Genomic DNA, 56,929 nt, shown 5'->3' with positions numbered 1-56,929 from the left:
CCGGGCGCCGAGCGGTCCCACCTGCGCTGGGTGCGGCCCGAGCCCGAGGAGAAGCTGCTCGACGCACTGGCCCGGCTGCGGGCCGCGGGCGAGCCGATGCTGCTGGGCGAGGGCACCCGCTACGCCGGGGCGTTCCGGGCGCACGGCCTCGTCGTCCCCGTGTGGGACCTCCCCGCCGACACCCCCGCCGAGGACTGGACCGAGCCGGCCACCCAGTGGCAGGCCCGCCTCGAGCAGGCCTTGACGGTGACCGACCCGCTCGACGCCGACGAGCGCCGCGCCCGCGCCGGCCTGCTCTCCCGCCAGATCACCATCCGCTGACCGGCCCCGCTGCAGGGGCCCACCGCGGGCGTGCGAGCGGTGGGAGGCAGCGGGGTCCTTTCAGAGGTCGGCGCGGGCGACGGGGCAGGACATGCAGCGCGGGCCGCCGCGTCCGCTGCCCAGCTCCGAGCCCGCGATCCGGACCACCTCGATGCCGGCGGCCTCGAGCGCGGCGTTGGTGACGGTGTTCCGCTCGTAGGCGACGGTCAGCCGGGGCGCGAGGGCGAGGGTGTTGTTGCCGTCGTCCCACTGCTCGCGCTCGGCGGTGACCGGGTCCAGGCCGGTGTCGATCACCCGCAGCCGGTCGATGCCCATGGCCGCCGCGGCCGCCTCGACGAACGGGCGCGGCCCGGCCACGGACAGCTCGACCGGGTCAGCGTCGTCGGCCACGCCGTCGGGGGCGGTCACCGTCCAGGCCTGCAGCGAGTCGGCCACCGCGGGGTACATGACCAGTGCGTCGACGTCGACCATCGTGGCGATGGTGTCCAGGTGCATCGTGGCCCGCTGCTGGGCGATGGGGACGACGAGGACCGTGTGCGCCAGTCCGCGGGCGAACAGCCGCCGCGCGAGCCGCTCGGCGCCGCCGGGCGTCGTCCGCTCCCCGACGCCGACGGCGAGCACGCCCGGTGCCAGCAGCAGGACGTCGCCGCCCTCGAGGTGCTCCAGGCCGGCGCCGTAGAGCTGCTCCACCCCGGCGAAGCGCGGGTGGTGGGTGTAGACGGCCGCGGTGATCGTGCTCTCGCGGTGCCGGGCGGGCATGGCCAGCGAGGTCACCGCGACCTCGTCGCCGATCCAGACCGAGGAGTCGCGGGTGAACAGCAGGTTCGGCAGCGGCGGGACGACGAAGTCCGAGCGGTCCATCACCTCGTAGGCCAGCCCGCGGCCGCCGCGCAGCTCGTCGTGGGCCAGCCCGGCGATGAGGGTGGCGGCCAGGTCCTCGGGCGCGAGCCAGGCCAGGTGGCGGGTGGCGGCGCGCTGCAGGCTCGCGCCCAGCCGCGGGTCGTCGACGGCGGCCCCGATCAGCTCGGCGCGCGCCGACGGGAAGGACAGGATCTCGGCCAGCATCCGGTCGAGGTAGAGCACCTCGACGCCGCGGGCGGAGAGCGCCTCGGCGAAGGCGTCGTGCTCCTCCTGTGCGCGGTCCACCCAGGGGACGCCGTCGAAGAGCAGCTGGTCGTTGTTGCGCGGGGTCAGCCGCCGCAGCTCGTTGCCGGGCCGGTGCAGCAGCACCGTCTGCAGCGCGCCCACCTCGCTGGTCGCGCCCATGGCCGGGGACGGGGTCATGCGCCGAGGCTGGCACAGCGTCCTGGCGCGGGCGCTCGCGGGAGGGCTCCGGGCGGCGTGGCTAGGGTGCGGTACGGGCCGGCAGCGCAGCCGGGTGCCCGACGACGGAGGTGCGGCGTGGACCTGTTCGACCTGACCGGCAAGGTGGCCGTGGTGACCGGGGGCACCCGCGGCATCGGCATGATGATCGCCCGTGGCCTGCTCCAGGCCGGCGCCCGCGTCTACATCAGTTCCCGCAAGGCCGACGCCGGGGACGCCGCCGTCGCCGAGCTGTCGGAGTTCGGCACGGTCGTGTCCATCCCGGCCGACGTCTCCAAGGAGGCCGAGTGCATCCGGCTGGCCGAGGAGGTCGGCAAGCGCGAGGAGCAGGTGCACATCCTGGTCAACAACGCCGGCGCCACGTGGGGCGAGGACCTGGAGAAGTTCCCCGAGTCGGCCTGGGACAAGGTGCTCGACCTGAACCTGAAGGCGCCGTTCTTCGTCACCCGCGCGTTCCTGCCGCTGCTGGAGAAGGCCGCGTCGCACGAGGATCCGGCGCGGGTCATCAACATCGGCAGCATCGCGGGCCTGCAGCCCTCCGCGGCACGCACGTACTCGTACTCGACGTCCAAGGCCGCGGTGCACCAGCTCACCCGCAACCTGTCCAAGGAGCTCGCGCCGCGCCGGATCACGGTGAACGCCGTCGCCCCGGGGCCGTTCGAGTCGAAGATGATGGCCGCCACGCTGGCCGCTGCCGGAGACGAGATGACCAAGCGGGTGCCGCTCGGACGCATCGGTCGCCCCGACGACATGGCCGGTATCGCCGTGTTCCTGAGCTCGCGAGCCGGCTCGTACCTGACCGGCACGATCATCCCGGTGGACGGCGGCATCGCCACCTGACGAAGGACCCCCCTGCCCCCCACCGCTCGCACGCTCGCGGCGGGGCCCTGCAGGGGGGCCGCCGGTCGGGCAGGCTGCGAAGGGCTAGTTGATGCAGCTGGCGTCGTCGGCCGTGCGCGCCGGCGGGCCCTCGTCCCCGCTGGGGGCCGGTGCCGCGACGGCCTGCCCGATGGCGGTGAAGTCGCTGCCGATCACCAGCGCGACGGTGCCCTCCGGCAGCTCGTCGTCGACGGTCACCGCAGCACCCGGCACCTGGGCGGCGACCAGCGCGGCCGCGGCCTCGTCCCCGGTGCGGTGGCTGACCGTCGTCGTGTCGGTGGGCCCGGCGTTGCCCGCCTCCGCACCGAAGCCGGCGTCGGTGAGCGCGGCAGCCGCGGTCGAGGCGGCGCCGGAGACGCCGGAGCCGTTGAGCACCTGCACGGTGACCGAGCCCGGGTCGACCGAGCCGTCCGGCTCCTCCGGCGCGGCGGGCTCCTCGGCGGGCTCCGCTTCCAGCGTGGAGAAGAAGCTCCGCACCTCCTCCGCGGCCGGCGGCTCCAGGACGTCGGCGCCGTCGATGCGCGTCGGCGTCAGGCCGGGGATGGTCTGGAAGGTGATGTCCCCGGGTTGGACGCCCTGCAGCTGCGCGGCCAGGTCGAAGACGTCGAGCCCCCGGTCCAGCGTCATGCTGCTGCCGATCTGCTCGACGATGTCGCGCTGCTTGCCGAGGTCGAGCAACGTGTCGGTGGAGAGCATGTTGCGCAGCATCCCGGCGATGTAGACCTGCTGGCGCACCACCCGGTTCAGATCGCCCCCCGGCAGCCCGTGCCGCTGGCGGACGAACTTCAGCGCGTCCTCGCCGCCGATCGTCTGCACGCCGGCGGGGAAGTCGGCGCCGGAGAGGGGGTCGCTGGTGGCCCGGCAGAGGTTGACCTCGACCCCGCCGACGATCGTGCTGAGGTTGATGAAGCCGAGCAGGTCGATCTCGGCGAAGTGGTCGATCTGCAGACCGGTGAACCCGCTGACGGTCTGGACGAGCCGTTGCGCGCCTGCGGCCCGCCGCTCCGCGTCGCTGCCCTCGGCCTCGGCGAAGCCGCGGGCGTAGGCGGAGTTGAGCCGGCCCTCCCCGAACCCCGGGATCTCGACGTAGGTGTCGCGTGGCAGGGAGACGAACGACGCCGCTGACCCGTCGGCCGGGACGTGGGCCAGCATCATCGAGTCGGTGTTCAGCACCCCATCGGCATCGCCGGTGCTGAATTCCGCCTTCTGCTCGGGGGTGAGCCCCGTGCGGACGTCCATCCCGACCAGCAGCAGGGTCATCGCCTCGCCGGCGTCGCCGGCGGCGTCCTCGTTGCCCGAGGAGGGGATGGCGTCGGTGCGCTGCATGCTGGCGTCGGCGACCCGGACCAGGTGCCACCCCCACCCGCTGCCCAGCAGCAGGAGCCCGCTGAGCACCGCCGCGGCCGAGCGCGCCACCGTCGTCGCCCGCGCCGTCCCCTCCGCGGGCCGCCGCGGCGGCCCGCCGGTGGGCCTCCGCGGCTCCCGGGGGGCCGGCGCACGGCGGGGGTCCAGGTGGGGTGGTAGGCGGCGCGGCTCGTCCGGGGTCACGGCCGGAGCCGCTCAGCCGGGCCGCCGGCAGCCGCCGCACCGTGCACGGGCGGCTGCTGGGCGGCGGATGGAGGGCGCATCACGATCATGGTCCCACCCCGGCGTGCGGATCCGGCGTCGCCCGCGCCGCCTAGACCGGCGCGGGCACGCGGGCGAGGTGCGACTCGGCCAGGGCCACCTGGTGCGGAGAGCCGATCAGCACGCCCTGCCCGCGCGCGTCGGCCCACCAGCGCCGGGCGCCGTCGGGATCCCCGCGGCGCTCGGCGATCCGGCCCAGCAGCTCGTCGTAGGCGCCGAGGCTGAGCGACGGCGTCCCGAGCACGGCCTGCCGGCCGCGGTAGGGCAGCAGCGACTCCGCCGCCCAGGCCCAGTCCGCCTCGTCGCCCAGCCACAGCGAGCTCTCGGCCTGCAGGTAGAGGGCGACGTCGCTGGCCCAGTCGCGCACCAGCGTCCGTCCCCAGCGGGCGCGCAGCCGCCGGGCCTCGGCGACGTCGCCGGACTCGGCCGCGGCCAGCACGGCCATCTCCTGCAGCAGCGGGTTGCCCTCGTCGCCGGTCTCGACCAGCAGCGGGAGCGCGGCGGCCTCGCGGTGGTCGGCCCGCCGCAGGGTGAACTGGTGTGCCGCGTACGCGTGCCGCGCGTGCGGGGTCACCTGCCGGAACAGCTCGTAGGCCTCGGTGGTCAGCTCCTCCGCGCGGGCGGCGTTGCCCCGCAGCCAGGCCAGGCCGCCCGCCTGCCAGAGCACGTGCGGGCGCACCTCCGGGCCGCTCAGCGAGACCGCCAACCGTCGCGCATGGTCGTGGTCGGCCTCGAAGCCGGCCAGGTCGCCCAGGTGCAGCCGGATCGCCGCCCGGTGCAGGTGCGCCATGAACTCGGTGCGCCGCGGTAGTCCCCGCCCGGCCAGGGCCAGCGCCTCGTCGGTGGCGGCCAGCCGCTGCTCCGCCGCACCCGGCCGCCCCCACACCGCCAGGCAGAAGTTGTTCAGCGTGCGGCCCAGGAGTTCCGGGTCACCGATCCGGCGGGCCATCTCCACCGCGCGCTGGGCGGCCTGCACCCCCCGGTCGTCGGGCCCGAAGGCCAGCTCCACGCCCAGGGTGCCGAGCAGGCGGGCGGTGGTCGGGTCGTCGTCGTCCCCGCGCCCGGAGAGCAGGTCTTCCAGGACGCCCACCATGTCGGCGTCGACCACGCCGTGCGGGCGCCAGTTCCACAGCGTCACGCTGCCCCAGACCGCCGCGGACTCGGCCAGGCACTCCCGGTCGTCCAGCTGGCGGGCCAGCCCGATCGCCTCGGCCACGACGCCGCGCGCCTCGGTCAGCTGCCCGCTGCGCAGCAGGTCGTTGCCCAGGGCGGTGAGCAGGTCGTGCCGGGTGCGGGCGGCGTCGGGCGCCAGCGGATCGAGCAGCGCCAGCGCCTGCCGGCCGTGCGCCGCGGCCTCCCCGTGCGCCAGGCGCGCCCGGGCGGCCCGCGCGGCCGCCGCCAGGTACAGCAGCGCTGGTCCGGGCCCGACCACCGGCAGCGCGGCGACGAAGTGGTGGGTGAGCCGCTCGACCAGCCGGTCGTCGGTGGAGCCGGCGATCCGGCGTTCCAGCGCCTCGCCGATCCGGGCGTGCAACCGTGCCCGGCGCACCGCGGACAGGTCGCCGGCCAGCACCTCCTGCACGAGCGCGTGGGAGAACCGCCAGCTCCACGGCCTGGCCGCCTCGACGACCAGGCCGACGGCGACGGCGGAGTCCATCGCGGTCAGCACCTCCTCCGCCGAGGTGCCGGCCGCCTCGAGCAGGTCCAGCGACACCTCCCGGCCGGCGACGGCGGCCAGCTCGAGCACCTCGCGGGTGCCCTCGGGCAGTCTGTCCAGCCGGGTGCGCAGCACCTCCCCGACCGACGGGGGCACCGGGACGTCGTCCAGGTGCCGGTCGTGGGCGCCGATCATCCAGCGGGACAGCTCGACGACGAAGAACGGGTTCCCGCCGGTGCGGTCGTGCACCGCGGCGGCCAGCGCGCGGTCCCCCGGCGAGCCCAGCTGGGCGGCGAGCAGCGCGCCGACGTCCTCGGCGTCCAGTCCGCGCAGCCGCAGGCAGGTGGCGGTGGGTTCGCGGGCCAGCCGGCCCAGGCAGTCGGCGACCGCCGGGGGCAGCTCCTCCCCCACGGTGCGCGCGGTGACGACCAGCAGCACCGGCGCTCGCGGCAGGTGCCGGGCGAGCAGGCCGAGAAGCGCGACCGACGTGGTGTCGGCGCCCTGGAGGTCGTCGAGGACGACGAGCACCGGGCGGGTCGCCGCGGCGGTGAGCCGGGCGCGCAGGTCCTGGAACAGCCGGAAGCGGGCGGCGTCGGCGTCGTCCCCCAGGGTGGCGCGGGCGGGGTCGAGCTCGGGCTGCCCCAGCTGCTCGAGCACCTGGGTCCACGGCCACAGCGCCGGTGCGCCCGCGTCGTCGGCGCAGCGGCTCCACGCCACCGGCCAGCCCAGCAGGCGGGCGCCGTCCGCGACCGCCTCGGTCAGCCGGGTCTTGCCGATCCCTGCCTCGCCCTCGACGACGACGACCGCCGACCGGCCCCCGGCGACCTGCTCGGCGACGGCGCGCACCTGGTCGAGCTCGGTGCGGCGGCCCACCAGGGCGTCCACGGACGTGCTCGGTGCCGGCGCGGGCGCGGCGGGCAGCACCGGCCGGGGGAGCCGCTCCAGCAGCCGGGGGTCCTGGAGCAGCACGGCCTGCTCGAGGTCGCGCAGCTCGGGCCCGGGGTCGATGCCGAGCTCGTCACGGAGCAGCTCGGTGCACCGGCGGCAGGCTTCCAGGGCGTCGGCCTGCCGCTCGGCGGCGTAGAGAGCGGTGACGAGCCGGGCCCACAGCCGCTCGCGCAGCGGGTGCGCGGCGACGAGGTGCTGCAGGTCGGGGACGGCCGCCTCGGGCCGGCCCAGGGCAAGCAGGGCGTCGCAGCGGCGCTCGCGGGCGCGCACCTGCAACTCGGTCAGCCGCAGCCGGTCGCTCGCGGCGGCCGGGAGGTCGCCCAGCTCGACCAGCGGCTCGCCGCGCCACAGCGCCAGCGCCTCGTCCAGCAGGGCGACGCCTCGCTCGGGGGCGCCGTCGGCCACCGCGCGGTCGCCGCCCTCGACCAGCTCGCCGAAGCGCAGCAGGTCCAGGTCGGCGGCGCCGGCCCGGACGAGGTAGCCCGGCGGGCGGGTGACCAGCACGGTCGGCGCCTCGCGCGGCGCGCGGTCCGGCTCCAGGACCCGACGCAGGTGCGAGACGTAGGCCTGCAGGGTGCCGGTGGCCGTCGGCGGCGGCTCCTCGCCCCACAGCGTGCTCACGATCCGGTCGATGCCCACGACGCGGCCGGCCTCGGCCAGGAGCAGCGTCAGGAGGGCCCGTGGCTTCGCCCCGCCCACGTCCAGGAGCTCGCCGTCCGGACCGCTGACCTCGAGCGGGCCGAGGACTCGGAAGCGCACGCCGGGAGATGTTCCTCGCGTCCCGGCCACGCGGGTACCCCTGGCCGCGCGCGGGCTGCAAGTCGCCGTCCTAGTGGCTTGCAAGGAGCGGTCAAGCGGGGCGCCGCACCCTTCGTGCGTCCCTCCAGCCGCGGCCGACGCGGCACCCCGTCCCGCGGCTCCGCCGCGGCCGCGAGAAGGAAACCGAATGTCCCTCCCCCAGCCCCGTCAGCCCGAGTCGCCCGTCGTCCTGCGGGAGATGCCGACCGACGGATCCGTCGCCGTCGACACCCGCGTGCCGCCCTTCCCTGCCGCGGACGTCGACGAGCTCCGCGGCGTCGTGCACGGCCCGGTCTACGCCGCCGGCGACGACGGCCTCGCCGCCGAGGTGGCCACCTGGAACGTCGCGGTGCAGCACACCCCGGCGATCGCGGTCGGGGCCACCTGCGCCGCCGACGTCGCCACCGCCGTCTCCTGGGCGGTCGCACACGACCTCGACGTCGCCGTCCAGGCCACCGGGCACGGGCCCGTCCGCAACGCGGCCGGCTCGATGATGGTCACCACCCGCCGGATGCAGGGCCTGTTCATCGACCCCGAGCGGCGTACGGCCCGCGTCGAGGCCGGCGTGAAGTGGCAGCGGGTCATGGAGGCCGCCGCCGAGTTCGGTCTGGCAGGGCTGTGCGGCTCGTCGTCCGACGTCGGCGTCGTCGGGTACACCCTCGGCGGCGGGCTCGGCTCGCTCGGCCGGAAGTACGGCTTCGCCGCCGACGCCGTCCGTGCGGTGGAGATCGTCACCGCCGACGGCCGGCAGCGCACCCTCTCCGCCGACTCGGAGCCGGAGCTGTTCTGGGCCGTCCGCGGCGGCAAGGGCAACTTCGGCATCGTGACCGCCCTGGAGATCGAGCTGGTCCCGATCGGCGGCCTCTACGCCGGGGGGATCTTCTTCGCCGCCGCCGACATGGCCGCGGTCCTGCACGCCTGGCGGCGCTGGGCGCCGGGGATGCCGGAGGAGGTCAGCACCTCCATCGCGATCATGCGGGTGCCCGACTTCGAGTTCGTGCCGCAGCCGCTCCGCGGGCAGACCGTCGTCCACTTCCGGTACGCGTACTGCGGCGCCGACGTCGACGAGGGCGAGCGGCTGGTCGCCCCGATGGCACAGGCCGGGCGGGTCGTGCTCGGCTTCATCGGGCCGATCCGGACAGACGAGATGGACTCCATCCACATGGACCCGGTCGACCCGATGCCGGCGTGGGAGAAGGGTCAACTGCTGACGGACCTGCCCGAAGAGGCTGTCGACGCGCTGCTCACCGCCGCCGGGCCGCAGGCGGACATCCCGCTGACGATGGTCGAGATCCGGCTGCTCGGCGGAGCGCTGGGCCGGTCGGCGAAGGTGCCGAACGCGGTGCCGGGCCGGGACGCCGCGTTCTCGATGTTCGCGCTCGGCCCCGGTGTGCCGGAGCTGGCCGGGATCGTGCCGGCGGTCGGGCGGGCCGTGCTCGGCGCCCTGGCGCCGTGGAAGGCGCCCAGCTCCCTGGTCAACTTCCTCGGTGACGTGTCCGGACCCGAAGAGGTGGCCGCGGCCTACCCGCCCGGCGTGTACGAGCGGCTGGCCGAGGTGAAGGCGGCCGTCGACCCCGACCGCGTCTTCTCCTTCGGGCACGCCTTCTGAGCCCGGACCGGGCCATCCCCACGGGAGCGCCGCGGACCCCTGACCCCGGTCCGCGGCGTTCGGCCCTGCTGCAGGGGCCCGCGGCGAGCGTGCGAGCCGTGGGGGGCAGCGGGGTCCTTCTTCAGTCGGGGAGCAGGACGCCCGGGTTGCAGATGCCCTTGGGGTCCAGCCTGGTCTTGACCGCCCGCAGCACCTCGACGCCCAGCGCGCCGACCTCCCGCTCCAGCCAGGGGCGGTGGTCGGCGCCCACGGCGTGGTGGTGGGTGAGCGTGCCGCCGGCGGCCAGCAGCGCGTCGGTCGCGGCGCGCTTGGCACCCAGCCACTGCTGGATCGGCAGTTCCTCGTCCCGGTCGGCGAGCACGGTGAAGTACAGCGAGGCGCCGGTCGGGTAGCCGTGCGAGAGGTGCGTCATGACCAGGGGACGACGTCCGCCAGTGGTGAGCGCGTCGCGCAGCGCCCGGCGGACGGAGTCGTAGACGGTGGGCAGCGCGGCCCAGGTGGCCGCCGTCTCCAGCGTCTCCACCAGCAGCCCGGCGTCGAGCAGGGTGTCGCGGGTGTAGGGCGCCCCGAACCGGTGCTTGCGCCACGACTCCCCGACGGTGCGGCCCAGCCGGACGCCCCTGCCCTCCCGGAGCAGCGCGGACCCGGCCCGGACACGCGCCCGCACCATGTCGGGCAGGCCCTCCCAGCCGACGACGAGCAGGCAGCCCTCCCCGCGGCCGCGCGCCCTGAGCGAGCCGCGCAGGACCCGCGCACCGGCGCTGCCGGACATGAGCAGGTTGGCCCGCGTCTCGTCGACGTCGGAGAGGCGGACGACGTCGGGCAGCAGGTCGTGGCGGGCGAGGCGCTGCAGCGCGGCCAGGCCCTCGGCCCAGGTGCGGAACGACCAGCCCTCGTAGGACGTCGTCGTCGGCTTGGGCCGGACCCGGAGGCTGACCTCGGTGATCACGCCGAGCGTCCCCTCCGAGCCGAGCGCCAGCCCCAGCAGGTCCGGCCCGGCGGCCGTCGCCGGGGGATGGCCCAGCTCGAGGACGCCCGAGGGCGTGGCCAGGGTCAGGCCGGTGACGAGCTCGTCGAACCGCCCGACCCCGGTGGAGGCCTGACCCGAGCTGCGCGTGGCGGCGTACCCGCCCACGGTCGCGAACTCCCAGCTCTGCGGCAGGTGGCCGAAAGTGAGGCCCTGCCTGCCCAGCTCCTCCTCCAGGGCCGGGCCGCGCATCCCGGGCCCCACCGTGACGATCGACGAGGGCACGTCGAGCTCCCGCACCGAGGCCATGCGGCGCAGGTCGAGGGCGACCGCGGGCCGGTCGTCGGGGTCCACGCCGGCCAGCCCGCCCACCACGCTCGTCCCGCCCCCGAAGGGGACGACGACGACGTCGTGCTCGCTGCACAGGGCCAGCAGCGCCGCGGTCTCCTCCGTCGTGCCGGGCAGGACGACGGCGCAGGGTGCGTCGGTGGCGTCCCCCGCCCGCCGGCGCAGCAGGTCCAGGTAGCTCTTGCCGCCGGCGCGCAGCAGCCGCGACTCGCGGTCGGTGCGCACGTTCTCCTCGCCGAGCAGCTCGACCAGCGCGAGGCGCGCGGGCGCGGGCAGCCGCGAGGGCGCCAGCCGGATCTCGGCCACGGGCACCGGTGGCGTGTGCCGCGGCGTCCACCCCAGCTCCTTGGCGAGATGGCGGCGGGCCGCCTTGGGGACCACTGCCTCCAGCCCGGGTGCGCGGTCGCCCGCGGCGTCGGTGGAGCCCCCGGTGGGGTGGGGGCCCCATCCCTGGATCGTCAGTTCCGGCTGCTCGGCCACGGCTACAGTCTGTCGGTGCCCCTGCGGGATGGATCACCGTGATCGGCTCCCTGTCGCCTGCGCTGCGCGGGCGGGACCTGGAACAGGTCGCCGGCTCGCTGGTCGACGTCGTGGTGGTGGGCGGTGGCGTGACCGGCGCGGGGGTCGCGCTGGACGCCGCCGCCCGGGGGCTGTCGGTGGTGCTCCTGGAGCGCACCGACCTGGCCGCGGGTACCAGCCGCTGGTCCTCGAAGCTCGTGCACGGCGGGCTGCGCTACCTCGCGCACGGCGAGATCGCGCTGGCGCGGGAGAGCGCCCGGGAGCGCGCCGTCCTGATGGGCGCCACGGCTCCGCACCTGGTCCGGCAGCTGCCGTTCCTCATCCCCGACGCCGCGGGGCGCGACGTCAGTGCTCTCGGCGGACTCGGCGGGCACCTGGGCGACCTGGTGCGGTTCTCCGTCGCCGGTGGGCGCGGCTCGCTGCCCGCGACCCGACGGGTGGGCGCCGACGACGTCGGCCGGATGGTGCCCGCGGTGCGTCCCGGGCGGGGCGGCGTCGTCTTCTGGGACGGGCAGCTCAGCGACGACGCCCGGCTGGTCGTGGCGCTGGCCCGGACCGCGTCGGCGTACGGGGCGCGGGTGCTGACCGGCGCGACGGTGACCGCCGTCGACGGCGCCACGACGCCGTCGTCCGGCTCCGCCGAGGTGCACGCCGCCGTCGACGGCGCGGTCCTGACGCTGCGGGCGCGGACCGTGGTGAACGCGGCCGGGGTGTGGGCGCAGCGGCTGGCTCCGGGCATCCGGCTGGTGCCCTCTCGCGGATCCCACCTCGTGCTGCGGGGCGACCGGCTCGGCTCGCCGTCGGCGGCGCTCACCGTGCCGCTGCCGGGCTCGCGGTCGCGGTACGTCTTCGCCCTGCCTCAGGCCGACGGCCTGGTCTACCTGGGCATCACGGACGAGCCGGTCGAGGGGCCGGTGCCCGACGACGACCCGCAGCCCTCCGACGCCGAGGTGCAGCAGCTGCTGGACACGGTCAACCAGGTGCTGGCCGAGCCGCTCACCCGCGACGACCTGGTCGGCGCCTACGCCGGCTACCGGCCGCTGGTGCTGCCCGAGTCGGCCGGGACGGGCCACCGGCCCGGGGGACCGGCCACAGCCACCGCGGACCTCTCCCGCACGCACCTGCTGGCATGGGACGGACCGGTCCTCTCCGTCGTCGGCGGGAAGCTCACCACCTACCGCGCGATGGCCGAGGAGACCGTCGACGCCGTCGTCGCCCGGCTCGGCGGGACCGCGCGCTCGACGACGGCCCGCCTTCCCCTGGTCGGAGCGGCGCCACGGCCGGTGCTGGACGCGCTGCCCTCCCCCGCCCGGCTGGTCGCCCGTTACGGCACCGAGGCGCCGGAGGTGGAGGCGCTCGGCCCCGACCTCGTGGTGGCGGGCCGTCCGGAGACGGTCGGCGAGCTGCGGTTCGCGGTCCGCCACGAGGGCGCGCGGACCGTCGCGGACCTGCTGGACCGGCGCACGCGCTTCGGGCTCGTGCCCGCGGACCGCGCCCGGGCGGTGCCGGTGGCCGAGCAGGTACTCGCCGAGGAAGACTGACCGCATCCCACTGTGCGAGAAGGCTGTTTCGCTCAGTGGGACAGCGGAGTAGGACTACGTGCGTGGACACGTACACGCACGGGCACGCCGAGCCCGTCCTGCAGTCGCACCGCTGGCGCACGGCCGAGAACTCCGCGGCCTACCTGCTGCCTCATCTCCGTCCGGGCACCGACCTGCTCGACGTGGGCTGCGGGCCCGGCACCCTCACCGCCGACCTGGCCAGGCGCGTGGCACCGGGGCGGGTGCTCGGGCTGGACGCGTCGGCCGACCCACTGGACGAGGCCCGTTCCGCCGCCGAGCGCGCCGGTGTCGAGGTGACCTTCGCGGTCGGCGACGTCTACGCCCTCGACCTGCCCGACGCGTCCTTCGACGTCGTGCACGCCCACCAGGTGCTGCAGCACCTCACCGATCCGGTGGCCGCTCTGCGTGAGATGGCTCGGGTGTGCCGGCCGGGCGGCGTCGTCGCCGTCCGGGACGTCGACTACGCCGCCGTCACCTGGTTCCCGGAGAACCCGGGGCTGGACCGGTGGCTGGAGCTGTACTCCGCGGTGGCCCGCGCCAACGGCGCCGAGCCCGACGCCGGCCGCCGCCTGATCTCGTGGGCGCACGCCGCAGGCCTGCGCGACCTCGTCGCGACGACGTCGTCGTGGTGCTACGCCTCGCCGCAGGAGCGGGAGTGGTGGGGGAACTCGTGGGCCGGCCGTGCGACGGCGTCGTCGTTCGCGGAGCAGGCGGTCGCCTACCGGATCGCGGATCACGCGGAGCTGGAGGCGGTCGCCGACGCCTGGCGGGAGTGGCGGGACGCCGACGACGGCTGGCTCGGGATGATGCACGGCGAGCTGCTCGTCCGCGTCTGACCGCGCTCAGGCGGGAACGGGCACCCGCGGTTCCTCGGCCTGCAGCGCGGCCAGGCTGCGGCGGACACCGACCGCCACCGCGCCGAGGGCGAAGAAACCTTCGTCGTCCTCGACGGTGGACTCGCGCAGCAGGCTGACCAGGCGCCGCAGCGCGGCGACGGCGCGGGCGATCTGCTCGTCGCGCTCGTCGGGGGTCGAGCCGTCGGTGGTGTGGTACGGCGTGCAGACGACGCCGGCGAGGCTGTCGAGGGTGTCGGCGAGCACCCAGCCGGTGCCGCCGTCGACCTGGTCGATGCCGCGCCGGTGCGGGTGGAACTCCACGACCAGCGAGGTGAGGTCGTCGACCAGGACGGCGACGCGGTCGACGGCGCGGGCCTCCTCGCGGATCTCCGAGGCGCGTCCCTGCCAGCGACGGGCGCGCGGGTTGGCCCGGCGGGCGCGCTCCACCCGGGTCGCGGCGACCCGCATGCGATCCAGGGCGCGGTCGAGCCGGCGGTTGCGGTCGGTCCACTCGTCGGGGTCGGGGACCCGGCCGTCGCGCAGGGTGGCCGCGATGTCGGTCAGGTGCCGGGACAGCAGCCCGCGGGTGAGCCCGATCTGCTCGACGGCACGGGTGAGCTGCAGCGGCGGGAAGAGGATGGTGGTGACGAGCACGCCGATGGCCGCGCCGAGCATGGTGAGCCCGGCGTAGCGCAGGACGTAGGTGTCGGGGTCGTCGAGGCCGACGGTGAGCATGAGGACGGCGGCGAAGCTGACCCAGCTGGCCTGCTCCCGCCACAGCTTGAGCTGCTCGACCAGCACGGCCAGGGCGACGATCGCCGCGACGGTGAGCGCGTTGGGCACCGCCTGGGTGAGCTCGTAGACCACCACGGACAGCGCGAACCCGGTGAGGATCGCCAGCACGCTGCGCCAGGCAGCGCTGGCGGAGTCGGCGATCGTGGGCAGCACGGCGATGACGGCGCCCAGCGGCGCGTAGTAGGCGTAGTCCGACAGCATCGGCGGCAGCAGCATGGCCACCTGCCACGCCAACCCCGCGGCGACCGCCGCGCGCACGCCTCGCTGGACCCCGGGTTCGCGCAGCAGCGCCAGGATGCGGTTCATCTCGACCCAGGATGAGGCCTGAGCCCGCTCACGGCTCGTGCGGGTGGTCGAACTCACGGTGACGGACCGGAGCTGCCACCCGGGCCTGCCGGAGCCCGGGTGGCAGCTCCCTCACCTCTGCCGTGCGGCGTTGGCCTGGACCGCGGTGCTCACCCACTGCGCGAGGCCGGGCGCGACCTGCTCGTAGGTGGCCGTGTACCGCTCGTCCTCGACGTACATCCGGCCCAGGGCGGCGTGCATCTCCGGCGGGCAGTCGTAGAAGGTCGCGACGATCTGCTGCCGGTGCTCCTCGGCGAGGTCCATGGCCTGCGCCGAGTCCGGGGCGACGCCGGCGCGCAGGGCGTCGGCCATGCAGGCCATCAGGTCCTCGCCCTCGGTCTTGATCCGGATCCAGTCCTCCTTCGTGTAGGCCGCGGTCCGCCGCTTGGACTGCGCGTAGGCGTCGGTGTCACCCCAGCGCTCCTGCACCTCGGCCTCGTAGCGCTCCGGGTCGTGCTCCCCGAACACCTCGAACCGTTCCTCCGGGGTCAGTGCGATCCCCATGTTCCGTGCCTCCATCTCCTTTTCCACGGCCGCGACCATCGCCGTCGTCCGCTCCAGCCGGTCCCGCAGCAGCCGGTGCTGGCGGCGCAAGTGGTCGGCCGGGTCGGCGGACGGGTCGTCGAGCAGGGTCGCGACCTCCTCGAGGGAGAACCCGAGCTCGCGGTAGAGCAGCACCTGGTGCAGCCGGTCCAGGTCGGCCGTCGAGTACTGCCGGTAGCCGGCCGTCGTGCGGCCGGAGGGCGACAGCAGCCCGATGCGGTCGTAGTGGTGCAGCGTGCGCACCGTGACGCCCGCCAGCGCCGCGACCTCACCCACGTTCACCGCGTCCTCCCTCCTGTCATGAGGAGAAGGCAACCGCCTGACGTTGCGTCAGGGTCAAGTGTGTTCTTCGCACCGCCGCTACCGTCGACCCGGTGAACGTCGGTGGTCCACATGGCTGGGGCGCGCCGCTCTACGCGGCCGTCCTCGACGCGACCGCCGTCGGGGCGGGCACCAGGGTGCTCGACCTCGGGTGCGGCGCGGGGCTGTTCGCCCGGGCAGCGGCCGACCGCGGCGCTCGCGTGACCGGCGTCGACCTCGACCCGGACGCCGTGGCGCTGGCCGCCGCCACGGTGCCGGAGGGCACCTTCACCGTCCGGCACGCGCAGGACCCGCCGGCCGGCCGGTTCGACGTCGTCGCCGCCGTCCAGCTGCTCATGCACGTCGCCGATCCCGTCGCGGTGCTGCACCGGGCCGGACGCGCAGGCGGCGTGGTCGCGGCCACGGCATGGGGCCGGGAGCGGGAGTGCGACGTGCGCGTCCTCGCTGACGCGTTCGCGCCCTGGCTCGGCCCTCGCCGGCCGGCACGTGGTTCCCCGGTGAGCGAGCCGGCCCGGCTGCGCGCGATGGCCGAGCGCGCCGGGCTGTCGGTCGAGCGCCAGGCCGAGGTGGTGGTCCCGTTCGACTACGCCGACGAGGACGAACTGCTGGTGCCGCTGCTCGCTTCCGTACCGGCCCGCGCTGTGGCCCGCCGGGTGGACCCGGCAATCCTGCGGGCCACCGTGCTCGAGCGGCTCGAGCCGTACCGCAGCGAGCACGGGGGCTACCGGTTGCGGAACCTCTTCCGCGTGCTCGTTGCTCGGTCGCGATAGCCGGCCGCGTCGCTCAGCGGGTCTTCCTGCCCGCCCGTAGCGACTCGACGGTCTTCTCGATGCGGGCGGCCCGCGTCTCGGGCTTCTTGGCCTCCTCGACCCAGCGGACCCACTCCTTGCGGTGGCTGGGTGCGAGGCCCTCGAAGAACGCCCGGACGCCGTCGTCGAACGCTGCGTCGAGGTCCTCGGGCAGCGTCACCTCGCGCGGCGCGGTGTCGAGCTCGACGACGACGTCGACCTCGTCGCCGGCGGTCAGCCCCGCGGCCTTCCGGTGCTCGGCGGCCAGCGGGATCCAGAAAGCGCCGCCCATCGGCGCGATGGTGCTGCGGTAGGTGTGCCCGCCGGCGCTGACCACCACGGGCGGGCGCTTCCCGGCCCCGAGCGCCGTCACCACCTCGTCGGGCACCTGCAGGCCCGTGGCCGTCTTCCCGCCCAGCGTCACCGTCGTCCGGAATTCCATGGCCGCTCACCCTAGGGCCGGCTGCACCCCGGCGTCGTGCGTGTGACGATCGCGGCATGGCCGAGGACGTCTCTCCCGTCGACCCGTTCCTGCGCACGCGCGTGCAGGTCGCGGACACCGAGATGGCCTACGTCGAGGTGGGGGAGGGCGACCCCATCGTCTTCCTGCACGGCAACCCGACGTCGTCCTACCTCTGGCGCAACGTCATCCCGCACGTGCAGCACCTCGGGCGCTGCCTGGCGCCGGACCTGGTCGGCATGGGGGAGTCGGCCAGGCTGCCCGCACCCGGGCCGGGCACCTACTCCTTCGCGGTGCACTCGGCCTACCTGGACGCGTTCCTCGCCGCCGTGGGCGCCACCGAGCGGGTCACGCTCGTGCTGCACGACTGGGGCTCGGGGCTCGGCTTCGACTGGGCCGCCCGGCACCCCGGGGCGGTGCGCGCCATCGCGTTCACCGAGGCCATCGTCGCGCCCATCGACTGGGACGAGTGGCCCGCCGCGGGCGTCTTCCGGCGCATGCGCGGGCCCGAGGGCGAGGCCGCGGTGCTGGACGAGAACCTCTTCGTGGAGCTCCTCCTGCCCGGCGGTGTGGCCCGCGGCCTGACACCCGAGGCGCACGACCGCTACCGCGAGCCGTTCGCCGCGCGCGAGGACCGCTGGCCCACCCTCGAGTGGCCGCGGCAGCTCCCGATCGAGGGGCATCCGGCCGACGTCGTCGAGCGGGTGGAGCAGTACGGGGCCTGGCTGGCCGGCAGCGACGTCCCCAAGCTGTTCGTCGACGCCGACCCGGGGTCGGTCCTGGTGGGCCGCCAGCGGGAGCGGGTCCGCGCGTGGCCGGCGCTCACCGAGGTCACCGTGGCCGGTGGCCACTTCGTGCCGGAGGACTCCCCGCACGAGCTCGGCCGGGCCGTCGCCGACTGGCTGTCGGGCCTGGGCTGAGCCCGCGGGTCAGGTGAGGGCGCGGATCGTCTCGACGACGGCGACGGCCGCGAACACCACGAAGAGGACGGCCGCCACCCGGCGGATCAGTGCGATGGGCAGCCGGTCGGCCAGGTTCTTGCCCAGGAACACCGCCAGCCCGGAGACCACGAGCAGCGCCGCCCACGCCCCCCCGAACACCGACAGCGGCTCGTCGTAGCGCGCGGCCAGCCCGGCGGTGGCCAGCTGCGACAGGTCGCCCCATTCCGCGGCGAACAGGACGCCGAAGGAGATGGCGGCGACGCGGAGGAAGGATCTGCCCTCCTTGCCCTCGCCTGCGTCGTCGGCGTCCTCGGGCCCGCTGGTGGCGCTCCGCCAGAGGATCACCGCGCCCACGAGGAACAGCACCGCGACGACGCCGGAGACCAGGGCCTGCGGCAGCAGCGACAGCAGCGAGCCCGCGGTGACCGCGATCGCGACCTGGAGCCCGAACGCCGTCCCCACGCCGACGAAGACCGGCAGCGGGGGGAACCGGGTGGCCAGGACCAGGCTGGCGAACAGCGTCTTGTCCGGCAGCTCCACGGGGAGCACCAGCACGAACGCGGCCAGGACGACCGAGATGACCACGTGATTCCTACTTCCGCTGGGCGCCGCCAGACGGGACCAGGGCAGCCTCCGACCGGCAGCACTGATGGCTGCGATCGAAGGTCTCGCCCATCCGCGCCGGGCGCGGACCCGCTGACCGGGCGGCCCGCGAGCGGGCGCGCCAGCATGTCGACCAGCGGACGGGGGGCTACTCCCCTTCGCCGGCCAGCCTAACCGGTGCGCGCGCGGAACCCGGCTGCGGGCGCGGGACCGCGGCGCTACGGTGCCGTCCATGCGCCGACGATGACTTCCTGACTCCTCCGCACTCCCACCGGCGGCCCGGCCCCTGGCCCGGCTGGCGGTGAGCTGGGCCGCGCTGTCCGAGTTCGTGCCCCTGTACCCGCTGTACGCGCTGCTGTTCCTGGACACCGGCCTGTCGACGGCGGAGATCTCGGGGCTGTTCGCCGTCTGGTCGGTCGCGGCGGTGCTGGCCGAGGTGCCCGCCGGCGCGCTGGCCGACCGGTGGTCGCGCCGTGGCGTCCTCGTGTGCGGGGCGGTGCTGCAGGCGGCCGCCTTCGGGCTGTGGGCGGTCGCACCCGGGACGGCGGGCTTCGCGGCCGGCTTCGCGCTGTGGGGCGTCTCGAGCGCGCTGTACTCGGGCACCGCCGAGGCGCTGGTCTACGACGGCCTCGTCGACGTGGGCGCCGAGGAGGCGTTCCCCTGCGTCAACGGCCGGATGACCGCAGTGGAGCTGCTGGCCCAGGTGCCCACGGCCCTCGCCGCCGCCGCGCTGCACGCCCTCGGCGGTTTCGGGCTGGTCGCCTGGGCGAGCGCGGGGATCAGCCTGGCCGCCGGCGCCCTCGCGCTGCGCTTTCCCGAGCCGCCGCGCGAGCGGGCGGGTGCGCTGCTGGCCACGCTGAGGGCCGCCGCCGGGCAGGTCGCGCGGCACGCGCCGCTGCGGATCGCCGTCGGTGCCGTCGCCCTCGTCGGTGGGCTGGACGCGATGGAGGAGTACTTCCCGGTGCTGGCGGCCGACCGGGGCGTGCCGACCGGCGCCGTGCCGTTCGCCGTCCTGGCGATCGCGCTGGCCGGGGCGGCCGGGGCGGCAGCGGGTGGGCGGGCCGACGAGGTGCCCGACGGCGTGCTGCCCGCGCTCCTGGCGTCGGCCGCCCTGCTGCTCGCCGTCTCCGCGGTGCTGCCCGCGCCGGGGACCGTGGCCGCGCTCGCCCTGGCCTACGGCCTCTACCTGGCCGTGCTGGTCGCGGCGGAGGCCCGGCTGCAGGAGCGGATCGAGGGCCCGCACCGCGCGACGGTCACCTCGGTGGCCGGCCTGGGCGTCGAGCTGGCCGGCGTGCTGGTGTTCGCGGCGTGGGCGCTGGGCGGTGCCGCCGCGACGGCGGTCCTCGTGCTCGCCGTCGTCCCCGTCGTGACCGCCGGACTGCGCGCCCGGCCGGGGTGATCAGCTCGCGGTGGGCTCGGGTGGGTCGGGCGGGCCGCCCGGCAGGACGGTCAGGCGGGGGAGCAGCGGCTGCACGAGGGGGCCGATCGCCAGGGCGTAGACGACCGTGACGACGCCGACCGTGCCGCCCAGCAGCCAGCCGGAGACGACGACGGCGACCTCGATCGAGGTGCGCACCAGCCCGACGGAGCGGCCGGTCCGCCGCACGAGACCGGTCATCAGGCCGTCGCGCGGGCCCGCGCCCAGCCGCACGCCGACGTAGGCGGCGGTCGCGACGGCGTTCACGAGGATGCCGCCGGCCGCCAGGGCGATCCGCACCGCCAGGGACGACGGCGGGTCGACCGCGGCGAGCACGGCGTCGGCCACCAGCCCCACGACGACGACGTTGCTGACGGTGCCCAGCCCGGGCCGCTCGCGCAGCGGGATCCAGGCCAGGAGGACCAGCACGCCGACGACGATGATCACGGTGCCCAGCGACCAGTCGACGAGCCCGGCGAGCCCCTGGTGCAGCACGTCCCACGGCATCAGCCCGAGGTCGGCGAGCACCAGCGCGGCGATCGAGACGCCGTAGAGCGCCAGGCCCAGGAAGAGCTGGACGAGCCGGCGCGGCAACCTCCGCCCCGACGCCAAGTTGATCATCGGCATCCGGCTGTGCGACACGCCGCAGGGGGCAGCCGATCGACGATGATCAACTTCGGGGGCGGAGGGAGCTCGAGGGTCAGCGGGCGGCGCGGCGGGCGACGCGGGCGGCGAAGACCCCGGCCGACCACCCGTTGTCCACGTCGACCACCGAGACGCCCGGCGCGGCCGAGTGGAGCATCGTCAGCAGCGCACCGAGGCCGCCCATGCCCGCCGGGGAGCCCGCCGACGTCGGCACCGCCACGACCGGGACGTCGGTCAGGGCCCCGAGCGTCGCGACCAGCGCCGCATCCCGCCCGGCCACCACGACCAGGCAGTCGGCGTCGGCGAGTCGGCCGGGATCGGCCAGCAGCGCGCGCGCCCGGCTGCCGGCGACGTCCTCGTGGCGCACGGCCTCGCTGCCCGCGACCCGGGCGACGAACGCCGCCTCGGCGGCCACCGAGGTGTCCGCGCCCCCGGCGCCGATCACCGCGACCCGGCCGACCGGTTCGGGGAGCGGGCCGACGGCGGCGGCGCCCGCGGCGGCGTCCATCGTCGTGTACGCGTCGTGCTCGGTGGCCAGGGCGACCAGCGTCGCGGCCTCGGCGCGCAGCACCAGGGCCGGGCGGTCGGGGTGCCCGCGGCGGGCCTCGCGGACCAGCGCCAGCACCTGCTCGGTGGTGCGCCCGGTCGCCCAGACGACCTCCGGCTCGGGCACGGCGGCCCGGCGCACGGCGGGTGCGGGCTCGGTCGCGGCAGCGGGTGCGGGTTCCGGCTCGGGGGTCGGACGGGGACCGAGGATCGGCTCTCCGGGACGGTCGACGCCGAGCGGAGGGTCGGCCGGCGTCGCGGCCCGTGGCACCGCCTCGCCCACGAGCGGGGTGAAGCCGTCGTCCCCGGCAGCCCCCACCACGTCGTCCCCGGCGGGAGCCGGCCCGGCGGAGCCGCCGAACAGGACGTCGAGGGCGCTGCCGCCGGCGCGCTTCTGGGTCACGCCGGACAGCCGGACGACCCGGTCGCGGCCGCTGCGCTTGGCGTCGTAGAGGACGCCGTCGGCCGCGGCGAAGAGGGTGCGCCGGTCGTCGCCGCGGGCCGCGGAGGCGATGCCGACGCTGATGGTCACCGGCGTGCTCAGGCCCAGCGACGCCCAGTCGTAGCCGGCGACCTTGCGGCGGGTGCGCTCCAGCGCCCGCTCGGCCTGCTCGGCGGTGGTGTCGGGCAGCAGGACGACGAACTCGTCGCCGGCCCAGCGGCACACCTCGTCGGTGTCGCGGACGCCGGCGATGAGCAGCTCGGCGACCGCCCGCAGCACGGCGTCGCCGCCGGGGTGGCCGATCGCGTCGTTGATGGACTTGAACCGGTCGACGTCCACGACGGCCAGCGCGGGCACGCCGCCCCCGGCGAGCAGCCCGTCGAGGCGGGCCTCGGCGTAGCGCCGGTTCGGCAGGTGGGTGAGCGGGTCCTCGTAGGCCTGGCGGCGCAGCTGGCCGGCGGCCCGCTCGGTCTCGAGCAGGCTCTTGCGCCGGCCGAACAGCTCCACCCACCGGGTGCGCCGCTCGTCCACCCGGTCCAGCTCGTCGGCGAGGTAGGCCTGCAGGTAGGGCAGTGCGCGGCCGGCGTCGTCCAGCTCGGCGTGCAGCGTGCACAGCTCGCGGAGGGCGGCGCGGCGCAGCCGGGGCAGCCCGTGGTCGGTGGCCAGCTCCAGCGTGGACGCGAGGTGCTCGTCGGCGCCGGCCGAGTCGCCCTGCCGGCGCAGCGTCCGGCCCAGCGCCAGCTGGGCGGCGGCCCGCTGGGCGCGGTCGTCGGCGGCGGAGGTGATGCGGACGGCGGCGCGCAGCGGACCGGTCGCGGCGGCGTGCTCGCCCAGCCCGACCAGCGCCCAGCCGTGCACGATCTGCGCCGCGACGACGCCGGGGGCCTCCGGGGGCAGGAGCTGCAGCGCCTCCTCGGCCAGCGCGCGGGCCTCGGCGAAGTGCGGGACCGCGGTCTCGGGGAGCCCGTCGTCGAGCAGCCCTTCACCGAGCTCCGCGCACAGCTCGCCCAGCCGGGTCGCGGCGACCGCGACGAGGACCTCGGCGTCCCCGGCCACGTCGTCGTCCCCCGCCCGCCCCAGCAGCGTCGGGTCGGCCGCGGCGGCCCGCGCTGCCTCGTGCGCCCGGCGCTGGAAGTCCAGGGCCAGCGGCATGAGCTCCAGGTCGGCGAGGACGCCGGCCAGCGTGCCGAGGGTGTCGACGAGCAGCCGGCTGGGCGGGAGGCCCGGGTCGAGCAGGCTGGCCGCCTCGACCGCCTCGTCCATCGCGGCGTCGATCCGCCGGGAGAGCAGCTCGATGCGCGCGTGCCGCGCCAGGCCCGCGGCCCGTTGCAGGTCGTCGTCGGTGGCGTCGAAGGCGGCCTTGGCCGACCGGACCAGCGCGATGGCCAGCGCCGCGCGGGAAGCGGACTCCGCGCGCAGGTCGGTGTCGCCGCCGCGGCCGGACGTCCCGTTGCCGTCGATCAGCTCGGCGACGCCGGCGTGCAGGTCGAGGGCCGGCTCGCGCTCGGACTCGGGCCCGCCGGTGGTGACCGGCTCGCCGACCAGCGTGAAGCCCGCGATGCGCAGCCGGCGGACCAGGAGCTCGGCGCGGAGCGTGTCGGCCCAGGCGCGGCCCAGGTCGGAGGAGCCGGGCGTGACCGGGTCGGGCTCGGCCGCCTGGTAGGGCGAGGGCTCGGAGTCGACGCCGGACAGCAGCTGCTCGGCGTCGTCGAGCCGCCAGTTCGCCAGGGCGGCCGTCACCCGCTGGTGCAGGGCTCCGGGTGGCACGAGCGCACTGTGCACGGCCCCCCCGGCGCTGTCGAGCACGTTCTCGTGAACGCGCCGCCCCCCGTCCGTCGTGCCCCATCCGTCCCATCCGGGGGAGGCGGTCACGCGTCGTCCTCGCCGGGAACCGGGGCCGCTGACCCGCCGGGCGCGCGCACCCGGTTGCGCCCGCTGCGCTTCGCGGAGAACAGCAGCAGGTCGGCGGTGTCGAACAGCGCGCGCCAGCCGACCACCGGCTCGGGGTGGCCCTCGTCCACCTCGGGCGCGGTGGCCACGCCCACGCTCACGGTGACCGGCTCGGTCAGCCGAAGGTCCGACCAGTCGGCCGCGGCGACGGCGGCGCGCAGCCGCTCCATGACGACGACGGCCTGCGCCTCGGTCGCCGTCGGCAGCAGCACGAGGAACTCGTCGCCGGCCCAGCGGAACACCTCGTCGTCGGTGCGGCTGTGCTCGCGGAGCAGGTCGGCGACCCGGCGCAGGACGACGTCGCCCTGGGTGTGCGAGGCGCCGTCGTTGACCTCCTTGAACCGGTCGACGTCCACCACGGCCAGCGACAGCGGTTCCTCGCCGAACCGCAGCCCGGCCAGCCGGCGCTCGGCACTGCGCCGGTTGCCCAGACCGGTGAGCGGGTCCTCGAGCGCGTGCCGCCGCAGCACGGCGGCCTGCCGCTCGGCCTCGCGCAGCCGGCTCCGGCGCACGAACATCTCCGCCCACAGCTCGCGACCGCGGGCGTGCGCGCGCCCGGTGTCGGCGCGATAGGCCTCCAGCCAGTGCAGCGCCTCGGCGGGCCGGCCCAGGTCGGCGGTGTTCTGCCCCAGCTCCAGCAGGCACTGGCGGTAGCGGCGGCGGTCGCCGGAGGCCGCGAAGGCACCCGCGGCGTCGACCAGCAGGCCGACGGCCTCCTCGCCACGCTCGATGTCGTCGTCCCGCGCGGCCAGCCGGGCCAGCAGCCGGGCCAGGACCAGATCGGTGTAGCCGCGCAGCCACAGGCCGCCGTCACCCTGGACGTGCCGGTGGACGCGGCGCAGCGGGCCCAGCGCGCCGTCGAGGTCGTCGGCGCAGGTCAGCGCCCACGCCTGGACGACGTCGAGGAGGTCGGCCTCGGCCGGTGCGGGCTCGCGGTCGAGCTCGCGGGCGGCGATGGCGCAACCGATGGCCTCCTCCGCGAGCTCGCGCGCCCGCTCCTCGTCGCCGCGGCGGTGCAGCGTCTGGGCCAGCTCCGCGTGCCGCTGCGCGCTGAGCAGGAGCGTCTGCCACTGGTCGTCGAGGTCCGGGAGGAGGGCCGCGACGGCGTGCGCCCGGCCGGCGTGCGCGACGGCGAGCTCCTCGAGGTCCAGGCCGGCCAGCGTGAGGGAGAGCCAGCGGTGCGCCTGGAGCAGGGGGCGGGAGGGGTCCTCGGCCGAGGGCTCCTCGGTGAGCAGGCTGGCGTCGACCGCCATCAGCATCGCGGCGTCCACCCGGTCGGCGGTCACCTCGACGTGGGCCAGGTAGGCCAGCGTGAGCGCGGTCCACGCCGAGGGCAGGCAGGCGTGCAGCGCCTCGCGGGAGGCGGCGACGGACTCCGCGGCAGCGTCCGGTTCGCCGTCGGTCAGGTTGCGGCGGGCGGCCAGCGCCGAGCGCCACGCGGACCAGTACGGGTCTTGAGCGCCGGACAGTGCGTCGTCGACGTCGTCGAGCAGCCCCCGGAAGGTGTCGTCGTCCCGGTCACCGACGGCCAGCAGCCTCCACAGCGCCGCCTGGAGCCGGGCCAGCTCGGCCGGTGAGGGGCCGGAGGAGGCAGCGGCAGCCGAGGCAGGGGGCACGCCACCTCCACTTGCGGGTCGTCGTCCGGGCACCCGGGGTCGGGCTGCCGGTCAGCGAGGCAGCTTCCCCCGGGTCGCCTACCAGCCGCCCCGCCCGCACTACCCTCGTCGGATGCCCGGGATGCAGCCCAGTACGTCTCCGACGCGGTTCGCCTATCTCGGCCCCGAGGGTACCTTCGCCGAGGCCGCCCTGAGCAGCGTGATCGACACCGGCGAGGGAACGCGGAACCCCCGCTCGAGTGTCCCGGCGACGCTGGCCGCCGTCCGATCGGGGGACGCCGACGCCGGTCTCGTGCCGCTGGAGAACTCGGTGGAGGGCTCGGTGCCGGCCACCATGGACGGGCTGGCCGACGGCGATCCGCTGGTCATCACGCGCGAGGTGTTCCTGCCGGTCGCCTTCACCCTCGCCGTCCGGCCGGGGACGACGCTGGCCGACGTGCGCTCGGTGGCCAGCCACCCGCACGCGCTCGCCCAGACCGGCCGCTGGCTCGAGGCGAACCTGCCCGGCATCACGCCGCTCCCGGCCAGCTCGACGGCGGGGGCGGCGGCCGCCGTCGCCGCGGGGGAGTACGACGCGGCCGTGTGCGCGGCGATCGCGGCGCAGCGCTACGGCCTGGATGCGCTGGCCGAGGGCATCGCCGACCACGCGGGCGCGGTCACCCGCTTCGTCCTGGTCGCCCGGCCGGGGCCGCTGCCGGCGCCGACCGGCAACGACAAGACCTCGCTGGTCGCCGTCGTCACCGACCGCACGGGTGCACTGCTGGACGTGCTGCGCGAGTTCGCCGTCCGCGGGATCTCGCTGACCCGCATCGAGTCGCGGCCCCTGCGCGACCGGCTGTGGGTCTACTCCTTCTTCCTCGACTGCGAGGGGCACATCGCCGACCGCCGGGTGGGCGAGGCGCTGGCCGCTCTGCACCGGGTGTGCGAGGACGTGCGCTTCCTGGGCTCCTATCCGCGATCGGACGGGCGGGAGAACCGGGCGGTGGAGGACGAGTCGGCCGACGACGCGTTCGCCGAGGCCGAAGGGTGGCTGGCCCGCGTGCGCGCCGGCGACCTCGGGGGCTGACCCGCCGCTACGCTCCGCCGCCGTGATGCACCCGACGCCGGTGGGCCGGTACGACGTGCCCGTGCCGGACGCAGGGCGACGGCGGACGGCAATCGAGCTCGCCGTGCTGCAGGGCTGCTACCTGGTCTACCTGCTGCCGTGGTTCCTGCTGGCCATCGGCGGCACGATGGGGCTGGCGAACTGGGAGTCGGTCTTCGCGGTCTTCGTGATCCTGGCGTGGTGGGCGTATCCCTTCGTCGCCCTCGGCACGACGGTCGCCGCCTGGGTGCTCCTCGGTCTGCGCCGGCACCCTGCCGCACGCTGGGTCAACCGGGTGCCGCTGATCTGGGTGGCGATCGGCGTCGTCCTGCTGGTGTGGATCGTCGTCGCCGGCTGACGTCCCCGGCCCGTCTCAGTTGATCATCGTGATGTGGCTGGCCGACATGCCGGTGGGGTCAGCCGTACGACGATGATCAACTGGTCGGGCCCTTCGCGAGCTCGCTGGGCCACCAGACCTTGTCGCCGACGAGCCGCACGGCGGCCGGCACGAGCAGCGTGCGGACGACGAAGGTGTCGAGCAGGACGCCGAAGCCGACGAGAAAGCCGAGCTGGATGAGGATGACCAGCGGCAGCACGGTGAGCGCGCCGAAGGTGGCCGCCAGCACCAGCCCGGCGCTCGTGATCACCCCGCCGGTCACCGCGAGGGTCCGCAGCACGCCGTCCTTCGTCCCGTGCCGCATCGACTCCTCGCGGGCCCGGGTCATGAGGAAGATGTTGTAGTCGATCCCCAGGGCCACGAGGAACACGAAGCCGATCAGCAGCACCTGCGGATCGCTGCCCGGGAAGTCGAAGAGGTGCTCGAAGGCCAGCGCGGCGACGCCGACGGTCGCAGCGGTGCTCAGCGCGACGGTGCCCACCAGCAGCAGCGGCGCCACGACCGCCCGCAGCAGCAGGCCCAGCACGACGGTGATCACCAGCAGCACCAGCGGGACGATGACCAGCAGGTCGCGGGCGGCGGTCTCCTGCGTGTCCAGGTCCTGCGCGGAGGTGCCGCCGACCAGGGCATCGGGGTCGAGGTCTCGCACCGTCGTCCGCAGGTCCGAGACGGTGCTCTGCGCCGCCTCGCTGTCGGGGGCGTCGGTCAGGGTCGCCTCGAGCCGGACCAGTCCGTCCACCTCGAGCGGGTCGCCACCGGGCCGGTCCCCCGTGAAGGGCTCGACCCCGGCGACGCCGTCGGTGCCGGCCACGGCGTCGGCGACCTCCCGCCAGCCGTCGGCCGGGGTGATGACGACCGCGGGGCTGGCGGCGCCCGCCTCGTAGTGCCGGGCCAGCACCTCCTGGCCCTCGCCGGACTCCGAGCCGCCCCTCACGCCCTCGGACAGCGGGATGCCGGCGGAGTCGAACGTCGGCAGGAACAGCGCGAGGACGACGAGCGCGCCGGCGCTGCCCAGCAGGTACCGGCCCGGGCGGCGGCCGACGGACGTCGAGATGCGCTCCCAGCCCCGGCCGTGGACGTGCTCCTCGCCGAACTTCGGCCGGAACGGCCAGAACGCGGCCCGGCCGAGCAGCACGAGCAGCGCGGGCAGGAAGGTGAGCGCGGCCAGCATGGCGAAGGCGATGCACACCGCGGAGATGGGCCCGAGGCCGCGGTTGGAGCCCAGGTCGGAGAAGAGCAGGCAGAGGACGCCGAGGACGACCGTGCCGCCGGAGGCGAGGATCGGTTCCCACGACTGCTTCAGCGCCACGCGCATCGCGGTGTACTTCGACTCCTCGCGGCGCAGCTCCTCCCGGTAGCGGGCGACGAGCAGCAGGCCGTAGTCGGTGGCCGCGCCGACGACCAGGATCGACGCGATGCCCTGGCTCTGGCCGTTGACGTCGATCCATCCCTGCTTCGCGAGGAAGTAGGCGACCGCGAGCGAGACGACCAGCGCCATGGCCGCGGTGCCGATGACCAGCAGCGGCAGCAGCGGGCTGCGGTAGACGACCAGCAGGATCAGCAGGACGACGCCGAACGCCGCGAGCAGCAGCAGCCCGTCGATGCCGGAGAAGCCCTCGGCGAAGTCGGAGAAGACCGCGCCCGGCCCGGTGACGTACTGCGTCGCGCCGTCGGTCGCGGGCAGGTCCCGCAGCTCGCCGATGATCTCGGGGAGCGCATCGCCCAGGTCGGGGTCGAACGGCAGCACCGCCTGCACCGCGATGCCGTCCTCGGACGGGATGACCGGCGACGGCTCGCCCTTCAACGCGCCGGCGTCCTCGGCGATGCCCACCGCGTCGTCCAGCCGCTGCTGCGCCTCGGTCAGGGCGGCGGGGTCGAGGGCGCCGTCGTCGCTCTCCCACAGCAGGATGACCGGCAGTGCCCGCTCCGTCTGGAACCGCCGCTGCAGCTCGGTGACCTGCGTGGACTCGGCGCTGTCGGGCAGGAAGGCGGCGGAGTCGTTCTCCGAGACCTCGCCGAGCTTGCCGCTGAACGAGCCCAGCGGGCCGGCGATCACCAGCCAGGCGACGGCCACGAGTGCCGGGATCAGCCAGCGGAGGATGCGGGTGCGGCGAGGCATGATGTCCCTTGACGGTCGATTATCTCGATCGTCGAGACATTATCGCGGAGCGGGACGACGTGCGAGTGGGAGGTGCCGGGTGGACGACGAGGCGACCCGTGCCCGCCAGGAGCTGGGCCTCCTCCTGCGCCGGCTCAACGTCGAGCTCGACGCGGTCGGCCAGCGGTTCGCGGACGTGCACGAGCTCAACCGCACCGACGTCCGGGCGCTGGTCGCGATCATGGACGCCGCCCGGCGCGGGGAGGCGCTCACGGCCGGCCGGCTGGGCGAGGCGGTCGACCTCCGCTCGGCCTCGGTGACAGCGCTGGTCGACCGGCTGGAACGGGCCGGTCACGTGCGGCGCGTGCGCGATCCCGAGGACCGGCGGCGCGTGGGCCTGGAGATGTCGGAGTCCGCGATGGCCGCCGGTGCCGAGCACTTCGGCGGATTGGCCCGGGACCTGGTGGCCGCGATGGAGGACTACAGCGACGAGGAGCTGGCCGTCGTCCGCCGCTGGCTGGAGGACATGACCGCCGTCATCACGCGCCACCCCCGCGCGGAGCCGCCGGCCTGACCGCCGTTCGTGCACGAACGGCTGCCTCGCGCGCGCGGAGGCGACGATTCGTGCACATCCGGCGCAGCCGCGTCAGGTGAGCTGCTGGACGGCGGAGCGTGAGCGCACGAGCAGGGGGATGCCCACCAGGGCGGTGAGCGCCGCGGCGACCAGCGCGTAGAACCCCCAGAGCGTCGGCGGGAGCGGGGCGGCGAGCAGCAGCACCGTGGCCAGCAGCACCCCGTTCAGTGCGACGAGGACGGCGTAGGCGGTCCTGCTGCCGCGGAAGGCGAGCACCCCGAGCACCGCGAGGATCGCCAGCCAGGCGCCCGGGATGGTCCCCGGGTCGTCGGGCAGTGCGGCCACCGTGGCGGACGCCGCGACGAACAGCGCCCACAGGGCTACGGCCCAGGAACGGGGCCGGGCCGCCACGCGTGTCATGGCGGAATGGTCTTGGCCGCAAGGCTCGCAGGCAAGGCCCGCGGCAGGGAGTCTCCGCGCGTCGTGCGCCGGCGTCGTCGACGTTGTTCCGGACCACCTCGTTTCGCATCCTCAGTCGGCTATCCGGCCGGCCCGAAGCCCGCTACGTTCCGCCCGAGCAGACGAGTCTTCGGACGCGACGGGGGAGTCGGCGTGGGCGCAGGTCGCAGGGTTCGCTTCCACGCCGCGGTGATGGCGGTCGTCGCCGTCCTACTGGCGCTCCTCGTCACGCCGGGGACGGCCCGCGCCCAGGCGCCCGTGCAGGACCTGTCGAGTCAGGGCCGCGCGGCGATCGACCAGAAGCACACGCAGCTGGGCGGCGACGCCGGGCTGCTCGGCCCGTCGTCGGACGTCGGGGCGACGTGCTCCGGCTGGATACTCCCGGGCTGCATCAAGAGGTACGCGAACGGTCAGATCATCTGGTCGGCCACCACCGGAGCGCGCGCGGTCACGCGGCCGGACTTCTACGTCGGGTGGCGTGATCTCCGGGACTGGCCGAGCCACGCACTCCGGCGTTCCGCGTTCGGCTTCCCGGTGAGCGACACCTTCTGCGGGCTGCGCGGCGGCGGCTGCGGCCAGCACTTCCAGGGCGGCTCGATCTACTGGTCGCCGGGCAGCGGGCTCCACGCCGTGTACGGGGACGTGATCCAGCGATGGGGTGCCCACGGTTGGGAAGGTGGGCTGCTCGGCTATCCGACCAGCGAGCAGACGTGCACGGACGGCCCGGCCGACTGCGTGCAGCACTTCCAGGGCGGCTCCATCGTCTGGTCCGCCGAGACCGCCGTCGCCCACGCCATCCGCCGAGGACCCATGTGGGACCGGTGGAGCGCTTCCCAGGGCAAGCGCGGCCAGGTGGGCTATCCGACGTCCGCCGCGTTCTGCGGCCTGCGCAACGGCGGGTGCGGCCAGCACTTCGAGCAGGGGTCGATCTACGGGGTGCCCGGCCGTCCGGCGTTCACGGTGCAGGACTACCTCTCCCCGGTCTGGAAGGCCCAGGGGTGGGAACGGGGTGCGCTCGGTTACCCCGTCAGCAATGCGTTCTGCGGGCTGGCTCTCGAGGGGTGCGGGCAGCACTTCGAGGGCGGGTCGATCTACCGCATGAGCAACGTTGCGCCAGGGCGGATCGTCTCCGGCGCAATCCGTGACGCCTGGGCTCGCCAGGGCTGGGAGAACGGCCGCCTCGGCTACCCGATGGGCGACGCATTCTGCGGACTGCGCGGCGGGGGCTGCGGCCAGCACTTCGCCCAGGGAACCATCTACTGGTCTCCCGCCACCGGAGCCTGGTTCATGTACGGGCGGTACACCCCGGAGGCCCCCATCTGGCACCGCTGGGAGCGCGACCGCTGGGAGAACGGGCCGCTCGGCTATCCCGTCGGCAATCCGATCTGCGGACTGCGGAACGGCGGGTGCGGGCAGCACTTCCAGGGCGGATCGGTGTACTTCTCGCTCGGGTCGGGGTCGGTGCGCGTCTCCGGGACCATCCGGGACAGGTGGGCCGCGCAGGGCTGGGAGAACGGGCGCCTGGGCTATCCGGTGGGCGAGGTCCAGCTGGTGCGGGGCGTGTGGGTGCAGTACTTCCAGGGTGGCCAGCTGCGAGGCTGAACCGGAGAGCTCGCACGATTGCGAGATCCACGGCGCCCCGGAAGGGAGGGTGGGCACGTGCCCGGCGAATGGCTCTGGCAGTGGCTCGTCGGCCTCATGGCCTTCGTGCTGGCCGGCCTTGGGGGCGGGTACGCCCTGGCGCCCGCCCCGATCCGTCTTCCGGACGCCTTCGCCGACCGGCCCGTGCTGCCGGACTGCGGTCGCACCCCCCAGTACGTCGGGCAGGACCAGCCGCAGGGGGCGGCGGTCGACTGCTTCGAGGCGGCGCTCGCCGCCGGCGCGGGCGCGGAGCTGCTCGTCGAGGGGTACGGCGTCGACAGCGGTCCGGTGTTCTTCTACCACCGGGCGCTACCCGGCGGCGGGATGGAGACCTTCCTCGACCACCGGCGGGACCACTACCGCAGCTCCGACTGGCAGCGGTTCCTGTGCCCCGAGGCGCGCAGCCTCCGGGACACCGGGGAGTGCGAGGACGGGGAGGTCTGACCTAGAGGTACAGGCCCGTGGACTCCTCGATGCGCTCGGCGGCGACGGCGTGCACGTCGCGCTCGCGCAGGATGATCAGGTCCTCGCCGTGCACCTCGACCTCGTGCTGGTCCTCGGGGGAGAAGAGCACCTGGTCGCCGACCTTCACCTGGCGCACCGACGGCCCGACGCCCTTGGCCTCGCCCCACACCAGCCGCTTGGCCACCTGTGCGGTCGCGGGGATCAGGATGCCGCCGCTGGACCGCCGGTCGCCGTCCTCCTTGCGGAGCGCGACCAGGATGCGGTCGTGCAGCATCTTGATCGGCAGCTTGCCGGTCGCGGCGATGTTGTCGGGCACGCCGCGAAACGCTACCCGCCGCCCCCGTCCCTGCTTTTCCCGGGAAAAGCGGGCTGCTTTACCGCGGAAAAGCGGGACGTCAGCCCCAGCCGAGCTCGTGGAGGCGCTCCTCCTCGATGCCGAAGTGGTGCGCGATCTCGTGGACGACGGTGATGGTGACCTCGTCGACGATCTCCTCGGCCGTCTCGCAGATGTCGCAGATGGCCTCGCGGTAGATCATGATCCGGTCGGGCAGCGCCCCGCCGTACTCCCAGCCTCGCTCGGTCAGCGCGTAGCCCTCGTAGAGCCCGAGGAGGTCCGGCTCCTCGGCGTTCCGGTCCTCGACCAGGACGACGACGTTGTCCATGAGCTTCATCAGCTCCGGCGGGACCTCGTCCAGCGCGTCGGCGACCAGCGCCTCGAACACCGGAAGGGGGAGCGGCTTCACGCGGGCGTCACCAGGACGTCGGCAGCGGGCGGCCCTCCTCGTACCCGGCCGCGCTCTGCACCCCCAGCACGGCGCGCTCGTGCAGCTCGTCGACCGTGCGGGCGCCCGCGTAGGTGCACGACGAGCGCACGCCGGCGACGATCTGGTCGATCAGGTCCTCGACGCCCGGGCGGGCGGGGTCCAGGTACATCCGGGACGACGAGATGCCCTCCTCGAACAGGCCGGCCCGCGCACGCTCGAAGCCGCTCTGCGTCGCCGTCCGCGCCTTGACCGCCCGCGCCGACGCCATGCCGAAGCTCTCCTTGTAGAGCCGGCCCGAGCCGTCGTCGTGGATGTCGCCGGCCGACTCGTAGGTGCCGGCGAACCAGGAGCCCACCATCACGTTCGCCGCGCCCGCGGCCAGGGCGAGGGCGATGTCGCGCGGGTGCCGCACGCCGCCGTCGGCCCACACGTGCTTGCCCAGCGAGCGGGCCTCGGCGGCGCACTCCTCGACGGCGGAGAACTGCGGGCGGCCGACGCCGGTCATCATCCGGGTGGTGCACATGGCGCCCGGGCCCACGCCGACCTTGACGACGTCGGCACCGGCCTCGATCAGGTCGCGGGTGCCCTGCGCGGTCACCACGTTGCCCGCGACGACCGGCACCGAGCCGGCGACCGAGCGCACCGCGGCCAGCGCCTCGATCGCCTTCACCTGGTGACCGTGCGCCGTGTCGACCACGAGCACGTCGACGCCCGCGGCGAGCAAGGCCGAAGCCTTTCCGGACACGTCGCCGTTGATGCCGACGGCCGCCGAGGTCAGCAGCTCGCCGGACCCGTTCAGCGCCGGGGTGTAGATCGCCGAGCGCAGCGCGCCCTTCCTGGTGATGACGCCGACGAGCCGGTCGCCGTCCACCACCGGGGCGGCGCTGACCCGCTCGCCGGAGAGGACGTCGAAGATCTTGGGCAGGTCGGTGCCGGCCGGGATGGTGAGCGGCTCGCGGGTCATCACCTCGGACAGCTGGGTGAACCGGTCCACGCCCTGGCACTGGCCGTCGGTGACGACGCCCACCGGGGAGCCGCCCTCGACCACCACGACGATCCCGTGCGCGCGCTTGGTCAGCAGCGACAGCGCCTCGCCGACCGTGGAGGTGGGGGAGAGCGTGATCGGGGTGTCGTAGACCGGGTGCCGCTGCTTCACCCAGGAAACGACCTCGGCGACGACGTCGACGGGGATGTCCTGCGGCAGCACGGCCAGGCCGCCCCGGCGGGCCGTGGTCTCGGCCATGCGCCGTCCGGAGATCGCCGTCATGTTGGCGACGACCAGCGGGATCGTGGTGCCCACGCGGTCCGGCGTGGTCAGGTCGACCTCGAGCCGGGAGCCCACCGTCGAGTGGTTGGGCACCATGAAGACGTCGGCGTAGGTGAGGTCGTGATCGGGCCGCTGCAGGAAGCGCATGACGCCATTGTCCCCGAACCCGAGCCCGGGGAGGCCGGTGCGGGCGGGCCGGACGCCGGGATGCCTATCGGGTGCGTCCATTTCGGCAACACCTGCCGCTGGGAAGGGTCGTACAGAACGTACTTGTTCCGCTACGGTGCGTTCCGACAGGCGCAACTCTGCGGGCCGCCGGCGAGAACGCCCTCGTCGAGACCGCGATCGGACGGTGGTGGCGCCATGGCGCTCGCGCGCAGGTCCGGACGACGCCGCGGCACCGCCGTCGTCGCCGTCCTCGCCGGCGGGTACGAGCTGGTCACCTGCCCGGCGCACACCGCCGCCGCCGTTCCGCTGGCGCCTGCCGGCCGGTGCGGCTTCCTGCGGGCGCCGACGCCAGCCGGTGGACAGCTCACCCTCGCCTGCGCCGAGCACTGGCTGCCGGCGTGACGGGCCGCCTCACCCGGGCCGCGGGCGCGCTGCTGGCCGGAAGCCTCGTCCTCGGCCTGGCCGCCTGCACCACCCCCGGTACGTCCGGTGCGTCGAGCGAGCTGGGCTTCACCCCGGTGCCCACCGGCGGCGAGTCCTGGGCTCCGGCACCGGCCGACCTCGGCGATGGCCGCAGCGCCGTGGCCCAGACCGCCGGCGGCGAGTACCGGCTGCACACCGCCGACGGCGATGTGACCTTCCTGCCCGGGGTCAACCTCGGGGCGACCACACCCGGACATCAGCCCGGCGAGCTGTCGATCGACGCCGACACCTACCGCCGCTGGTTCACCCTCATGGGCCAGATGGGCGTTCGGGTGGTGCGCATCTACACCATCCACCCGCCGGCGTTCTACACCGAGCTGAGCCGCTACAACCTGGCGCACCCCGACGCGCCGCTGTACCTGATGGCCGGGGTGTACCTGCCGGATGAGTCCTACGTCGACACACAGGACCTCTACGACGCCGCACCCACGGCCGCCTTCGACGCCGAGCTCGTCGACGCAGTCGCCGCGGTGCACGGCGACTTCTCCCGCCCGGACACCCCCGGTCGCGCCGAGGGCACATGGACCGCGGACGTGTCGCCGTGGACCGCGGGCTGGATCGCCGGCGTCGAATGGGACCCGAACGCCACCTCGGTCTCCGATGCCCGCAACGTGACCGCTCCGGCCGTCGCCGGGCAGTTCTTCACCAGCACCGTCGATGCGACGCCCACCGAGCGGTGGATCGCCGCCCGCATGGAGACCCTCGCCACCGAGCTGCACCGCCGCGGCGCGCTGGCGCCGCTGGCGTTCACCAACTGGCCCACCACCGACCCGCTGCGCCACCCCGACGAGCCGCTGACCGATGAGGATCTGTCCAACGTCGACGCCAACCACGTGCAGCCGACGGCTGCGTGGCGGGGCGGCTACTTCGCCAGCTACCACGCCTACCCCTACTACCCGGACTTCCTCCGGCATGAGCCAGGCCTCAACGCCCCGGCCGGCGACGGCGCCGTGGACGCCTACGCGGCGTACCTGCGGTCGCTGCGGGACCACCACGCCGGGATGCCGGTGATGATCTCGGAGTTCGGCGTGCCCTCGGCTCTCGGGTCGGCGCACGCCGGCACGAACGGCCGGCATCAGGGCGACCACTCCGAGCAGGAGGCGAACGCGATGAACGCCGCCATGCTGCACACCATCCACGACCTCGGTCTGGCCGGTGGCCTGCTGTTCGCGTGGGCCGACGAATGGTTCAAGTTCACCTGGAACACCCTGCCCCGGCAGCTGCCCGCCGACCGACGGCAGCTGTGGCACGACCCGCTGACCAACGAGCAGTGGTTCGGGGTGCTGGCCCAGGACCCGCTGTCCGCTCCCGACAGCGCGCCGCAGACCCTCACCGGCGACAGAGCCCAGCTGACCGTCTCCCACGACCCGGCGTGGGTCACCCTGGCGCTGAGGCTGCCGACCGCCCCGACCGCCCCGGTCACGCTGGCGTTCGACGTCGTCGACGGCGGCGCCGGCGAGCTGCCCGGCGACCCGGCCGATGCGGTCGACGACGCCACAGCCGACTACGCGGTGGTCATCGACGCGACGACCTCCCGCGGGCAGATGTACACCCGTCGCGCGCTGGACCCGGTGCTGCTCGACTTCGGCCCCGACCAGCTGCCCGACCGGGGCACCGCGGCCTGGGTGCCCTCGCAGCTGAGCACCAACCGGCCGCTGACGGTGCCCACCACCGGCGTCGAGTTCCCCGCGGAACTGTTCGACGTGGGCGCTCTCCGTTCCGGCCCGACGGACCCGCAGGCGTCCGGCTACGACAGCCGCAACACCTTCACCGTCTCCGGGCGCACCCTCACGCTCCGCCTGCCGTGGGCGCTGCTGGGCATGGCCGATCCGTCCAGCCTGCAGGCGCTGCTGCCCCCGACGGGCCCGGGCCAGGAAGCCGCGACGGTGACCGTTCCCGGCATCGGCATCGCGGTGGCCACCGCGGGGAAGCGCACCGACCTGGGCCTGTTCACCTGGTCTGGCTGGAACCGCGTCTACCACGCCGAGCGGCTCAAGGCCGGCGTGCAGACGTGGGTGGATGCGATGGAGGCGGTCGGCCGCCGCTGACATGCCACCGCACACGGTCGTGGCGCCCTCCCGTCAGCCGAGCGGCACCAGCCGCTCGGCGGGTGCGGGGTCGCCGGAGAAGCCGACCCGCGGCATCGCCGTCCACACCGGCTTCCTGCGGGCCAGCGCAGCCATCAGGCCGCGCAGCCGGAACCACGCGTGCACCTGCCGGTAGCCGACGTTCTCCACGACGGCCGCCATGACGAGAGCCAGCAGGTCCCGGCCCCGCCGGTAGCGGCGGTAGGTCAGCACCTCGACGGCGATGGCGGTGGTCGACAGCAGGGTGCCGACGGCGAGCGCGAGGCCGACCATGACCGCGGCGATCCCGAGGTCCAGGATGCCGAGCCCGGCGGCCAGGGCGACGCTGGCCAGCCCGAAGATCTCCACGACCGGGCCCAGCAGCTCGAACACGAGGAAGAACGGCAGGGCCATCGTGCCGACGGCCCCGAAGCGCGGGTTGCCGATCATCCGGCGGTGCTTCCACAGCAGCTGCGCGAGGCCGTGCGACCAGCGCCGGCGCTGACGGCCCAGCACGCGCAGCGTCTCGGGAACCTCGGTCCAGCACACCGGCTCGGGCACGAAGACGACGCGGTGCGGCGCCCCGGCCCGCTGCTGGTGGGCCAGCATGCTCACGACCAGATCGGCGTCCTCGCCCAGTGACCGGTGGTCCAGCCCGCCGATCTCCACCACCAGGTCGCGGCGGAACAGCCCGAAGGCGCCGGAGATGATCAGCAGGGCGTTCGCGTCGGCCCAGCCGGTGCGGCCGAGCAGGAACGAGCGCAGGTACTCGACGGCCTGGATCCGGACCAGCCAGTTCCTCGACAGCCGCGGCTCGACCACGGTCCCGCGGTCGGTCAGCGCGCCGTTGGCGGCGCGGATCACCCCACCGGCGGCGATGACGTTGTCCGGGTCCTCCACGAAGGGCCGGGCGACCCGCAGGAGGGCGTCCTCCTCCAGCAGCGAGTCGGCGTCGAGCATGCACACCAGCGGGTGGCGGGCGTGGTTGAGGGCCGCGTTCAGGGCGTCGGACTTCTGCCCGACGCTGGACTTGCGGATGACGACGAGCGGATCGCCGGTCGTGGCCCTGTGCACGGACAGGATCTCCCCGTTCACCGGGAGCGACGCGGTGCGCCGGGGGTTGATCTCGGTCAGCCGGTAGCGCTCGGCCACCAGCTCGAAGGTGCGGTCCGTGGACCCGTCGTCGACGAGCACCACCTCCAGGGAGGGGTACCGCTGGCCCAGGGCGGCCCGCAGGGTGTCGAGGATGCCGGCCTCCTCGTCGTGCGCCGGGATCAGCAGCGACACGGCGGGGGTGAGCGGGCTGGCGAAGATCTCGCCGTGCCCCTCGGCGCCCTTCCAGTGGCGTGCCTCGGCGACCCGGCGGGCACCCAGCAGCACCAGGGTGAACATGATCGTGTCCATGAGCAGCGTGTAGCCGAGCACGGTCCAGCTGGCGCCGAGCACGATGTCGGTGAAGACCTCGCTCATGCCGCACCTGCCTGCTGCGGACGGCGTACCGGGCCGTCGAGCTCGTCGAGGGCCGCGCGGGCCACCGGCGCCGCGGCGCCCGGACCGTCGGCCACCTCCTCGAGGGAGGCCCGCCCCTCCGCACCGAGTGCGGCGAGGGCGTCGGCGCAGGCCGCGCGGACGGCGATGTCGTCGTCGGCCAGCCCGGCGAGCAGCGGGACGGTGGCCGTCGGGTCGCCGATCCGGCCGAGGGCCTCGGCAGCGGTGCGCTGGAGCCGGGGGTCGGTCGAATTGGTGAGGGCGGCGACCAGCGGCTCGGTGGACGTCGGCGAGCCGATGCGCCCGAGCGCGACGGCCGCGCTCCGGCGGACTCCGAGGTCCTCGCCCGCGTCGCGCACCAGGTCCTCGAGCGCCGGGGCGGCCGAGGGGTCCCCGTGCACGCCGAGGAGTTCGGCGACCAGCCCGCGGGCGGTTCCCTGCTCGTCCGTCAGGGCGTCGCGGAGCACCGGCAGCACGGTCGTGCCGAGGTCGAGCAGGGCCATGCCGACGACCCCCTTGGGCAACGCGCGCTCACCGGCGGTCGCGTGCAGCAGGTGGCCGACGGCACCGGGATCGCCGGCCTTGCCGAGGGCACGGGCGGCGGCACAGCGCACCTCCAGGGACCGGTCGGCCAGCAGGGCGGCCATCGCGGCGACGTGGTGGGTGCCGGCGGCGGAGCCGAGCAGCGAGACGGCCCGACCGCGCCGCCAGGACCTGCGGGCGGTCAGGTCGGTGACGGCCCGGGCGACGACGCCACGCTCGGCCAGGAGCCCGCGGAGGGTCTCCCGGTCACTGCCGCGGAGCTGGGGGAGCAGGTCCAGCACGATCGCGTCGAGTTCGGCGGGCGCGGCCAGGACGTCAGGCAGCGGGATGGAGTCGACGGGATCATCGTCGAGGACGGCGTGCACCAGCGGCATGAGCCGGCGCTTGCGCAGCTCGTCGCGCTCCGCACGGCGACTGCGGACCAGGTGGACGGCGGCGACGGCGACGAGCAGCACGATGATCAGCGCGGTCACCGCCGCTCCCGCGAGCAGTGCGCCGCCGAGCGGCACGGTCATGCGGAGACGCTGCCCGGGGGCAGGGCGGCGGTGACCCGGCTGACCAGCTCGCGGGTGCTGAACGGCTTGGCGACGAAGTCGGTGGCCCCGGCGGCGAACCCGCGCTCCAGGTCGGGCTCTTGGGCCTTGGCGGTGAGCAGCAGGACAGGGGTGCGGGCCAGGTCGGCGTCGGCGTCCTCGCGCAGCGCGCGGCACACCTCCAGGCCGTTCATCCGCGGCATCATCCAGTCCAGGACGACGAGGTCGGGACGCAGCTGCCGCGCCGCGGCCAGGCCGGCCTCGCCGTCACGCTCGACCGACACCTGGAGGCCCAGCCGGCTCAGCCGGAAGGCGACGAGATCGGCGATGACGGGGTCGTCGTCGACGACGAGGACGTGGCTCATGGGGCTCCGATCGGGAAGGGTGGGGCACAACCGGCATCGGCACGACGCGACGCAAGCTGTAGCGGCCGCTCGCCTTCACACCCGCCGGTCCGCGGCCGAAAGCCGGGAGTGCCCCTCTCCACCTCCCGCGGTGACCACAGCGACGCACGGCCGCTCCGGGCGTTGCTGCGCCGCCCGCTGACGGTGGGTCTGGCCGCGTTGACGGCCGTGGCGCTCACGACCGTCGGCCTCGCCGTCGTCGTGCTGACCGTCCTGGGCGAGCGAGTCGACCGGGCCAACGACATGCTCAGCGCGCTCCAGGACGGGCACATCGCGATGCTCAACCAGGAGACGGCCCTGCGGGGTTTTCTCGTGACCCGCGAGGCCCGCTTCCTGGAGCCCTACGTCAAGGGCGCGGCGGACCTGGCGGAGGCCGACGCCACGTTGGAGCGGCTCGGAGGCGATGACGAGGAGCTGTCGGACGCCTTTGCCGCCCTCGCGGCCGCGGAGCAGCGGTTCCTCGACGAGTGGGCGCAGCCGGTGCTGGCCGCTCAGCCGGCCGTCGGCGACATGATCGCCCTCGACGCGCTGCTCAACCGCGACAAGCTCCGGTTCGACGCCTACCGCCGGGTGGAGGCCGAGGCGCGCGTCCTCGTGGAGGAGCAGCGCCGCGACGCCACGGCCCTGCAGCGCGGCGTCGTCGTGGCCGGGGCCGCCCTCAGCCTGGCGGTCGCCGGGGCCGTCGCGGTCGCCGTCCGCCGGGCGAACCGGAAGCTCTCCGAGACGCTCATCCCGCCGACGCAGCGGGTGCGGGAGACGCTCGCCGCGCTCGCCGCCGGCGACGTCGAGCGCCGTGCTCCGGAGAACGGCCCGGAGGAGCTGCGGGACATCGCCGGGGACGTCAACGTGCTCGGGCAGGCGCTGCACGACCGGAACCTCCTGGTGGAGGCCCGCGAGCACGAGCTGATGGCCGCTCGCGACGATGCCGAGCGGGCCGGGCAGGCGAAGACGGCCTTCCTCGCCACGATGAGCCACGAGATCCGCACCCCGCTCAACGCCGTCCTGGGGCTCACCGACCTGCTGCTCACCACGCAGCTCACCGCCGAGCAGCGCAGCCACCTGGAGACGGTGTCCCGCAGCGGCGACAGCCTGCTCACGCTGATCAACGACATCCTGGACTTCTCCAAGATCGAGGCCGGTGAGCTCGACCTGGAGCAGGCACCCTTCCAGCTGGACGAGGTCGTGTACGACGTCGCCCAGCTGCTGGCTCCTCAGGCGGCCGGCAAGGGGCTCGACCTCCTCGTCGACATCCCCGGCGACTGCTCCTGGCGCATGGTGGGTGACAGCGCCCGGCTCCGCCAGGTGGTGATGAACCTGATCGGCAACGCCGTGAAGTTCACCGCGCAGGGCCAGGTCGTCGTCGTCCTCACCGGCGACGGCGCGATCGACGACGACGGCACGCTGCTGTGCCGGGTCTCGGTGATCGACACGGGCATCGGCATCGCGCCGGAGCAGCAGCACCGCCTGTTCCGGTCGTTCAGCCAGGGCGACGCCTCCATCACCCGGTCCTACGGCGGCACCGGGCTCGGCCTGGCCATCAGCCAGCGGATTGCGGAGGCCATGGGCGGCGGGATCACCGTGTACAGCGATCTCGGCGCGGGCTCGACCTTCACCGTCAGCGTGCGGCTGACCCCGGCGGGCGTCGCCCAGGAGCACGGCGCCTCTTCCGACCTCGCCGGCCGCCGGCTGCTGGTCGTGGACGACAACGAGACCAACCTGCGCATCGTGGAGCACCAGTTGGAGCGCCTCGGCGCCGCCGCGGTGCTCGTGGGGTCCGGCGAGGAGGCGCTCGCGCTGATCGGCGCAGGGGAGCGGTTCGACGCCTGTCTCCTGGACCTCCACATGCCGGGCATGGACGGCGAGGAACTGGCCGCCCGATTGCGCGCCCACCCCGCAGCCGCCGGGACGCCGTTGGTGCTGCTCAGCAGCTCGACGGCCCTGCAGAGCACCGGTACGACGCTGTTCGACGCCCGTCTGCACAAGCCCGTCCGGCCGGCGCGGCTGCTCGAGACCCTGCGGTCGTGCCTCCAGGCCGGTGGCCGGCCGGACCCGGCAGCGGCCAGCGGCCCCGCCCAGCAGCCCCGCGGAGGGCGGCTGAGGGTCCTCGTGGCCGAGGACCACGAGGTGAACGCCCACCTGATCGGCCTCTACCTCCGGCAGCTCGGGCACGACTGCGAGCGCGTCGCCAACGGGCAGGAGGCGGTGGCGGCGGTGCAGCGACAGGCCTACGACGTCGTCCTGATGGACGCGCAGATGCCGGTGATGGGCGGGGTGGACGCCACGACGGTCATCCGGCAGCTCCCGATCGCCCAGCCGCGGATCGTCGCCGTCACCGCGAGCGTGCTCGCCAGCGACCGCACCGCCTTCCTGGGCGCGGGCGCCGACGAGTTCCTCACCAAGCCGGTGCGGCTGGCCACGCTGGACGCGACCCTGCGGCGCTTCGCGCCGGTGGACGGTCGGCCCGCGGCCCCCACGCCGCTGTCGGCTCCTGCGGTTCCGGTGCCGCGGTCCGGCGAGGTCCCTGACGGTGCGGCCGTGGCCGGCGTCCTGGACGTCGAGACGGTGGACGAGCTGCGGGACCTGGGCGAGGACGCGTTCGCGCACCTGTACGGGACCTACGCCGACGGACTGTCGGACACGCTCGCGGCGCTGGCCGACGCCGCGGAGGCCGGGGCCTGGTCCGAGGACGACGAGCGGTCGGTCCCCCGGCTGGCCCACCGCCTCAAGGGCAGCAGTGCGGCGATGGGCGCGGTCGGGATGACCGAGCTGTGCCAGCTCCTGCAGACCGGCACGGGAGCCTCTGCGGAGCTGGACCGGGCGCTGGGCCAGCTGCAGGAGGAGGGCCAGCGGGTGCAGGCCGCTGTCACGGCCCTGCTGGCGGCGCAGCACTGACCTTGGGCGCGCACGCGGGGCCGCTCCGTACGATCGGGCACGTGATCGACCTGCGACTCGTGCGCGAGAACCCCGACCTCGTCCGTGCCAGCCAGCGGGCCCGGGGTGCCGACGAGTCGGCGGTCGACGCGCTCCTGGCCGCCGACGCCGCCCGTCGCGAGGCGGCCCGTCGCGGTGACGACCTGCGCGGGGAGCAGAAGGCGGCCTCCCAGGCGGTCAAGAAGGCGACGCCGGAGGAGCGGCCCGCCGTCCTCGAGCGGGCCAAGGCGCTGGCCGCCGAGGTGAAGCAGGCCGAGGAGGCCCAGCGCGAGGCCGACGCCGCCCTGCGCGAGGTGCAACTGCGCATCCCGAACGTCGTCCACGACGACGTACCGCCCGGTGGTGAGGACGACGCCGTCACGCTGCGCACCGTCGGCGAGGTGCCCACCTACGACTTCCCGGTGCGCGACCACATCGAGATCGGCGAGGCCCTCGGGGCGATCGACATGGAGCGCGGCGCCAAGGTGTCGGGCTCGCGCTTCTACTTCCTCACCGGCCCCGGCGCGCTGCTGGAGTTCGCCCTCGCCCAGCTGGCCATCAGCCGCGCCGTGGCGGCCGGCTTCACCCCGGTCATCGCTCCCGCGCTGGTCAAGCCCAGCGCCATGGAGGGCACCGGCTTCCTCGGCGAGCACGACGAGGAGGTGTACCGGATCGAGCGCGACGACCTGTACCTCGTCGGCACCTCCGAGGTGGCGCTGGCCGGCATGCACGCCAACGAGGTGCTCGACCTGTCGAAGGGCCCGAAGCGCTACGCCGGCTGGTCGTCCTGCTTCCGTCGCGAGGCCGGCTCCTACGGCAAGGACACCCGCGGCATCATTCGCGTGCACTGGTTCGACAAGGTCGAGATGTTCAGCTTCTGTGCACCCGAGGACGCGGCCGCCGAGCACCTGCGGCTGCTGCAGTGGGAGGAGGAGTTCCTCCAGGCGCTGGAGCTTCCCTACCGGGTGGTCGACATCGCCGCCGGCGACCTGGGCACCAGCGCCGCCCGCAAGTACGACATCGAGGCGTGGTTCCCCACCCAGGGCACCTACCGCGAGCTCACCAGCACGTCGGACTGCACCACCTTCCAGGCCCGGAGGCTGACGATCCGCTACCGCGACGCGGACGGGAAGAACCAGACGGCGGCCACGCTCAACGGCACCCTCTGCGCGATCGCCCGCACCATCGCCTGCCTGCTCGAGGTCCACCAGCGCGCCGACGGCTCGGTGCACGTGCCGGTCGCGCTGCGGCCGTGGCTGGGCGGGGTCGAGGCGCTGACGCCGGGGATGACGCTGGTCGCGCCGGTGCCCACCGCATGACCGAGCGCCCGCCGCGCGTCATCCGCGCGCACGGGGTGCTCGGGGGCGCCGACCGGGTGGTCGACCTCGGCGACCTCGGTGCCTGGCGGCCGAAGCTGGTGGCCAGCGACCTCGACGGCACGCTGCTGGACGCCGACGGCGTGGTCAGCCCCCGCACCCGCGCCGCCCTCGAGGCATGCTGGGACGCTGGCATCCCCGTCGTCGGCGTCACCGGCCGCGGCCCGCGCCTGCTCGACAGCGTCAAGGCGGCCCTGGACCACCGCGGCATCGCCGTGCTGTCGCAGGGCGGGTTCGTCGTCGACCTCGAGCGCGACGAGGTCCTGCGCGCCGTCGCCCTGCCCCGCGACCAGGCGCTCCGGGTCATCGAGCAGATCGAGCGGGCCGCCGGCGAGGTCGTCCTCGCCGTCGAGGAGGCCGCCGAGCAGGGCCAGGTGCACGCGCGGCTGCGGGTGCAGCAGGGCTTCGACTGGCCCTACCCCGAACCGGCCTCGCTGCTGTCCCGCGACGACGTGCTCCCCGCAGGCGCCGTCCTCAAGGTCTTCCTGCGCTCCGCGACCCTGGACCAGGACCGGCTGCTCGCCGTGGCCCGGGACGTCGTCGACCCCGCCGACGCGGAGCTGACCCACGCCGGTCTCGGCTTCATCGAGGTGCTCCCGCCCGGCATCACCAAGGCCAGCGGCCTGCAGCTGGCGCTCGACCGCTACGGCGTGGGATTCGGCGACGTCCTGGTCTTCGGCGACATGCCCAACGACCTGCCGATGCTCGGTGCCGTCCAGGACGCCGGCGGCCGGGCGGTGGCCGTGGCCAACGCGCACCCCAGCGTCAAGGCGCTGGCGGCCGGTGCCACCAGCGGTCACCAGGTCGACGGCGTCGCCCGCTACCTCGAGGCGGTGCTGCGCGATGTCTGACTGGAAGCCGCGGCTGATCGCCAGCGACATGGACGGCACCCTGCTGCGCTCCGACGACACCGTCGGCGAGGCGACGGTCGCGGAGGTGGCCCGCTGGCGCGCCGAAGGCGTGCCGTTCGTCCTGGCGACCGGCCGCCCGCCGCGCTGGATGCACCGCATCCGGGACGTCCTGGGCACCGGGACGGCCGTCTGCTGCAACGGCGCGGTACTGCTGGACCTGGAGCCGATGCAGATCCTGCACGAGGAGCCGCTGCGGCCCGAGGCGCTGCGGGACATCACCGACGCGCTCCGCGAACGGCAGCCCACCATGTGGTTCGCCGTCGAGTACGGCTGGGAGTTCCGTCACGAGCCGGTCTACCGGCCCCGGTGGGACGTCAACGTGCCCGGCGTCGCCGTCGCGACGCTGGAGGAGATGACCGCGGCGCCGGCGGCCAAGCTGCTGGCCCGGTCGGAGTCCATGACGCCGGACGCCTTCGTCGAGCTCATCGAGGAGGTCGTCGGCGCCCGGGCGACGGTCACGCACTCCTCCACCGACGCCCTCGCCGAGATCTCGGCCCCCGGCGTCACCAAGGCCACGGGGCTGGCGACGGTGGCCGCGCGGCACGGCGTCGGCCCCGAGGACGTCGTCGTCTTCGGCGACATGCCCAACGACATCGCCGCCTTCGAGTGGGTGCGCGACGGTGGCGGCCGCGCGGTGGCCATGGCGCATGCGCACCCGGACCTGCTCGCCGTCGCCACCGACGTCACCGGGGGCAACGACGAGGACGGCGTGGGCGCCTTCCTCGCCTCCCTCTGACCGCTGCGCTCAACTTCTCCGCGACTCCGCCGATAGGCAAGACGCAGGGCCACGGTTGGCCAGTCGTAGGGAAAGCGGGCAGGGATGATGCAGGTGGACGACCACGCAGCCGGGGCGGGCGGGAGCCCGTCCGAGGCATCCGGGACGCGGGACGGCGGTTCCCGGTTCGGCCTGCGCAGCCGGATGCTGGGCGCCATCCTCGTCGTCGCGCTGACCACCGTGGGCGTCGGCGCCTTCGGCATCCAGCGGATGTCGGTCATCAGCGACCAGGCCCAGAAGGTCTACGACGACGGCGCCGTGCCGCTCGACGGCCTCCGCCGGCTGCAGGTGGACTGGTGGCAGATGTCGGCCTCCACCGCGCGGGCCAACATCGCCGCCCTGCCCGAGGACTCCCGCGCCAAGTCCAAGCAGCGGGCCACCGAGCTCCAGCAGCAGATGGTCGAGCAGCGTGCCGCGGTCGCCGCGATGCCGCTGTCGGCCGAGACCCGCGAGCAGTTCGGCCGCTTCGAGACCGCCGTCGACACCTACCTGGGCTACCTGGCCGAGCTCACCGGTGGTGGTACTCCTGCCGATGGCGCTCCCCCGACCCCCGCGGCCCGGCTGGGCGAGTTGCTCACCGGCATGAACGAGCAGGAAGCAGTCATCTCCGAGTCGATCGCCGCGGCCACCGCCTCGGCGGCGGCCAGCGCGCAGGCGACGGCGGACGAGGCAGAGGGCGCCTACACGACCGGCCGCTCGCTCACCCTCGCGATCATCGCCGTCGGCCTGGCGATCTCGGTGCTGCTCGCCATCGTGGTGTCCCGCGGCGTCACCCGCCCGGTCCAGCGGATCCGCGAGATCCTCGGCCAGGTGGCCGCCGGTGACCTCACCGTGCGCGCCGGCCGTACCGGTGGCGCCGAGCTCGGCGAGATGGCGCAGTCGCTGGACGACACCCTCGACGCGATCGGCCACGTGCTGCTGCTCGTCGGTGACTCCTCCACCCGCCTGGCCGCCGCCTCGCAGCAGCTGAACGCGGCCGCCGAGGGCATCTCGCAGAACGCCCGCACCGCCGCGGAGCAGGCCGACGACGTCGTCGCCTCGGCCGGCGCGGTCGCGTCCAGCGTCGACACGGTGGCCACCGGCTCCTCGCAGATGGAGTCGGCGATCCGGGAGATCGCCCACAACGCGACCGAGGCCGCCCGGGTGGCCGGTCAGGCCGTGGCCGTCGCGGAGAACACGACCCGCACGGTCGGGAAGCTCGGCGACTCCTCGCAGGAGATCGCCACGGTCATCAAGCTGATCAACGGCATCGCGGAGCAGACGAACCTGCTGGCGCTCAACGCCACCATCGAGGCCGCGCGGGCCGGTGAGGCGGGCAAGGGCTTCGCCGTCGTCGCCAGCGAGGTCAAGGAGCTGGCGCAGGAGACCGCCCGGGCGACCGAGGACATCTCCCAGCGGGTGGAGGCCATCCAGGCCGACACCGCCGGCGCCGTCGAGGCGATCAGCCAGATCTCCTCGGTCATCGGCGAGATCAACGACTTCCAGGCGACCATCGCCGCGGCCGTCGAGGAGCAGACCGCGACGACCAACGAGATGAACCGCAACGTGGCCGAGGCCGCGAACGGCACCCAGGGCATCGCCGCCGCGATCTCCGGGCTGGCCGCCGGCACGCAGGAGACCAACCAGCGGGTCGACGACGCCCAGGCCGCCTCGGCGGACCTGGCCCGCATGAGCGGCGAGCTGCAGGAGGCCGTCGCCCGCTTCAAGGTCTGAACGAAGAACCGACGACGAACGGCGCCGCTCCCCGACAGGGGAGCGGCGCCGTTCGCGTTCGGGCGGGGGACGCTCAGGCGTCGGAGGCGACCACCGCGATGAGGACGATGGCGATGACGATGGCGATCGCGCCGAGGACGATGCCGGCGACGCCCAGTCCGGTCTTGGCGCCGGTGCGCTTGCCCTGGGAGACCCCGACGCCACCGAGGACGACGCCCAGGATGCCGAGGATGATCCCGGCGATCGGGAACCAGGACAGCAGGGCGCCCAGCAGGCCGGTGACGAAACCGGCGGTGCTGAGGCCGTTGGTCGAGCCTGCGGTGGCGGGACTTCCGTACTGCTGGTCGGTGCTCACGGTGCCTCCTGAGGAAGGCCGGCGGATCCGGCTGCAGCAGCACGGTGGCCCCGACGGCTCCCCGGTAGGCAGCGGAACCGGCCGGTTCACCCGCTCGTGCGACCCAGCCGTCCGTGACCGTGACTCACGGTCCTCCTACAGGTACTGACCGCCACCGGGGCGGAAGTCCGGCTGGGCGGCGGCGCCCTGGCCGCCCGGGAGCGCCCGGCGGCGCATCTCCTCCAGCTGGGCCCGCGCGGCCATCTGCTGGGCGAACAGCGCCGTCTGGATGCCGTGGAACACGCCCTCCAGCCAGCCGACCAGCTGCGCCTGGGCGATCCGCAGCTCGGCGTCCGTGGGGGTCTGGTCCTCGCTGAACGGCAGGGTGATGCGCTCCAGCTCGTCGCGCAGCTCCGGGGCCAGGCCCTGCTCGAGCTCGCGGATGGACGACGCGTGGATGTCGCGCAGCCGGTTGCGGCTGGCCTCGTCCAGAGGCGCTGCGCGCACCTCCTCGAGCAGCTGCTTGATCATGGTGCCGATCCGCATCACCTTGGCCGGCTGCTCCACCATCTCGCTGACCTGCATGGCGCCGCCGTCGCCGTCGTCCCCGTCCTGGGACAGGCCCATCGGGAGGGCGCCCACGGGCTGGCCGTCGGGCCCCACGACGACGACCTGCTGCGGACGTTCGCTGCCGTTGCCGGGTGCAGTCATGCCTCCATCCTGCCCCTCGATCCTGATCGCCGAACGCGCGGTCGACCGGGGCCGGAGCGGCCGCCGGTACGGAGCCCCGGCCAACTAGGGTGCGCAGCATGGAGGCCCGGCTCGACGTCGCTCGGGTTCGTGGCCTCTTCCCCGCCCTGGCCGACGGTTACGTGCACGTCGACGGGCCCGGCGGCGCGCTGCTGCCCGAGGACGTCGCCCGGGCGGTCGGGCACGCATTGCGGATGCCCGTGGCCGAGCGCGGCGGGGTGTTCGCCGCCTCCGCGCGGGCGGAGGGACTGGTCTCGGGTGCCCGCTCGGCGGTCGCCGACCTCGTGGGCGGTGTCGCGGGCGGCGTCGTCCTGGGCGCGAGCATGACGGCGGTGACGTACTCGATGGCCCGGGCCATCGCGAAGGCGTGGCGGCCCGGCGACGAGATCGTGGTGAGCCGGCTCGACCACGACGCCAACATCCGGCCCTGGGTGCAGCTGGCCGAGGAGCGCGGCGTCGCCGTGCGCTGGGCCGAGGTGGACATCGAGACCGGCGAGCTGCCGGCCTGGCAGTACGACGACCTGGTCAACCGCCGCACCCGCCTCGTGGCGCTCACCGCGGCCAGCAGCGCCATCGGCACCTGCCCCGAGGTGCCCGAGATCTCCCACCGGGCGCACGCGGTCGGGGCCATGGTCTACGTCGACGCGTCGCACGCCGCCCCGCACATGTACCTGGACCGCACCGCGCTGGGCGCGGACTTCGTCGCCCTGTCCGCGTCGAAGTGGTGCGGGCCGCACGTGGGCGCCGTCGTCGCCGATCCGCAGCTGCTGGCCCACCTGCACCCCGACAAGCTGCGGTCGATGCCGGACAAGGTCCCCGAGCGCTTCGAGGCGGGTGCCGCGCCCTACGAGCTGTACGCCGGGGTCTCGGCCGCGGTCGACCACCTGGCCGGCCTGAGCGGCGAGACGACCGGCTCCCGGCGCGACCGGCTGCGGGCCTCCATGGGCGCGGTCGCCCGCTACGAGGGCGAGCTGTTCAGCTGGCTGGACCAGGCCCTGCGCGCGATGCGGCACGTGCAGGTGCTGGGCCGCCCGGAGCGGACGACGCCCACGCTGGCGTTCCGCGTGGAGGGCATGCGCCCGCGCCAGGTCGCCGCCGAGCTCAACCGCCAGGGCATCTGCGTGTGGGACGGCGATGCCTACGCCCGCGAGCTGTTCGACGCCTTCGGGATCACCGAGGACGGCGGCGCCGTGCGGCTGGGGCTCATGCACTACAACACCCCGGACGAGGTCGGGCAGGTCATCGACGCGGTCGCCGCGCTGCGCCCCCGCCCAGTGCCCAGGTGAAGGGATTCCGCTAGTTGCCGGGCAGCAGCAGGACCTTGCCGACGTGCTCGCTGGCCTCCACGGCCCGGTGCGCCTCGGCCGCCCGCGACATCGGCAGCCGCCGGTCGACGATCGGTCGGATCGTGCCGCGCTCCACGTCCGGCCACACGTCGCGGCGCACCGCCTCGATGATCTCCGCCTTGCCGCCGGGGCCGGTCGCCGGGCGAGAGCGCAGCGCGGTGGCGTGCACCGCCCCCCGCTTGGACAGCAGCTTGCCGATGTTCAACTCGGCCTTGGCGCCACCCTGCATGCCGATGATCACCAGGCGCCCGCCGACGGCGAGGGCGTCGATGTTCCGGTCCAGGTACTTCGCGCCCATGTTGTCCAGGACGACGTCCACGCCTCGGCCATCGGTCTCCGCGCGCACCCGCTCGACGAAGTCCTCGTCGCGGTAGTTGATCGTCACGTCGGCGCCGAGCTCCCGGCAGACGTCGAGCTTGGCCGGTGTCCCCGCGGTCGTGAACACCCGCGCGCCGGCGCGGGCGGCCAGCTGGATGGCCATCGTCCCGATGCCGCTGGACCCGCCGTGCACCAAGAAACTGTCGCCGCGGCTCAGTCCGGCCAGCAGGAAGACGTTGGACCAGACGGTGCAGACGACCTCGGGCAGGGCCGCCGCCGTCGCCAGCTCCACGCCGGAGGGCCGGGGCAGGAGCTGACCGGCCGGGACGGCGACCCGCTCGGCGTACCCGCCGCCGGAGAGGAGCGCGCACACCTCGTCGCCCACGGACCAGCCGACGACGCCTTCGCCGACCTCGCTGATCACGCCGCTGCACTCCAGGCCGAGGATCTCGCTGGCGCCCTTGGGTGGCGGGTAGAAGCCCTGCCGCTGCATGAGGTCGGCCCGGTTCACCGCGGTGGCGGCGACGTCGACGACCACCTCGCCCGGGCCGCAGACCGGATCGGGGACCTCCGACCAGCCGAGGACGTCGGGGCTCCCGGGTTCGCTGATCGTCACCGCACGCATGCGACGACCCTATGGCCCCGGACGGGGCCGGGAACGGCGCCGGAGATCGACACGCAACGGCCCACGTCGTCGGCACCCGTGGCCAGCCGGGCGAGCACCTCGCCGACGGCGCGGCGGGACACCTTCATGCCCTCCACCGTCCCGTCCGTGGAGCGGGCGGCCGGCTCGTCGCCGTCGGTCAGGTAGACCGGCTGCACCAGCGTCCAGTCCAGCCCGCTGCGACGGACGACGTCCTCCTGCACCTCGTGGTCGGCGATCTGCGGCTTGAGCAGGAGTGCGAAGACCAGCCGGGAGGACAGCGGCAGCAGGTCCCGCGTCTCGCCGACCCCGTACGAGGACTGCACGACCAGGCGCCGCACGCCGTGCTCCCGCATGGCCGCGACGACGGTGGCGGTGCCCCGCGAACGCACGTCCAGCGGCGTCCCGGCCGGGCCCCGCAGCCGCACCCGCATCGGGCTCTCCGTGATGCCGAGCGCCACGACGACGGCGTCCTGACCCCGGACGGCGGCGTCCACGTCCGCCGCGACCGTGGCGTCGCCGTCGACCGGCCGCACACCGGCCTGTCCGCCGAGCACCGCGCTCGCCCGGCGGGCCAGGGCGGTCACCTCGTGCCCGTCCGCGACCAGCGCCGTCACCGCCGCCCGGCCCGATCCACCTGTTGCTCCCACGACCAGCACCTTCATGACCTGCTCCTCTTCCGGTGGTCGCCGGCGGCTGCCGACGGGATCCACCGTGGCGCGGACGGACGGTGCGCAGAATGGCCGCAGATCCCGAAAGCATGACCGTTCGTCCCGCGCGGGTGGACGGACGCAGCCGACGCAGCAGGATGGCGTCATGGACGCGCAGCCGGTCATCCCCTGGGAGCCGGTCGACCCGCTCGGCGGGGTGCTCGGCGACCTGCGGATGCGCGGCACGTTCTACTCGCGCGCCGACGGCACGGCCCCGTGGGGCGTGGAGATGCCCGCGCTGGACGCCTGCATGACCTTCCACGTGATCACCGAGGGCAGCTGCCTGCTCGAGGTGGATGGCGAGGTGCACGCGCTGAGCGCCGGTGATCTGGCGCTGGTCCCGCACGGAAGGGGTCACCTGCTGCGCAGCGGCCCGGGCGCCGCGATCACCGGCCGAGCCGACCTGCTCCCGCAGGACTACCTCGCAGAGCACTACTCGGTGCTCCGCCTCGATGGCGGGGGTGCGGCGACGCAGCTGGTCTGCGGCGTCCTGCAACCCGAACGACCCGGGGCTGCGCACCTGCTCGACCTGCTGCCGCCGGTCCTGCTGATCGATGCCGGGAACGCGGCACGCGGCGGCTGGCTGTCGGTGCTGCTGGGGATGATCACCGACGAGGTGCGGCACGACCGGCCCGGCGCCGAGGCGGTGGTGACCCGGCTGGCCGACGTCGTGGTGATTCAGGCGATCCGCGGCTGGCTGGAGACCGGTGCGACGGGCCCGGGCTGGCTGCGGGCGCTGCGGGATCCGCAGGTGGGGCGGGCGGTCGCGCTGGTGCACCGCGATCCCGGCGCGCCGTGGACCCTCGAGCGCCTCGCCCGCGAGTCGCGGATGTCGCGGTCGACCTTCGCCGCCCGCTTCACCGAGCTCGCCGGGGAACCGGCGCTGCGCTACGTCACCCGGTGGCGGATGCACCTGGCCACCGTCGAGCTGGGCCGCGGAGCCCGGGTGGGAGAGGTGGCCCGCCGGCTGGGCTACGACTCGGAGGCGGCGTTCTCCCGCGCCTACCGGCGGGTGACCGGGATCCCACCGGTGGCCGCGCGGGGCAGGCCCGCCACGGTGGGGGAGGACGCCCGGTCGGCGACCTCGCGGGTGTAGCTCAGGCGGCCTTCTTCTTCTCGGCGTAGCGCGGCACGTACTCCTGGCCGCTGAGCCGCTGGATCGACGCCATCAGGGCGTCGGTGGCGGTGCGCACGTCCGCGCCGGCGACGTCGATCTGCGGGCCGAAGTTGATCGCCACGCGGGGCCGGTGGCGGCCCAGCAGGTCCCGGGGCTGCACCTCGTCGGTGCCGGAGATCCCGACCGGGACGACGGGGACCCCGCAGCTCTGGGCGAGCCGGAGGGCACCGGTACGGCCCCGGTAGAGCCGCCCGTCCGGGGAGCGCGTCCCCTCCGGGAACACCGCCACCATCCCGCCGCGGGCGAGCACCGGCACCGCGGACTCGAACGCCGCGTCCGACGCCGCCCCGCCGGCCCGGTTGACCGGGATGACGCCCAGCCCGTGCATCAGGCCGCGGTTGAGCGCGCCGCGGGGCCCGGTGCCGGTGAAGTACTCCTTCTTGCCCCAGAAGGCGACGTGGCGGGGGATCACCGCGCCGAGGAACAGCTGGTCGGCGAAGGAGAGGTGGTTCGACGCGAGGACCACGCCACCGTCGGCCGGGACGTGCTCCAGTCCGCTGACCTCGGGTCGCCATCCGCCGCGGATGGCCGTGCCGACCGTCTGGACCGTGAGCCAGTAGAGCGGGAGCATCGGGGAGGTCCTCACGTCATCCGGGGCCCGGCCGCCGCGGGATTCGCGGCGGCCGGGTTCCGGTCGTCGTCGTCCAGTACCCCGGAGGACGCCCCGGTGCACTCCGGTCAGGCGCGGGCCTTGAGCTCCTTGCGGAGGATCTTGCCGGCCGAGGACTTCGGCACCTGGTCGATGAACTCCACGAACCGGATCTTCTTGTGCGGCGCGACCTTCTCGCCCATGTAGGCCATGACGGCGTCCTCGGTGAGCTCCGAGCCCTGGGCGCGGACGACGAATGCCTTCGGCAGCTCCTCGCCGCTCTCCTTGTCCGGCACGCCGATGACGGCGGCGTCGGCGATCTCCGGATGGTTGATCAGCACGGCCTCGAGCTCGGCCGGGGCCACCTGGTAGCCCTTGTACTTGATCAGCTCCTTGACCCGGTCGACGACGGTGTAGATGCCGTTGTCGTCCACGATCGCGACGTCGCCGGTGTGCAGCCAGCCCTCGGCGTCGACCGTCGAGCGGGTGGCCTCCTCGTTGTTGAGGTAGCCCTTCATCACCTGCGGCCCGCGCACCCACAGCTCACCGCGCTCGCCCGGTGCGGCGTCCTCGCCCGTGCTCGGGTCGATCAGCCGGCACTCGGTGTTGGGGATGGCGAAGCCGACCGAGCCCTTGGGCACCTCGCCGGAGAAGCCCGGCGGCATCGCGTCGGGGTCGGGGGTGGTGTGCGAGACCGGGGACAGCTCGGTCATGCCGTAGCCCTGGGCCACCGTGACGGAGCCGCCCTTCGCCCGCAGCCGCTGCTCGACGGCCAGCGCCAGCTGCTCGTCGAGCGGGGCGGCGCCGGACAGGATCGACTGGAGCGAGCTGAGGTCGTACTGGTCGACCAGCGGGTGCTTGGCCAGCGCCAGCAGGATGGGCGGGGCGACGAACGCGCGGGTGATCTTGTGGTCCTGGATCGTGCGGAGGAAGTCCTCGAGCTCGAACCGGGGGAGCGTCACCACCGTGCCGCCGAGTGCCAGGCCCTGGTTCATCAGCACGGTCAGGCCGTAGATGTGGAAGAACGGCAGGACGGCGATGATCCGCTCGTCCGCGCCCGTCTTGAGCAGCGGCAGGCACTGCGTCACGTTCGCCACCAGGTTGCGGTGGGTGAGCATGACGCCCTTCGGCAGGCCCGTGGTGCCGCTGGAGTACGGCAGGGTGACCAGGTCCTCGGCGGGGTCGATGTCCACCTGCACGCTCGGCGCATCGGCGCCCAGCAGGTCGAACAGGTTGGCGTGCCCCTCGGCGCCGTCGAGCACGACGATCTCGTCGACGGGCGACTTCTCGGCCGCGGCCGTGGCCCGGTCGAGGAACATCGAGATGGTGATCAGGATCTTGGCGCCCGAGTCCTTGAGCTGGAAGGCGATCTCGTCGGGCGTGTAGAGCGAGTTGATCGGGCTCATGACGCAGCCCGCGGCCGCGATGCCGTGGAAGACCACGGGGAACCACTGGGTGTTGGGGCAGAAGACGGCGACGACGTCGCCCTTGCGCAGGCCCCGGGCGTGGAGGTTCGCGGCGACCCGGTCGACGTACTGGGCCAGCTGCCCGTGGGTGATGACGTCGCCCTTGAGGCCGTCGATGAGTGCGGGTGCGTCGGGTCGCTCCCGGCCTGCTGCCAGGACGGCCTCGGGGACCGACTTGTTCGGGATCTCTACGTCCGGAAACGGGCTGGCCAGTGCCACGGGGTTCCTCCTCGATGCTGGTGTGGCGCCAGTCTCACATCCGGCGTGTCGGCCGTCACCAGGGGGCTGGCCGCGGCATCGCGGCGTCTAGCGGGGCCAGAGCACCGACTGGGTGCAGCGGAACAGGGCGATCGTCTTCCCGGACTCCGCGTTGCGCACCACGGCGTCCCAGACCTGCGTCGTCCGCCCGGCATGGGCGACGGTGGCCTCGCAGGTGATGCGGCCCTCCCGTGCGGTGCTCAGGTGGTTGCTCTTCAGCTCGATGGTGGTGAACCCGGAGGACCCCTCGGGCAGCAGCGCGCGCGTGGGCAGTCCGCAGCTGGTGTCGGCGAGGGTGACCACGGTGCCCGCGTGCAGGTAGCCGTTCGGGGCCAGCAGCTCCGGGCGGACGTCGAGGTGCGAGGTCAGCCGGCCCGGCTCGTGGGTGTCGACGACGATGCCCAGCAGCCCGGGGAAAGTGCCCGGGAGGAGGTCGTTGAGCTCGTCGGCGGTCAGGTATCCCGTGGCGGACATGGGAGCGAAGCTAGCGAGTGGGCCCGCCGGTCAGCGCAGGGGCGTCCCCGCGGGCGGTCGCCTCGGCGGGCTCGGCGGGGGCCGTCGCTGCCGGCGGCGTGGCCGGGTGTCGCAGCACGTCCACGAGGGCGGCCGGCGCCCCCACGACGACTCCCAGGGTCCGGTCGAAGGCCGGTCGCCAGAAGCTGCGTCGCTCGACGGCGACGTGGATGAGCCAGGCGATGCCCAGCACCGCGACGACCTGACCGGCGAACAGCCACCACCGGTTCTCCTCGGTCCCGAACCGGGAGAACACCATGTAACCGAAGTGGGCGTGGATCAGGTAGACGGGGTACGTCAGCGCGCCGAGCAGGGCGGCGTGCCGGAGACGCAGACGGGCCACCGCCGGCAGGCACGTGCTCAGGACCGACAGCAGGCTGACCACGAGGACGGCGGCCACGACCGGCTGCGAGTACTCCAAGCCGGTGCTGGCCGCGCGGCTCGCCGTCTCGTCCACGATGGTGTGGTGGAAGCCCACCAGGACCGCCGCGGTCAGGGCGGCGACGTTGAAGACGCCGGGGCCTGACCGCCGGATGCTGGCGACCATCGCGCCGACCGCGAACAGCGCGTAGAAGCCGCCGGCGAGCGGGTGCTCCGCGTGTTCGGGCGCCAGCAGCCGGATGGCGAGCATGACGAACGCCCAAGTGCCCAGGACCAGGTCCAGGCGCTTCCCCGCGCCGACGAGCAGCACGACCGCCACCAGGGCGTAGAAGTACAGCTCGTAGAGCAACGTCCAGTACACGCCGTCGACGGCCCACTGCCCCAGCTCGGTGGGGAACATGGTCAGGTTGACGACGACCTGCTCGGCGGTCACCGCGAGCCGGTCGGTGCCGATGACCAGCGTGAGGGCACTGGTGAAGGCCACGGCGACCCAGAACGCCGGGTAGAGCCGCACCGCCCGCCCGACCACGAACTCGCGGGCCGTCCGGCCGAGGGCCGAGTAGCTGATGACGAACCCGCTGATCATGAAGAACAGGTCGACGCCGAGGTAGCCGTACTTCGCGACGTCGACCGGGCCGGCGAAGTCCAGCGTCGCCACCTTGCCGTTGCCGATCCCGCTGACCAGGTAGTGGAAGCAGAGCACCGCCATCGCAGCGACGAACCGGAGCACGTCGAGCAGCTCCAGGCGGTGGTTCATGGGTCTGATCGCAGTGGGCTCGACCACCGTGGTCTCCGTTTCTCCTGGCCGCGGTGGCTGAGGGGACGACGAGGCATCGTCACACGCGCCCGTTGCTGCTGCCGTGACCACCGCCGGTGAGTCGTGGAGCGGCCACCCGCTGCGGGTCCGACCGCTGGGGCCCGGGTGTGGTGACGCTCAGGCGAGGCCGCGGACGGTGCGCAGCGGCGGCCGGGTGCCCTGGATCGAGGCCACCATGTCCAGCGTCTGCCGGGTGGGGGCGACGTCGTGGGCACGGAACACCCGGGCGCCGAGCCAGGCGCTCACCGCCGTCGACGCCAGGGTGCCGGTGAGCCGCTCCTCCAGGGGCACGCCGAGGGTCTCCCCGACGAAGTCCTTGTTCGACAGCGCCACGAGCACCGGCCAGCCGGTCGCGACCAGCTCGTCCAGCCGCCGCGTCGCCTCCAGCGAGTGCCGGGTGTTCTTGCCGAAGTCGTGCCCGGGATCGATGAGCACCCGCTCGCGGTCGACCCCCGCCGCCACGGCCGCCTCGGCGAGCGCCGTCGTCCGCGCCACGATGTCGGCGACGACGTCGTCGTACTGCACCCGGTGCGGGCGGGTGCGCGGCGGCAGCCCGCCGGCGTGCGTGCAGACGATGCCGGCCCCCGTCTCCGCCGCGACGGCCGCCAGCTCGGGGTCCACCCCGCCCCAGGCGTCGTTCACGATGTCCGCGCCTGCCGCGAGGGCCTCCCGCGCCACCTCCGCGCGCCAGGTGTCGATCGAG

At 74.6% G+C, this 56,929-nt stretch carries 50 protein-coding genes (2 of these 50 only partly in view); 22 read left to right on the top strand and 28 right to left on the bottom strand.

Translation table 11 applies throughout. From position 1 onward, the window contains the following. Positions 1 to 321, top strand: the 3' end of a protein-coding gene (locus BLS70_RS12820) for a DUF5926 family protein (RefSeq protein ID WP_091768267.1). The gene continues 612 nt to the left of window position 1, outside the view; 321 of the gene's 933 nt are visible here — the last part of the coding sequence; its start codon lies off the left edge, out of view; its stop codon occupies positions 319 to 321. Between the two features lie 60 nt (positions 322 to 381). Here the strand turns inward: BLS70_RS12820 and BLS70_RS12815 are convergent, their stop codons facing one another. Next, a complete protein-coding gene (locus BLS70_RS12815; RefSeq protein ID WP_218122396.1) occupies positions 382 to 1,605 on the bottom strand; it encodes an arginine deiminase in 1,224 nt (407 codons plus the stop codon). 117 nt (positions 1,606 to 1,722) lie between these two features. Here BLS70_RS12815 and BLS70_RS12810 point away from each other — a divergent pair, with 117 nt between their 5' ends. Beyond that, on the top strand, positions 1,723 to 2,484 hold the full coding sequence (locus tag BLS70_RS12810) for a glucose 1-dehydrogenase (RefSeq protein WP_091768264.1): 762 nt from the start codon (positions 1,723 to 1,725) through the stop codon (positions 2,482 to 2,484). Between the two features lie 84 nt (positions 2,485 to 2,568). Here the strand turns inward: BLS70_RS12810 and BLS70_RS12805 are convergent, their stop codons facing one another. After that, positions 2,569 to 3,939 carry an LCP family protein gene (locus BLS70_RS12805; protein WP_255362441.1) on the bottom strand — a complete coding sequence of 457 codons (1,371 nt, stop codon included), beginning with the start codon at positions 3,937 to 3,939 and terminating at the stop codon, positions 2,569 to 2,571. 262 nt (positions 3,940 to 4,201) lie between these two features. Further along, entirely contained in the window at positions 4,202 to 7,513 is a 3,312-nt protein-coding gene (locus tag BLS70_RS12800; protein WP_176946390.1) for an ATP-binding protein, read from the bottom strand. A 187-nt stretch (positions 7,514 to 7,700) separates the two neighbouring features. Between BLS70_RS12800 and BLS70_RS20490 the strand changes: the two genes are divergently transcribed. Then, complete coding sequence (locus tag BLS70_RS20490) at positions 7,701 to 9,161, top strand: FAD-binding oxidoreductase (RefSeq protein WP_176946389.1); 1,461 nt, start codon at positions 7,701 to 7,703, stop codon at positions 9,159 to 9,161. A gap of 121 nt (positions 9,162 to 9,282) precedes the next feature. Here the strand turns inward: BLS70_RS20490 and BLS70_RS12780 are convergent, their stop codons facing one another. Beyond that, the gene (locus BLS70_RS12780) at positions 9,283 to 10,956 is read right to left on the bottom strand and encodes an FAD-binding oxidoreductase (RefSeq protein ID WP_091768253.1); all 1,674 of its coding nucleotides are present in this window, start codon (positions 10,954 to 10,956) and stop codon (positions 9,283 to 9,285) included. Between the two features lie 38 nt (positions 10,957 to 10,994). Here BLS70_RS12780 and BLS70_RS12775 point away from each other — a divergent pair, with 38 nt between their 5' ends. Together BLS70_RS12775 and BLS70_RS12770 are read left to right on the top strand one after the other, a co-directional pair. After that, complete coding sequence (locus BLS70_RS12775; RefSeq protein WP_091768250.1) at positions 10,995 to 12,536, top strand: glycerol-3-phosphate dehydrogenase/oxidase; 1,542 nt, start codon at positions 10,995 to 10,997, stop codon at positions 12,534 to 12,536. A 62-nt stretch (positions 12,537 to 12,598) separates the two neighbouring features. Further along, the gene (locus BLS70_RS12770) at positions 12,599 to 13,393 is read left to right on the top strand and encodes a methyltransferase domain-containing protein (RefSeq protein ID WP_091768247.1); all 795 of its coding nucleotides are present in this window, start codon (positions 12,599 to 12,601) and stop codon (positions 13,391 to 13,393) included. 6 nt (positions 13,394 to 13,399) lie between these two features. On the opposite strand, the gene BLS70_RS12765 is transcribed toward BLS70_RS12770, so the two are convergent. Continuing rightward, on the bottom strand, positions 13,400 to 14,494 hold the full coding sequence (locus BLS70_RS12765; protein WP_091768244.1) for an FUSC family protein: 1,095 nt from the start codon (positions 14,492 to 14,494) through the stop codon (positions 13,400 to 13,402). 111 nt (positions 14,495 to 14,605) lie between these two features. Then, positions 14,606 to 15,358, bottom strand: coding sequence for a MerR family transcriptional regulator (locus BLS70_RS12760; RefSeq protein ID WP_091768241.1), 753 nt, complete (start codon positions 15,356 to 15,358; stop codon positions 14,606 to 14,608). A gap of 92 nt (positions 15,359 to 15,450) precedes the next feature. Here BLS70_RS12760 and BLS70_RS12755 point away from each other — a divergent pair, with 92 nt between their 5' ends. Beyond that, positions 15,451 to 16,167: a class I SAM-dependent methyltransferase gene (locus BLS70_RS12755; protein WP_091768238.1), complete on the top strand. Its 717-nt coding sequence runs from the start codon at positions 15,451 to 15,453 to the stop codon at positions 16,165 to 16,167. Positions 16,168 to 16,180: 13 nt separating this feature from the next. On the opposite strand, the gene BLS70_RS12750 is transcribed toward BLS70_RS12755, so the two are convergent. After that, a complete protein-coding gene (locus BLS70_RS12750) occupies positions 16,181 to 16,627 on the bottom strand; it encodes a YdeI/OmpD-associated family protein (protein ID WP_091768235.1) in 447 nt (148 codons plus the stop codon). 56 nt (positions 16,628 to 16,683) lie between these two features. Here BLS70_RS12750 and BLS70_RS12745 point away from each other — a divergent pair, with 56 nt between their 5' ends. Further along, the gene (locus tag BLS70_RS12745) at positions 16,684 to 17,565 is read left to right on the top strand and encodes a haloalkane dehalogenase (RefSeq protein ID WP_091768232.1); all 882 of its coding nucleotides are present in this window, start codon (positions 16,684 to 16,686) and stop codon (positions 17,563 to 17,565) included. A 9-nt stretch (positions 17,566 to 17,574) separates the two neighbouring features. Here the strand turns inward: BLS70_RS12745 and BLS70_RS12740 are convergent, their stop codons facing one another. Further along, on the bottom strand, positions 17,575 to 18,171 hold the full coding sequence (locus BLS70_RS12740) for a TMEM165/GDT1 family protein (RefSeq protein ID WP_091768229.1): 597 nt from the start codon (positions 18,169 to 18,171) through the stop codon (positions 17,575 to 17,577). A gap of 319 nt (positions 18,172 to 18,490) precedes the next feature. Here BLS70_RS12740 and BLS70_RS12735 point away from each other — a divergent pair, with 319 nt between their 5' ends. After that, positions 18,491 to 19,588 (top strand): MFS transporter, encoded by a 1,098-nt coding sequence (locus BLS70_RS12735; protein WP_091768226.1) that lies wholly within the window; start codon positions 18,491 to 18,493, stop codon positions 19,586 to 19,588. On the opposite strand, the gene yczE is transcribed toward BLS70_RS12735, so the two are convergent. The 3 genes from yczE to BLS70_RS12720 all read right to left on the bottom strand — a co-directional run bounded on the left by yczE (position 19,589) and on the right by BLS70_RS12720 (position 24,805). Next, positions 19,589 to 20,227 (bottom strand): membrane protein YczE, encoded by a 639-nt coding sequence (yczE, locus tag BLS70_RS12730; RefSeq protein WP_091768223.1) that lies wholly within the window; start codon positions 20,225 to 20,227, stop codon positions 19,589 to 19,591. Between the two features lie 79 nt (positions 20,228 to 20,306). After that, positions 20,307 to 23,006 (bottom strand): diguanylate cyclase domain-containing protein, encoded by a 2,700-nt coding sequence (locus BLS70_RS12725; protein ID WP_255362440.1) that lies wholly within the window; start codon positions 23,004 to 23,006, stop codon positions 20,307 to 20,309. Between the two features lie 101 nt (positions 23,007 to 23,107). Further along, the gene (locus tag BLS70_RS12720) at positions 23,108 to 24,805 is read right to left on the bottom strand and encodes a GGDEF domain-containing protein (protein ID WP_255362439.1); all 1,698 of its coding nucleotides are present in this window, start codon (positions 24,803 to 24,805) and stop codon (positions 23,108 to 23,110) included. A 112-nt stretch (positions 24,806 to 24,917) separates the two neighbouring features. Between BLS70_RS12720 and pheA the strand changes: the two genes are divergently transcribed. Then, on the top strand, positions 24,918 to 25,871 hold the full coding sequence (pheA, locus tag BLS70_RS12715) for a prephenate dehydratase (protein WP_255362438.1): 954 nt from the start codon (positions 24,918 to 24,920) through the stop codon (positions 25,869 to 25,871). A 22-nt stretch (positions 25,872 to 25,893) separates the two neighbouring features. After that, positions 25,894 to 26,247, top strand: coding sequence for a hypothetical protein (locus tag BLS70_RS12710; RefSeq protein ID WP_091768214.1), 354 nt, complete (start codon positions 25,894 to 25,896; stop codon positions 26,245 to 26,247). A gap of 76 nt (positions 26,248 to 26,323) precedes the next feature. Here the strand turns inward: BLS70_RS12710 and BLS70_RS12705 are convergent, their stop codons facing one another. Continuing rightward, positions 26,324 to 28,405: an MMPL family transporter gene (locus tag BLS70_RS12705; protein WP_091768211.1), complete on the bottom strand. Its 2,082-nt coding sequence runs from the start codon at positions 28,403 to 28,405 to the stop codon at positions 26,324 to 26,326. Positions 28,406 to 28,484: 79 nt separating this feature from the next. On the opposite strand from BLS70_RS12705, the gene BLS70_RS12700 reads away from it, so the two are divergent. Continuing rightward, positions 28,485 to 28,958, top strand: coding sequence for a MarR family winged helix-turn-helix transcriptional regulator (locus BLS70_RS12700; protein ID WP_255362437.1), 474 nt, complete (start codon positions 28,485 to 28,487; stop codon positions 28,956 to 28,958). A gap of 72 nt (positions 28,959 to 29,030) precedes the next feature. Here the strand turns inward: BLS70_RS12700 and BLS70_RS12695 are convergent, their stop codons facing one another. Continuing rightward, complete coding sequence (locus tag BLS70_RS12695; RefSeq protein ID WP_143030407.1) at positions 29,031 to 29,378, bottom strand: hypothetical protein; 348 nt, start codon at positions 29,376 to 29,378, stop codon at positions 29,031 to 29,033. Between the two features lie 192 nt (positions 29,379 to 29,570). Here BLS70_RS12695 and BLS70_RS12690 point away from each other — a divergent pair, with 192 nt between their 5' ends. Continuing rightward, positions 29,571 to 31,019: an LGFP repeat-containing protein gene (locus tag BLS70_RS12690; RefSeq protein WP_176946388.1), complete on the top strand. Its 1,449-nt coding sequence runs from the start codon at positions 29,571 to 29,573 to the stop codon at positions 31,017 to 31,019. Positions 31,020 to 31,076: 57 nt separating this feature from the next. After that, positions 31,077 to 31,502: a hypothetical protein gene (locus BLS70_RS12685; RefSeq protein WP_091768202.1), complete on the top strand. Its 426-nt coding sequence runs from the start codon at positions 31,077 to 31,079 to the stop codon at positions 31,500 to 31,502. A 1-nt stretch (position 31,503) separates the two neighbouring features. On the opposite strand, the gene BLS70_RS12680 is transcribed toward BLS70_RS12685, so the two are convergent. From BLS70_RS12680 to BLS70_RS12670, 3 genes are all read right to left on the bottom strand, one after another. Next, a complete protein-coding gene (locus BLS70_RS12680) occupies positions 31,504 to 31,839 on the bottom strand; it encodes a GroES family chaperonin (protein WP_255362436.1) in 336 nt (111 codons plus the stop codon). 79 nt (positions 31,840 to 31,918) lie between these two features. Then, entirely contained in the window at positions 31,919 to 32,266 is a 348-nt protein-coding gene (locus BLS70_RS12675) for a metallopeptidase family protein (RefSeq protein ID WP_091768200.1), read from the bottom strand. A gap of 7 nt (positions 32,267 to 32,273) precedes the next feature. Beyond that, positions 32,274 to 33,701 (bottom strand): GuaB1 family IMP dehydrogenase-related protein, encoded by a 1,428-nt coding sequence (locus tag BLS70_RS12670; protein WP_091768197.1) that lies wholly within the window; start codon positions 33,699 to 33,701, stop codon positions 32,274 to 32,276. Between the two features lie 216 nt (positions 33,702 to 33,917). Between BLS70_RS12670 and BLS70_RS20815 the strand changes: the two genes are divergently transcribed. Then, entirely contained in the window at positions 33,918 to 34,124 is a 207-nt protein-coding gene (locus tag BLS70_RS20815) for a hypothetical protein (RefSeq protein ID WP_091768195.1), read from the top strand. Further along, the gene (locus BLS70_RS12660; protein ID WP_218122395.1) at positions 34,121 to 36,253 is read left to right on the top strand and encodes a hypothetical protein; all 2,133 of its coding nucleotides are present in this window, start codon (positions 34,121 to 34,123) and stop codon (positions 36,251 to 36,253) included. The genes BLS70_RS20815 and BLS70_RS12660 overlap by 4 nt, the downstream gene beginning before the upstream one ends. 33 nt (positions 36,254 to 36,286) lie before the next feature. On the opposite strand, the gene BLS70_RS12655 is transcribed toward BLS70_RS12660, so the two are convergent. From BLS70_RS12655 to BLS70_RS12645, 3 genes are read right to left on the bottom strand one after another with little or no spacing between them, the layout of a single operon-like run. Beyond that, positions 36,287 to 37,741, bottom strand: a complete 1,455-nt coding sequence (locus tag BLS70_RS12655) for a glycosyltransferase family 2 protein (protein ID WP_091768189.1) — start codon at positions 37,739 to 37,741, stop codon at positions 36,287 to 36,289. Next, the gene (locus BLS70_RS12650; protein ID WP_091768186.1) at positions 37,738 to 38,817 is read right to left on the bottom strand and encodes a HEAT repeat domain-containing protein; all 1,080 of its coding nucleotides are present in this window, start codon (positions 38,815 to 38,817) and stop codon (positions 37,738 to 37,740) included. The genes BLS70_RS12655 and BLS70_RS12650 overlap by 4 nt, the downstream gene beginning before the upstream one ends. Further along, positions 38,814 to 39,200 (bottom strand): response regulator transcription factor, encoded by a 387-nt coding sequence (locus BLS70_RS12645; protein WP_091768183.1) that lies wholly within the window; start codon positions 39,198 to 39,200, stop codon positions 38,814 to 38,816. The genes BLS70_RS12650 and BLS70_RS12645 overlap by 4 nt, the downstream gene beginning before the upstream one ends. A gap of 108 nt (positions 39,201 to 39,308) precedes the next feature. On the opposite strand from BLS70_RS12645, the gene BLS70_RS12640 reads away from it, so the two are divergent. From BLS70_RS12640 to BLS70_RS12620, 5 genes are all read left to right on the top strand, one after another. Beyond that, the gene (locus BLS70_RS12640; protein WP_091768181.1) at positions 39,309 to 42,131 is read left to right on the top strand and encodes a hybrid sensor histidine kinase/response regulator; all 2,823 of its coding nucleotides are present in this window, start codon (positions 39,309 to 39,311) and stop codon (positions 42,129 to 42,131) included. A gap of 41 nt (positions 42,132 to 42,172) precedes the next feature. Next, complete coding sequence (gene serS / locus BLS70_RS12635) at positions 42,173 to 43,468, top strand: serine--tRNA ligase (RefSeq protein ID WP_091768178.1); 1,296 nt, start codon at positions 42,173 to 42,175, stop codon at positions 43,466 to 43,468. Beyond that, positions 43,465 to 44,376, top strand: a complete 912-nt coding sequence (locus BLS70_RS12630) for an HAD family hydrolase (protein ID WP_091768175.1) — start codon at positions 43,465 to 43,467, stop codon at positions 44,374 to 44,376. The genes serS and BLS70_RS12630 overlap by 4 nt, the downstream gene beginning before the upstream one ends. Next, entirely contained in the window at positions 44,369 to 45,172 is an 804-nt protein-coding gene (locus BLS70_RS12625; protein WP_091768172.1) for an HAD family hydrolase, read from the top strand. Before BLS70_RS12630 ends, BLS70_RS12625 begins: the two co-directional genes overlap by 8 nt. A 93-nt stretch (positions 45,173 to 45,265) precedes the next feature. After that, positions 45,266 to 46,924, top strand: coding sequence for a methyl-accepting chemotaxis protein (locus BLS70_RS12620; protein WP_255362435.1), 1,659 nt, complete (start codon positions 45,266 to 45,268; stop codon positions 46,922 to 46,924). Positions 46,925 to 46,997: 73 nt separating this feature from the next. On the opposite strand, the gene BLS70_RS12615 is transcribed toward BLS70_RS12620, so the two are convergent. Continuing rightward, entirely contained in the window at positions 46,998 to 47,279 is a 282-nt protein-coding gene (locus BLS70_RS12615; protein ID WP_091768169.1) for a hypothetical protein, read from the bottom strand. Between the two features lie 135 nt (positions 47,280 to 47,414). Next, positions 47,415 to 47,969: a bacterial proteasome activator family protein gene (locus BLS70_RS12610; RefSeq protein ID WP_091768165.1), complete on the bottom strand. Its 555-nt coding sequence runs from the start codon at positions 47,967 to 47,969 to the stop codon at positions 47,415 to 47,417. 98 nt (positions 47,970 to 48,067) lie between these two features. On the opposite strand from BLS70_RS12610, the gene BLS70_RS12605 reads away from it, so the two are divergent. Beyond that, positions 48,068 to 49,294: a cysteine desulfurase-like protein gene (locus tag BLS70_RS12605; protein WP_091768162.1), complete on the top strand. Its 1,227-nt coding sequence runs from the start codon at positions 48,068 to 48,070 to the stop codon at positions 49,292 to 49,294. A gap of 10 nt (positions 49,295 to 49,304) precedes the next feature. On the opposite strand, the gene BLS70_RS12600 is transcribed toward BLS70_RS12605, so the two are convergent. Continuing rightward, positions 49,305 to 50,297 (bottom strand): NAD(P)H-quinone oxidoreductase, encoded by a 993-nt coding sequence (locus BLS70_RS12600; protein WP_091768159.1) that lies wholly within the window; start codon positions 50,295 to 50,297, stop codon positions 49,305 to 49,307. After that, a complete protein-coding gene (locus BLS70_RS12595; RefSeq protein WP_091768156.1) occupies positions 50,285 to 50,980 on the bottom strand; it encodes an NAD(P)-dependent oxidoreductase in 696 nt (231 codons plus the stop codon). The genes BLS70_RS12600 and BLS70_RS12595 overlap by 13 nt, the downstream gene beginning before the upstream one ends. Positions 50,981 to 51,131: 151 nt before the next feature. Between BLS70_RS12595 and BLS70_RS12590 the strand changes: the two genes are divergently transcribed. Continuing rightward, on the top strand, positions 51,132 to 52,121 hold the full coding sequence (locus BLS70_RS12590) for an AraC family transcriptional regulator (RefSeq protein WP_091768153.1): 990 nt from the start codon (positions 51,132 to 51,134) through the stop codon (positions 52,119 to 52,121). 1 nt (position 52,122) lies between these two features. Here BLS70_RS12590 and BLS70_RS12585 read toward each other — a convergent pair whose 3' ends face one another. The 5 genes from BLS70_RS12585 to folP form a co-directional block, all read right to left on the bottom strand. Continuing rightward, positions 52,123 to 52,773: a lysophospholipid acyltransferase family protein gene (locus BLS70_RS12585; protein ID WP_091768150.1), complete on the bottom strand. Its 651-nt coding sequence runs from the start codon at positions 52,771 to 52,773 to the stop codon at positions 52,123 to 52,125. A gap of 107 nt (positions 52,774 to 52,880) precedes the next feature. Continuing rightward, positions 52,881 to 54,476, bottom strand: a complete 1,596-nt coding sequence (locus BLS70_RS12580; protein ID WP_091768147.1) for a 4-coumarate--CoA ligase family protein — start codon at positions 54,474 to 54,476, stop codon at positions 52,881 to 52,883. An 87-nt stretch (positions 54,477 to 54,563) separates the two neighbouring features. Beyond that, positions 54,564 to 54,989 (bottom strand): PaaI family thioesterase, encoded by a 426-nt coding sequence (locus tag BLS70_RS12575; protein WP_091768145.1) that lies wholly within the window; start codon positions 54,987 to 54,989, stop codon positions 54,564 to 54,566. A 10-nt stretch (positions 54,990 to 54,999) separates the two neighbouring features. Further along, positions 55,000 to 56,166, bottom strand: a complete 1,167-nt coding sequence (locus BLS70_RS12570) for an acyltransferase family protein (RefSeq protein ID WP_091768142.1) — start codon at positions 56,164 to 56,166, stop codon at positions 55,000 to 55,002. A 177-nt stretch (positions 56,167 to 56,343) separates the two neighbouring features. Further along, positions 56,344 to 56,929, bottom strand: partial view of a dihydropteroate synthase gene (folP, locus tag BLS70_RS12565; RefSeq protein WP_091768139.1) — the 3' portion only. 275 nt of this gene lie beyond the right edge of the window; the window shows 586 of its 861 coding nt (coding positions 276-861); its start codon lies beyond the right edge, outside the window; the stop codon is at positions 56,344 to 56,346.

This window comes from Blastococcus aurantiacus, from assembly GCF_900102425.1.
In the GTDB taxonomy this organism is placed as follows: domain Bacteria; phylum Actinomycetota; class Actinomycetes; order Mycobacteriales; family Geodermatophilaceae; genus Blastococcus; species Blastococcus aurantiacus.
The sequence above is the reverse complement of the archived record's forward strand: the minus strand, read 5'-3'. Positions and strand labels throughout refer to the sequence as shown.

Coding starts and splice junctions, on each gene's coding strand:
- BLS70_RS12815 (WP_218122396.1), bottom strand. CDS start 1,605: ATGACCCCGTCCCCGGCCATGGGCGCGACCAGCGAGGTGGGCGCGCTG.
- BLS70_RS20490 (WP_176946389.1), top strand. CDS start 7,701: ATGTCCCTCCCCCAGCCCCGTCAGCCCGAGTCGCCCGTCGTCCTGCGG.
- BLS70_RS12765 (WP_091768244.1), bottom strand. CDS start 14,494: ATGAACCGCATCCTGGCGCTGCTGCGCGAACCCGGGGTCCAGCGAGGC.
- BLS70_RS12750 (WP_091768235.1), bottom strand. CDS start 16,627: ATGGAATTCCGGACGACGGTGACGCTGGGCGGGAAGACGGCCACGGGC.
- BLS70_RS12745 (WP_091768232.1), top strand. CDS start 16,684: ATGGCCGAGGACGTCTCTCCCGTCGACCCGTTCCTGCGCACGCGCGTG.
- yczE (WP_091768223.1), bottom strand. CDS start 20,227: ATGATCAACTTGGCGTCGGGGCGGAGGTTGCCGCGCCGGCTCGTCCAG.
- pheA (WP_255362438.1), top strand. CDS start 24,918: ATGCCCGGGATGCAGCCCAGTACGTCTCCGACGCGGTTCGCCTATCTC.
- BLS70_RS12705 (WP_091768211.1), bottom strand. CDS start 28,405: ATGCCTCGCCGCACCCGCATCCTCCGCTGGCTGATCCCGGCACTCGTG.
- BLS70_RS12695 (WP_143030407.1), bottom strand. CDS start 29,378: ATGACACGCGTGGCGGCCCGGCCCCGTTCCTGGGCCGTAGCCCTGTGG.
- BLS70_RS12670 (WP_091768197.1), bottom strand. CDS start 33,701: ATGCGCTTCCTGCAGCGGCCCGATCACGACCTCACCTACGCCGACGTC.
- BLS70_RS20815 (WP_091768195.1), top strand. CDS start 33,918: ATGGCGCTCGCGCGCAGGTCCGGACGACGCCGCGGCACCGCCGTCGTC.
- BLS70_RS12655 (WP_091768189.1), bottom strand. CDS start 37,741: ATGAGCGAGGTCTTCACCGACATCGTGCTCGGCGCCAGCTGGACCGTG.
- BLS70_RS12650 (WP_091768186.1), bottom strand. CDS start 38,817: ATGACCGTGCCGCTCGGCGGCGCACTGCTCGCGGGAGCGGCGGTGACC.
- BLS70_RS12645 (WP_091768183.1), bottom strand. CDS start 39,200: ATGAGCCACGTCCTCGTCGTCGACGACGACCCCGTCATCGCCGATCTC.
- BLS70_RS12630 (WP_091768175.1), top strand. CDS start 43,465: ATGACCGAGCGCCCGCCGCGCGTCATCCGCGCGCACGGGGTGCTCGGG.
- BLS70_RS12625 (WP_091768172.1), top strand. CDS start 44,369: ATGTCTGACTGGAAGCCGCGGCTGATCGCCAGCGACATGGACGGCACC.
- BLS70_RS12610 (WP_091768165.1), bottom strand. CDS start 47,969: ATGACTGCACCCGGCAACGGCAGCGAACGTCCGCAGCAGGTCGTCGTC.
- BLS70_RS12605 (WP_091768162.1), top strand. CDS start 48,068: ATGGAGGCCCGGCTCGACGTCGCTCGGGTTCGTGGCCTCTTCCCCGCC.
- BLS70_RS12600 (WP_091768159.1), bottom strand. CDS start 50,297: ATGCGTGCGGTGACGATCAGCGAACCCGGGAGCCCCGACGTCCTCGGC.
- BLS70_RS12595 (WP_091768156.1), bottom strand. CDS start 50,980: ATGAAGGTGCTGGTCGTGGGAGCAACAGGTGGATCGGGCCGGGCGGCG.
- BLS70_RS12590 (WP_091768153.1), top strand. CDS start 51,132: ATGGACGCGCAGCCGGTCATCCCCTGGGAGCCGGTCGACCCGCTCGGC.
- BLS70_RS12585 (WP_091768150.1), bottom strand. CDS start 52,773: ATGCTCCCGCTCTACTGGCTCACGGTCCAGACGGTCGGCACGGCCATC.
- BLS70_RS12575 (WP_091768145.1), bottom strand. CDS start 54,989: ATGTCCGCCACGGGATACCTGACCGCCGACGAGCTCAACGACCTCCTC.
- BLS70_RS12570 (WP_091768142.1), bottom strand. CDS start 56,166: ATGAACCACCGCCTGGAGCTGCTCGACGTGCTCCGGTTCGTCGCTGCG.